This window comes from Pseudomonas sp. WAC2 (assembly GCF_030403525.1).
GTDB classification, from domain to species: Bacteria; Pseudomonadota; Gammaproteobacteria; order Pseudomonadales; family Pseudomonadaceae; genus Chryseomonas; species Chryseomonas luteola.
The window spans coordinates 398939-456609 of sequence record NZ_JAUEPD010000001.1 but is presented as its reverse complement, the minus strand read 5'-3'; the positions used below and the strand labels follow the sequence as shown (position 1 = coordinate 456609).

General features: G+C 57.3%; 45 protein-coding genes, 1 tRNA gene and 1 pseudogene (2 of these 47 running past the window's edge). 22 read left to right on the top strand and 25 right to left on the bottom strand.

What is annotated here, in order from left to right; all coding sequences use genetic code 11:
- From QWJ10_RS02125 to ampE, 3 genes are all read left to right on the top strand, one after another.
- Nucleotides 1-1149, top strand: partial view of a DUF1631 domain-containing protein gene (locus QWJ10_RS02125; RefSeq protein ID WP_289924042.1) — the 3' portion only. 1047 nt of this gene lie to the left of the window's left edge; 1149 of the gene's 2196 nt are visible here — the last part of the coding sequence; the start codon falls outside the window, past its left edge; its stop codon occupies nucleotides 1147-1149.
- Between the two features lie 102 nt (nucleotides 1150-1251).
- The gene (gene ampD / locus QWJ10_RS02120; protein WP_289924040.1) at nucleotides 1252-1812 is read left to right on the top strand and encodes a 1,6-anhydro-N-acetylmuramyl-L-alanine amidase AmpD; all 561 of its coding nucleotides are present in this window, start codon (nucleotides 1252-1254) and stop codon (nucleotides 1810-1812) included.
- A complete protein-coding gene (ampE, locus tag QWJ10_RS02115) occupies nucleotides 1809-2642 on the top strand; it encodes a regulatory signaling modulator protein AmpE (protein ID WP_289924037.1) in 834 nt (277 codons plus the stop codon). Before ampD ends, ampE begins: the two co-directional genes overlap by 4 nt.
- A 4-nt stretch (nucleotides 2643-2646) precedes the next feature.
- On the opposite strand, the gene QWJ10_RS02110 is transcribed toward ampE, so the two are convergent.
- Both QWJ10_RS02110 and cra read right to left on the bottom strand, forming a co-directional pair.
- Nucleotides 2647-3435: a TatD family hydrolase gene (locus QWJ10_RS02110; protein WP_289924035.1), complete on the bottom strand. Its 789-nt coding sequence runs from the start codon at nucleotides 3433-3435 to the stop codon at nucleotides 2647-2649.
- Nucleotides 3436-3447: 12 nt separating this feature from the next.
- A complete protein-coding gene (gene cra / locus QWJ10_RS02105) occupies nucleotides 3448-4443 on the bottom strand; it encodes a catabolite repressor/activator (RefSeq protein WP_125887156.1) in 996 nt (331 codons plus the stop codon).
- A 336-nt stretch (nucleotides 4444-4779) separates the two neighbouring features.
- Between cra and ptsP the strand changes: the two genes are divergently transcribed.
- The 3 genes from ptsP to QWJ10_RS02090 are packed head-to-tail and all read left to right on the top strand — an operon-like array spanning nucleotide 4780 to nucleotide 10368.
- Nucleotides 4780-7662, top strand: coding sequence for a phosphoenolpyruvate--protein phosphotransferase (gene ptsP / locus QWJ10_RS02100; RefSeq protein WP_289924033.1), 2883 nt, complete (start codon nucleotides 4780-4782; stop codon nucleotides 7660-7662).
- Complete coding sequence (gene pfkB, locus QWJ10_RS02095) at nucleotides 7659-8600, top strand: 1-phosphofructokinase (protein ID WP_289924032.1); 942 nt, start codon at nucleotides 7659-7661, stop codon at nucleotides 8598-8600. Before ptsP ends, pfkB begins: the two co-directional genes overlap by 4 nt.
- A gap of 13 nt (nucleotides 8601-8613) precedes the next feature.
- A complete protein-coding gene (locus QWJ10_RS02090) occupies nucleotides 8614-10368 on the top strand; it encodes a PTS fructose-like transporter subunit IIB (protein ID WP_289924030.1) in 1755 nt (584 codons plus the stop codon).
- 59 nt (nucleotides 10369-10427) lie between these two features.
- Here QWJ10_RS02090 and QWJ10_RS02085 read toward each other — a convergent pair whose 3' ends face one another.
- A complete protein-coding gene (locus QWJ10_RS02085; protein WP_289924028.1) occupies nucleotides 10428-11414 on the bottom strand; it encodes a zinc-binding dehydrogenase in 987 nt (328 codons plus the stop codon).
- 412 nt (nucleotides 11415-11826) lie between these two features.
- On the opposite strand from QWJ10_RS02085, the gene QWJ10_RS02080 reads away from it, so the two are divergent.
- Together QWJ10_RS02080 and QWJ10_RS02075 are read left to right on the top strand one after the other, a co-directional pair.
- The gene (locus tag QWJ10_RS02080) at nucleotides 11827-13209 is read left to right on the top strand and encodes a chloride channel protein (RefSeq protein WP_289924026.1); all 1383 of its coding nucleotides are present in this window, start codon (nucleotides 11827-11829) and stop codon (nucleotides 13207-13209) included.
- Nucleotides 13210-13301: 92 nt separating this feature from the next.
- Nucleotides 13302-14855 carry an alkaline phosphatase D family protein gene (locus tag QWJ10_RS02075; RefSeq protein WP_289924023.1) on the top strand — a complete coding sequence of 518 codons (1554 nt, stop codon included), beginning with the start codon at nucleotides 13302-13304 and terminating at the stop codon, nucleotides 14853-14855.
- A 47-nt stretch (nucleotides 14856-14902) separates the two neighbouring features.
- On the opposite strand, the gene QWJ10_RS02070 is transcribed toward QWJ10_RS02075, so the two are convergent.
- The 3 genes from QWJ10_RS02070 to QWJ10_RS02060 all read right to left on the bottom strand — a co-directional run bounded on the left by QWJ10_RS02070 (nucleotide 14903) and on the right by QWJ10_RS02060 (nucleotide 18139).
- A complete protein-coding gene (locus tag QWJ10_RS02070) occupies nucleotides 14903-16486 on the bottom strand; it encodes a peptide chain release factor 3 (RefSeq protein WP_074822753.1) in 1584 nt (527 codons plus the stop codon).
- A gap of 137 nt (nucleotides 16487-16623) precedes the next feature.
- Nucleotides 16624-17676, bottom strand: coding sequence for a glycoside hydrolase family 5 protein (locus QWJ10_RS02065; RefSeq protein ID WP_289924015.1), 1053 nt, complete (start codon nucleotides 17674-17676; stop codon nucleotides 16624-16626).
- 271 nt (nucleotides 17677-17947) lie between these two features.
- Nucleotides 17948-18139 (bottom strand): hypothetical protein, encoded by a 192-nt coding sequence (locus tag QWJ10_RS02060; protein WP_125887149.1) that lies wholly within the window; start codon nucleotides 18137-18139, stop codon nucleotides 17948-17950.
- A 579-nt stretch (nucleotides 18140-18718) separates the two neighbouring features.
- Between QWJ10_RS02060 and QWJ10_RS02055 the strand changes: the two genes are divergently transcribed.
- On the top strand, nucleotides 18719-19882 hold the full coding sequence (locus QWJ10_RS02055) for a type III PLP-dependent enzyme (RefSeq protein WP_010797224.1): 1164 nt from the start codon (nucleotides 18719-18721) through the stop codon (nucleotides 19880-19882).
- A gap of 38 nt (nucleotides 19883-19920) precedes the next feature.
- Here the strand turns inward: QWJ10_RS02055 and QWJ10_RS02050 are convergent, their stop codons facing one another.
- Nucleotides 19921-20742, bottom strand: coding sequence for a tetratricopeptide repeat protein (locus QWJ10_RS02050; protein WP_289924010.1), 822 nt, complete (start codon nucleotides 20740-20742; stop codon nucleotides 19921-19923).
- A gap of 2 nt (nucleotides 20743-20744) precedes the next feature.
- A complete protein-coding gene (locus QWJ10_RS02045) occupies nucleotides 20745-21425 on the bottom strand; it encodes a Fe2+-dependent dioxygenase (protein ID WP_019366886.1) in 681 nt (226 codons plus the stop codon).
- 179 nt (nucleotides 21426-21604) lie between these two features.
- Between QWJ10_RS02045 and QWJ10_RS02040 the strand changes: the two genes are divergently transcribed.
- The 4 genes and pseudogenes from QWJ10_RS02040 to QWJ10_RS02025 all read left to right on the top strand — a co-directional run bounded on the left by QWJ10_RS02040 (nucleotide 21605) and on the right by QWJ10_RS02025 (nucleotide 28465).
- Nucleotides 21605-23851: a TonB-dependent siderophore receptor gene (locus QWJ10_RS02040; protein WP_019366885.1), complete on the top strand. Its 2247-nt coding sequence runs from the start codon at nucleotides 21605-21607 to the stop codon at nucleotides 23849-23851.
- Nucleotides 23852-23971: 120 nt separating this feature from the next.
- On the top strand, nucleotides 23972-26506 hold the full coding sequence (locus QWJ10_RS02035; protein ID WP_289924007.1) for a sulfite reductase flavoprotein subunit alpha: 2535 nt from the start codon (nucleotides 23972-23974) through the stop codon (nucleotides 26504-26506).
- A gap of 184 nt (nucleotides 26507-26690) precedes the next feature.
- Nucleotides 26691-28001, top strand: a complete 1311-nt coding sequence (locus QWJ10_RS02030) for an MFS transporter (RefSeq protein WP_289924004.1) — start codon at nucleotides 26691-26693, stop codon at nucleotides 27999-28001.
- A gap of 48 nt (nucleotides 28002-28049) precedes the next feature.
- Nucleotides 28050-28465: pseudogene (locus QWJ10_RS02025) on the top strand (VOC family protein).
- Here QWJ10_RS02025 and QWJ10_RS02020 read toward each other — a convergent pair.
- Nucleotides 28448-29296: a universal stress protein gene (locus QWJ10_RS02020; RefSeq protein WP_289924003.1), complete on the bottom strand. Its 849-nt coding sequence runs from the start codon at nucleotides 29294-29296 to the stop codon at nucleotides 28448-28450. The pseudogene QWJ10_RS02025 and the gene QWJ10_RS02020 overlap by 18 nt on opposite strands.
- Before the next feature lie 37 nt (nucleotides 29297-29333).
- Nucleotides 29334-30818 (bottom strand): SulP family inorganic anion transporter, encoded by a 1485-nt coding sequence (locus tag QWJ10_RS02015; protein ID WP_026004090.1) that lies wholly within the window; start codon nucleotides 30816-30818, stop codon nucleotides 29334-29336.
- Nucleotides 30819-31300: 482 nt separating this feature from the next.
- Between QWJ10_RS02015 and fdnG the strand changes: the two genes are divergently transcribed.
- From fdnG to QWJ10_RS01975, 8 genes are all read left to right on the top strand, one after another.
- Nucleotides 31301-34375, top strand: a complete 3075-nt coding sequence (gene fdnG, locus QWJ10_RS02010) for a formate dehydrogenase-N subunit alpha (RefSeq protein WP_289923999.1) — start codon at nucleotides 31301-31303, stop codon at nucleotides 34373-34375.
- Nucleotides 34376-35314 (top strand): formate dehydrogenase subunit beta, encoded by a 939-nt coding sequence (gene fdxH, locus QWJ10_RS02005; protein WP_019366878.1) that lies wholly within the window; start codon nucleotides 34376-34378, stop codon nucleotides 35312-35314.
- A gap of 47 nt (nucleotides 35315-35361) precedes the next feature.
- Nucleotides 35362-35985 (top strand): formate dehydrogenase subunit gamma, encoded by a 624-nt coding sequence (locus QWJ10_RS02000; protein WP_010797237.1) that lies wholly within the window; start codon nucleotides 35362-35364, stop codon nucleotides 35983-35985.
- Nucleotides 35986-36113: 128 nt separating this feature from the next.
- Nucleotides 36114-37040 (top strand): formate dehydrogenase accessory protein FdhE, encoded by a 927-nt coding sequence (fdhE, locus tag QWJ10_RS01995; protein WP_026004089.1) that lies wholly within the window; start codon nucleotides 36114-36116, stop codon nucleotides 37038-37040.
- Nucleotides 37041-37190: 150 nt separating this feature from the next.
- On the top strand, nucleotides 37191-38603 hold the full coding sequence (gene selA, locus QWJ10_RS01990) for an L-seryl-tRNA(Sec) selenium transferase (protein WP_289923991.1): 1413 nt from the start codon (nucleotides 37191-37193) through the stop codon (nucleotides 38601-38603).
- A complete protein-coding gene (gene selB, locus QWJ10_RS01985; RefSeq protein ID WP_289923989.1) occupies nucleotides 38600-40522 on the top strand; it encodes a selenocysteine-specific translation elongation factor in 1923 nt (640 codons plus the stop codon). The genes selA and selB overlap by 4 nt, the downstream gene beginning before the upstream one ends.
- Nucleotides 40523-40527: 5 nt before the next feature.
- Nucleotides 40528-40623, top strand: a tRNA-Sec gene (locus QWJ10_RS01980).
- A gap of 133 nt (nucleotides 40624-40756) precedes the next feature.
- Entirely contained in the window at nucleotides 40757-40960 is a 204-nt protein-coding gene (locus QWJ10_RS01975) for a hypothetical protein (RefSeq protein ID WP_289923987.1), read from the top strand.
- Nucleotides 40961-40972: 12 nt separating this feature from the next.
- Here the strand turns inward: QWJ10_RS01975 and QWJ10_RS01970 are convergent, their stop codons facing one another.
- From QWJ10_RS01970 to QWJ10_RS01900, 15 genes are all read right to left on the bottom strand, one after another.
- Nucleotides 40973-41455: a GNAT family N-acetyltransferase gene (locus QWJ10_RS01970; protein WP_289923985.1), complete on the bottom strand. Its 483-nt coding sequence runs from the start codon at nucleotides 41453-41455 to the stop codon at nucleotides 40973-40975.
- Nucleotides 41455-42015, bottom strand: coding sequence for a DUF4136 domain-containing protein (locus QWJ10_RS01965; protein WP_289923983.1), 561 nt, complete (start codon nucleotides 42013-42015; stop codon nucleotides 41455-41457). Before QWJ10_RS01965 ends, QWJ10_RS01970 begins: the two co-directional genes overlap by 1 nt.
- Before the next feature lie 67 nt (nucleotides 42016-42082).
- Nucleotides 42083-42721: a DUF4136 domain-containing protein gene (locus QWJ10_RS01960; protein WP_289923982.1), complete on the bottom strand. Its 639-nt coding sequence runs from the start codon at nucleotides 42719-42721 to the stop codon at nucleotides 42083-42085.
- 3 nt (nucleotides 42722-42724) lie between these two features.
- The gene (locus QWJ10_RS01955; RefSeq protein WP_010797245.1) at nucleotides 42725-43486 is read right to left on the bottom strand and encodes a methyltransferase domain-containing protein; all 762 of its coding nucleotides are present in this window, start codon (nucleotides 43484-43486) and stop codon (nucleotides 42725-42727) included.
- Nucleotides 43483-43788 carry a nucleotide pyrophosphohydrolase gene (locus tag QWJ10_RS01950; RefSeq protein WP_019366870.1) on the bottom strand — a complete coding sequence of 102 codons (306 nt, stop codon included), beginning with the start codon at nucleotides 43786-43788 and terminating at the stop codon, nucleotides 43483-43485. Before QWJ10_RS01950 ends, QWJ10_RS01955 begins: the two co-directional genes overlap by 4 nt.
- A gap of 94 nt (nucleotides 43789-43882) precedes the next feature.
- Nucleotides 43883-45334 carry an anion permease gene (locus QWJ10_RS01945; RefSeq protein WP_122043340.1) on the bottom strand — a complete coding sequence of 484 codons (1452 nt, stop codon included), beginning with the start codon at nucleotides 45332-45334 and terminating at the stop codon, nucleotides 43883-43885.
- A 212-nt stretch (nucleotides 45335-45546) separates the two neighbouring features.
- The gene (locus QWJ10_RS01940) at nucleotides 45547-46554 is read right to left on the bottom strand and encodes a peptide ABC transporter ATP-binding protein (RefSeq protein WP_010797248.1); all 1008 of its coding nucleotides are present in this window, start codon (nucleotides 46552-46554) and stop codon (nucleotides 45547-45549) included.
- Nucleotides 46541-47584 carry an ABC transporter ATP-binding protein gene (locus QWJ10_RS01935; protein ID WP_289923974.1) on the bottom strand — a complete coding sequence of 348 codons (1044 nt, stop codon included), beginning with the start codon at nucleotides 47582-47584 and terminating at the stop codon, nucleotides 46541-46543. The genes QWJ10_RS01940 and QWJ10_RS01935 overlap by 14 nt, the downstream gene beginning before the upstream one ends.
- Nucleotides 47585-47666: 82 nt before the next feature.
- Nucleotides 47667-48584: an ABC transporter permease subunit gene (locus QWJ10_RS01930; RefSeq protein WP_010797250.1), complete on the bottom strand. Its 918-nt coding sequence runs from the start codon at nucleotides 48582-48584 to the stop codon at nucleotides 47667-47669.
- 9 nt (nucleotides 48585-48593) lie between these two features.
- Entirely contained in the window at nucleotides 48594-49604 is a 1011-nt protein-coding gene (locus QWJ10_RS01925) for an ABC transporter permease subunit (RefSeq protein WP_010797251.1), read from the bottom strand.
- A 57-nt stretch (nucleotides 49605-49661) separates the two neighbouring features.
- Nucleotides 49662-51254, bottom strand: a complete 1593-nt coding sequence (locus tag QWJ10_RS01920; RefSeq protein ID WP_289923970.1) for an ABC transporter substrate-binding protein — start codon at nucleotides 51252-51254, stop codon at nucleotides 49662-49664.
- Between the two features lie 89 nt (nucleotides 51255-51343).
- Entirely contained in the window at nucleotides 51344-52936 is a 1593-nt protein-coding gene (locus QWJ10_RS01915) for an ABC transporter substrate-binding protein (protein ID WP_289923968.1), read from the bottom strand.
- 209 nt (nucleotides 52937-53145) lie between these two features.
- Nucleotides 53146-54744: an ABC transporter substrate-binding protein gene (locus tag QWJ10_RS01910; RefSeq protein WP_019366864.1), complete on the bottom strand. Its 1599-nt coding sequence runs from the start codon at nucleotides 54742-54744 to the stop codon at nucleotides 53146-53148.
- Between the two features lie 69 nt (nucleotides 54745-54813).
- The gene (locus QWJ10_RS01905) at nucleotides 54814-56415 is read right to left on the bottom strand and encodes an ABC transporter substrate-binding protein (RefSeq protein ID WP_289923964.1); all 1602 of its coding nucleotides are present in this window, start codon (nucleotides 56413-56415) and stop codon (nucleotides 54814-54816) included.
- A 300-nt stretch (nucleotides 56416-56715) separates the two neighbouring features.
- The gene (locus QWJ10_RS01900; RefSeq protein ID WP_289923962.1) at nucleotides 56716-57465 is read right to left on the bottom strand and encodes an SIMPL domain-containing protein; all 750 of its coding nucleotides are present in this window, start codon (nucleotides 57463-57465) and stop codon (nucleotides 56716-56718) included.
- Between the two features lie 128 nt (nucleotides 57466-57593).
- Here QWJ10_RS01900 and QWJ10_RS01895 point away from each other — a divergent pair, with 128 nt between their 5' ends.
- Nucleotides 57594-57671 carry the 5' end (the start) of an ATP-binding protein gene (locus QWJ10_RS01895; RefSeq protein WP_122043333.1) on the top strand. Its footprint extends 1182 nt past the window's final position, so 78 of the gene's 1260 nt are visible here — the first part of the coding sequence; the start codon lies at nucleotides 57594-57596; its stop codon lies off the right edge, out of view.

Here is a 57671-nt window from a genome sequence, read left to right as displayed (position 1 = left end):
TCCATGCTGTTTGAGTTCATTCTTGATGACCTGACGCTGCCTGATTCCCTAAAGGCGCTGATTGCCCGCTTGCAGATTCCCATGCTCAAGGTGGCGGTGCTGGATAAGGCCTTTTTCAGCCGACCCAATCATCCGGCCCGTAAGCTCTTGAATGAGATTGCGGCGGCTTCGCTCGGTTGGGAAGAACAGAATGAGCTACAGCGCGATGGGCTTTATCTGAAGATCGAGCAGATCGTTCAGCGGCTGCTCAGTGATTTTGTGGATGACCCGGATATCTTCAGCGAGCTGCTGAATGACTTCCTGGCCTATATGAGTGATGAGCGTCGCCGGAGTGAGTTGCTTGAGCAGCGCACACGGGATGCGGAAGAGGGGCGTGCGCGGGCTGAGCAAGCTCGCCAGCAGGTAGAGGCCGCGCTGAATGAGCGTTTGGTTGGGCGTACGCTGCCGGAAGTAGTGGTTCGGGTGATTCGTGAAGCATGGAGTCAGGTGCTCCTGTTGACGTGTCTCAAGCAGGGCTATGGCTCCGCTGAATGGCTCGCCGCGCTGCAGACGATGGATGATCTGATCTGGAGTGTTGAGCCGCATGAAGATGCGGGCTCGCGGCAGAAGTTGCTGGGTATGGTGCCGGGGCTGCTCAAGGCCTTGCGTGAAGGGCTTGCCAGCGCGGCCTTCGATCCATTCTCTACCAGTGAGTTTTTCACCCAGCTTGAAGCCCTGCATGTACAGACATTCCAGCAGGCCAAGCGTGTCGAGCACGGTGCAGCGGCGGTAGCCCATGAGCCACTGGCAGCGATGGTTGAGGTGGCTGATGAGATTGTGCTTCAGCCGGTTCAGGCCAAGCCTGCCGAGACGGCGATCAAGCCGGATGAGGAGTCGCTCAGAACGATTGACGCTATCCATGTGGGTAGCTGGATTGAGCTGACCGAAGCCGATGATCACAAGGTCCGCTGCAAGCTGGCAGCGGTTATCAAGTCTGCTGGACGTTATATTTTTGTAAATCGCGCAGGCATGAAGGTGATGGAAAAGTCACGTGAAAGCCTGGCTGTCGACTTGAGTCATGGAAAGCTGCGTATTCTGGACGATGCCCTGTTGTTTGATCGAGCGCTGGAATCCGTCATCGGAAATCTTCGCACGCTCAAACGCACCTGATCCCCTTCCGCTTACCCAAAACACCGATCATGGGGCCACTCGGATCGGTGTTCTTGGTCCTTCTGCCGCTCTGGTTTACATTAAGCGCTCACAGGAGTTCTTATGTCCCCAGATTTTCAGGCGGGATGGTGGGCTCACGCCCAGCGTTGCCCATCACCCAACTACAATGAGCGTCCCGTGGGAGAGCAGGTCTCGCTGCTGGTTATCCACAACATCAGTTTGCCGCCCGGCCAGTTTGGGACGGGAAAGGTCCAGCCTTTCTTTCAAAACACGCTGGACTGCAGTGAACATCCCTTTTTTCAGGAAATAGCCTCGTTAAGGGTGTCAGCCCATTTTCTGATTGAACGTACAGGCGCTGTGACGCAGTTTGTGTCCTGTGACGATCGTGCCTGGCACGCTGGCGTCTCCTGTTTTGCGGGCAGGGAAGGTTGTAATAATTTTTCGATAGGAATTGAGCTGGAAGGTACCGATACCGAGCCTTATACGCAGGCGCAATACCATGTGCTTGAGCAACTGACGCGCGATGTGCTTCGGCATTACCCAGCCATAACATCTGACCGTATTTGCGGGCATAGTGATATTGCACCAGACCGCAAGACCGATCCTGGGCCTGCCTTTGATTGGCACCGGTATCGGGCATCTTTGACAGGGGAGGGTAAATGACCTTTCTGAGCTTATTGCTTGTATTGGGCGTTGTATGGACAACCCGCTGGCGGTTGCGGCTGCAGCGTGATGGCTTGTGGCGCGCGCTGTTGGCTGAGGTGGAGCTGCATGTAGGGCGTCATAGCTCAATCGCGCTGATCGTTGTGATAGGTATTCCCCTGCTGATATTGGCTCTGGGGCTGGCAGTATTAAAGCCGGTTGCCTATGGCTGGCTGCTGTTGCCAGTGCATGTGCTCGTGCTGTTATATAGCCTGGGCCGGCATGACCCCAGGCAGGCATTGGCAGGTTTCAGGGATTCCTGGCGGCGGGATGATCTGGAGGCCGCAGCCTTACGTGCAGAGCAGGACCTGGGTCTTCAAGCGGAAACGCCGGATGGGCTCTTGGCGCGTGTGCAAGAGCAGCTGCTATGGCGAGGCCACGAGGGCTTCTTTGCCGTGATTTTCTGGTACGTTGTGCTGGGACCGCTCATGGCGTTGGCTTATCGGCTGGTTGCGCTGACGGCTGCCCATGCGCGTAGCCCTGCCTTGCGCGCCCATGCAGAACAGCTGTGCCATGCCTTTGATTGGCTCCCTGCACGCTTGCTCACTGCCAGCTTTGCGTTGGTCGGTGATTTTCTCTGCGCCAGCCGTGCGACGCTATCCGAGTGGTTGAACTGGGATATTCCCACTCCCAAGCTGCTGGCTGATGCAGGTCGCGCTGCGGCTGATTTGCCTGTGGCTCTGGATGCCGAGGCGGGTGTTCACAGTCTTGATACGTTGTGGCAGTTGCTCGTCAGAGCTGCTGTGCTCTGGTACGTCTTGTTGGCGCTCTGGACGGTGGTGGGACGCTAGTCTTCTAAAGCGCGTCAGGGGCCCACCCAAAGACGGCACACGCATTGGTTGTACTGGCCTGGGCAAGTGCTTCGGAGGTCACGCCGAACAGCTCGGCCAGTGCCGCGCAGATGTCAGGCAAGTGGGTAGGGCTGTTGCGAATGCCTGGGTACATGGCAGGGGCCATGTCAGGGGCGTCGGTTTCCAGAACGATGCCGTCCAGCGGCAGCCGCGGCACGACCTTTCTCAGTCGATTGGCTTGCGGCCATGTCGGCGCGCCGCCCAAGCCCAGCTTGAATCCTAGTTTCAGATACTCCCGCGCTTCTTCGTAGCTGCCCGCAAAAGCGTGGACAACGCCCGCTCTGGGCGGCTTGTAGCGTTTTAGCGTGGCGATGACATCGGCATGGGCTTTTCTGACGTGCAGCAGGCTCGGCAGCTCGTATTCGATAGCCAATTCGAGGTGTGATTCGAAAAGCGTCTGCTGGCGTGCCTTGTCGGGCTGCTCGATATAGTAGTCCAGTCCGAATTCACCCAATGCGCAAAGCTTGGGATGACCAGCCCATTGATCCAGCCATGCCCTGAGCGTGTCGATGTCGCTCTCCTTGTGCACGTCCAGATAGCAGGGATGCAGGGCCAGGGCCGCGTAGAGCGGCTCATGGGCCAGCGCGGTAGACCATAACTGCGACCATAGGGATTCTTCGACACCAATCAGCACCTGACGCCGTACGCCTAGCGATGCGCACTGGTGCAGGAGTGCCTCCCGATCATCGTCGAACCCGGGAAAGTCCAGGTGGTTATGGGTATCGATCAACATGGTAGGGGCCGGCTAGTCCTTGTGACGAGTCTTGAGCTGTCGGGGGATGGCATGAACACCGGGCTCGTAATGGTGGGATTCGATGGCATCCAGCATGAGGTTCAGGGCCTGCTCTGCAATGAGTTCGTGCTGCTGATAGAGTCCGTTGACCTTGATGGGAACGAAGTCGAGCAGCTGGGCGTCGCCAAAGGTGGCGAGACGCAGATGGGAAGGCCAGCCTTCAGCCTGCTGTTGGAAAACATCGAAAACGCCTTCCAGCAGCACGTATGCCGTCGTGATAATCGCATCAGGCATATGGCCCAGCTCGCTCATCAGGTCCAGCATCAGGTCGCGTCCACAGGTACGGCTGAACTGCTCGCCATAGCGAATCAGCTTCTTGCCGTTGAAGTCCTGCAGGGCCGATTCGAAACCCGCGGCGCGCTCACGGCTGATGACGAGGTCCGGACGGGCCGCGATCAGGGCGATTTCTCGAGGCGGCGTATCCAACAGGGTCTTCGTCAGAAGGGAGCTGGCGGTCCGGTCGTCACTGACGACAGAGCTGAACTGACTGGGATCGAGCTGACGGTCAACGGCTACCACAGGCAGTCCTTCTGCCTGCAGGCGGCGATAGGGCGTATCGTCATCGGCCAGACAGCTGGCGGTGATAAGGCCATCGCAGCGGCGTGCGCGAAACAGCGAGAGCAATTGCCGTTCGGTATCGGGCTCATCGTCGGTACAGGCAATGAGCAATTGATAGCCCCGCAGCCGGGCTCTGATTTCCAGCTGCTTGGCCAGCCGTGCATAGCTGGGGTTTTCCAGGTCAGGCAAGATGAACCCAAGCGTCAGGGTCTGGCCGCGACGCAAGCCGGCGGCGCGCTGGTCTGGCTGGTAGCCGTATTGTTCGACCACTTGCTGTACGCGCGTGACGGTGGCTGGACTGATGCGCCGCTGGTCGGCTTTTCCGTTGATGACGTAGCTGGCCGTGGTCACGGAGACGCCTGCCAGTCGAGCTATATCACTGAGCTTCAAAACGATTCCTCTTGTGGCCGTGCGGTCTGGAACGCCTTTCTTGCTTATATGACCGCAATACCTTGCCTTTCATTGACGATAATCCATTTTCGAAAACAGACGGTCCGGTATCTAACGCAATGGGCTGGCCTTTATTGTGTGTAGTGCTTCAAGGATCAACGATTATCGAGTAACGTGCCACTCTGTTTTGGTGAAACGTTTCAGCACAATAGTGTCTTATCGCTGTTATGTCTGTATCGCCCGATGTCGATGATTCAACATGCGATTAGGCTAAAACAATCATTACAAGAAAGGCACGGTGCTCTTCGGTCGCTCGTAGTGCCATGGAGGATTTGAATGTTCGAACTCGATGCGCAGCATATTCGCATGGGACAACAGGCCGCTGACAAGGATAGCGCGCTTGCCCTACTGGGTGAGGCCCTTGTCGCGGATGGGCTTGTGGCTCCCGGCTATATCGATGGATTGCGTGCTCGCGAAGCCCAGGGTTCTACCTACCTTGGACAGGGTATTGCCATTCCCCATGGTACTCCTCAGACCCGTGACCATGTGTTTACAACGGGCGTACGAATCATGCAATTCCCCGATGGTGTAAGTTGGGGGGAAGGGCAGACCGCTTATCTGGCCATTGCAATTGCCGCCAAATCTGATGAACACCTTCGAATTCTCCAGTTATTAACGCGTGCACTGGGTGAAAAGTCGCTGGACGAGGCGATTCGCCGTGCCGAAAGCGCCGAGGCGATTGTTCAGTTGCTGCATGGCGCCCCGCAAGAGCTTGAGCTGGATGACCAGCTGGTGCGTCTGCACGTGGAGGCCGACGATCTTGAAGACCTGGCGTGGGAAGGGGCTCGTCTTCTTAAGAGGACGCAGTGCGTTGAGCCCGGCTTTGCCGGCGCGCTACAGACGGGCGTCCCTCTGCCACTAGGTGAAGGGCTCTGGTGGCTGCACAGCGACCATGCCGTAAGCCGTCCTGGTCTTGCGTTTGTGACACCCGCAGCGCCGGTGACGCTTGAAGGGCAGCCAGTCAAGGGCTTGTTCTGTCTGGCCAGCCTTGGCGAGGCTCACCGTGATTTGCTGGAGCGCCTGTGTGACTTGCTGATCGCTGGCCGTGCCCAGGAGCTTAGCCAGGCAACTTCCAGCCGGGCGGTGCTCGAAGCGCTGGGCGGTGAGGTAGCACCGGACTGGCCCAGTGCGAGTGTGGTGCTGGCTAACGCTCATGGCCTGCATGCGCGTCCGGCCAAGGAGCTGGCGCGTGTGGCGAAGGCTTCAACCGGTGAGGTTCGGGTCAGGGTGGATGGCGGAACGGCCGTTTCGGCCAAGAGCTTGTCTCGCCTGCTGGCGTTGGGTGCGCGCCGTGGTCAGGTGCTGGAGTTTCTGGCCGAGCCGGGAACCGATGCCGAAGCGCTGCTAGGGGATCTTGTCGCGGCGGTCGAGGCCGGGTTGGGTGAAGAGGTTGAGCCCATTAGCGCCAATACTCAACCGACGCACGCGGCCGTGCCGGTTGAAACCAATATTCTGGCGCGAGCAGAGGACACGGCGCCGCTAGCCTCAGGCGATACCTTCAAGGCCATTGCTGCGGCACCGGGCCTAGCCGTTGGGCCAGCCTATGTCGTGGCTCAGCAGCATTTTGACTTTCCCGCCGAGGGTGAGGGGATCGCCGCTGAAACCGAGCGCCTCGAAGCGGCACTGGCGGCAGTCAGAACGGAAATCGATGCCCTGATCAGCCGTAGCGAGGCCGGCGCCATTCGCGACATCTTTCTGACCCATCTGGAGATGCTTGATGATCCGGATCTGCGTGAGGGCGTACAGATGCGCCTCAAGCGCAATGCCAGCGCCGCAGCGGCCTGGAACGCACAGATCGAGGAGGCGGCCGCTCAGCAGGAGTCATTGAAGGATGCGCTCCTGGCCGAGCGTGCGGCTGATCTGCGTGATGTAGGCCGCCGTGTTCTGGGGCATCTGTGTGGGGTTGGGTCTGCCAGTGAGCCAAGCGAGCCCTATGTGCTGGTCATGGATGAGGTCGGGCCTGGTGACGTGGCGCGTCTGGACCGTGACAGGGTCGCCGGTATCCTGACGGCACGTGGGGGTGCCAGCTCTCACAGCGCCATTGTTTCCCGCGCCTTGGGTATTCCTGCGATTGTAGGCGCTGGCCCGCGTGTACTGAACCTTGCACCTCAGACCATTCTACTGCTGGATGGCGATCATGGCCTTGTCGAGATCGGGCCGGATGCCGCACGCATCGAGCAGGTTCGTATAGAGCGCGAGGTGCGGGAGCATCGTCGACAGGAGGCCGAAGCCAAGCGGTTTGAGCCTGCGGTCACCCGCGACGGGCACCGTATTGAGGTGGCTGCGAACCTGGGCAACACTGCGGATGCCCCGTCGGTAGTCGAACAGGGCGCAGAGGCAGTTGGCTTGCTGCGTACCGAGCTGGTATTCATGAGCCATGATTCGGCACCTGACGAGCAGGCGCAGGAGAAGGATTACCGACGCGTACTGGATGCGTTGGATGGACGACCGCTGGTGGTACGTACGCTGGATGTGGGAGGTGACAAGCCGTTGCCTTATATGCCAATTCCAGCCGAAGAGAACCCGTTCCTGGGTATTCGCGGTATACGCCTGACCCTACGTTGCCCGGAGGTGCTGGAAACCCAGCTGCGCGCCTTGCTTCGTGCGGCCGAGGGGCGTCCGCTCAGAATCATGTTTCCGATGGTGGGACGGGTTGAGGAGTGGCGTCAGGCGCGAGACATCCTCAATCGTCTGCGGCAGGAGATTCCGGCGATCAATCTGCAGGTAGGCATCATGATCGAAGTACCTTCGGCAGCCCTGTTGGCACCGGTGCTGGCGCAGGAAGTGGATTTCTTCAGCGTCGGAACGAATGACCTGACCCAATACGCCTTGGCGATCGACCGTGGTCATCCTTTATTGTCCGGCGAGGCTGATGGTTTGCATCCCAGCGTGCTGCGCCTGATTGATATGACGGTCCAGGCCGCCCATGCACATGGCAAGTGGGTAGGCGTATGCGGAGAGTTGGCCGCCGATCCGCTGGCGGTTCCGCTTTTGATGGGGCTGGGTGTGGATGAACTCAGCGTTTCAGCGCGCAGCATTCCGCTGGTCAAGGCGTGGGTGCGTGAACTGGATTTCGTGGCTGCACAAGCCTGTGCCCAGCGAGCACTGACGCTGGCGACAGCAGATGAAGTGCGCGCCAGCGTGGAGGCCATGCAATGAGCCGTGTTTTGACCGTTACCTTGAACCCCGCGCTGGATCTAACTGTGCGACTGCCCGAGCTGCATCCGGGAGAAGTAAACCGTAGTGAAGCGGTTGTCATGCATGCGGCTGGCAAGGGACTGAATGTGGCTCAGGTCCTGGCAGACTTGGGGCATTCGCTGACCGTAACCGGCTTTCTGGGCGCTGATAACGCCAAGCCATTCGAAGCCTTGTTTGCCGAGCGTGGCTTCAAGGATGCCTTTGTGCGGGTGGAGGGCGAGACCCGCAGTAATATCAAGCTGGCCGAAACCTCAGGCCGCATTACGGATATCAACGGGCCGGGGCCGCATGTTACCGAGACTGCTCAGGCTCAGTTGCTGCGGACCCTGGACGACGTAGCACCGGGACACGATCTGGCCGTTGTCGCCGGCAGTCTGCCACGCGGCATCGGTGCCGACTGGCTTGCCGAGCTGGTTCAGCGGCTGAAAGCCCTAGGCTTGCGGGTGGCACTGGACACCAGTGGCGCCGCGCTGCGTGCCGGGCTCAAGGCTGGGCCGTGGCTGGTCAAGCCCAATACCGAGGAGCTGTCCGACGCCTGCTCGGCACCTGCCGATACTGCCGAGCAGCAGGCTCAGCTGGCCGCTCAGCTGGCCGCTCAGGGTGTTGAGCACATAGTGATCTCTCAGGGCAGCGAGGGTGTTCGGTGGTTTGCGCCAGGTCGCGTACTGCAGGCCGTTCCGCCCAGGGTGCAGGTGGCCAGCACCGTAGGGGCCGGCGACTCGCTTCTGGCCGGTATGGCGCACGGTTTGCTCACCGGACTTGAGCCGCGGGACGCGTTACGCAATGCCACAGCCATTGCTGCCATGGCCGTGACTCAAATCGGCTTTGGCATTGATGATCCTGCCCGTTTGGCAGAGTTGGCGAACGGCGTCAGTGTTCACGTCATGACAGAACAATAAGCAGGGATAACTCATGAATATCGCAATCGTTACGACCTGCCCGACGGGCATGGTTACCAGTGTGCTCAGTGCACGATTGCTGGATGCTGCCGCACAGCGCCGTGGCTGGCAGACCAGTGTTGAAATCCACGACGGCCCTGAAGCCACGCTGCTGACGGATGATCAGATCGCTCGGTCCGAATTGGTTGTCGTTGTGCATACCGGTGCGGTAGACCTTCGCCGCTTCGCGGGCAAGCGCGTTTACCGTGCAACACCGGCGGAAGCCCTGCGGGACGTCGATGCCTTTTTGCAGCGTGCCGAGCGTGAGGCCAAGGTGTACGAAGCCAGCGCCGAGCCTGAAGCGGTCAGCGCAGCCGCTGCACCCGCCAAGCAGCCCCGTCTGGTGGCGATCACGGCCTGCCCAACCGGCGTTGCGCATACGTTCATGGCGGCTGAGGCCTTGATTCAGACCGCCAAGAAGCTGGGCTATAAGCTGGATCTGGAAACCCAGGGGTCAGTGGGCGCACGCAACCCTCTCAGTGCCGAGGCGATCGCGGAGGCCGATGCGGTTCTGCTGGCAACTGACATTGAGGTCAATACGGATCGCTTCGCGGGCAAGAAGGTGTTTCGCTGCGGCACTGGTGTTGCCCTCAAGCAGCCTGAAGCTACGCTCAAGCGTGCATTAGCTGAGGGTGAGATCCTGGGGGGCGCAGCGGCTGCTTTGTCTTCCGGACAAGCCAAGGCCAGTGCGAAAAAGGAAAAGACCGGAGTCTACAAGCACCTGCTGACGGGCGTGTCCTACATGCTGCCTATGGTAGTCGCCGGAGGCCTGTTGATTGCCCTGTCGTTTGTCTTTGGGATCGAGGCGTTCAAGGAGCAGGGCACGCTGGCGGCTGCATTGATGCAGATCGGTGGCGAAGCTGCGTTCAAGCTCATGGTGCCGGTGCTGGCCGGTTACATTGCGTACTCCATTGCTGACCGGCCGGGCCTTGCGCCGGGAATGATCGGCGGATTGCTGGCCAGTAATCTGGGCGCGGGCTTTATCGGCGGTATCGTGGCGGGCTTTCTGGCCGGTTATGTGGCGAAGGCGATCGCTCGCTGGGTGAAGCTGCCGGCCAGCGTGGAGGCCCTCAAGCCTATTCTGATCATTCCGCTATTGGCGAGCCTGATTACCGGCCTTGTGATGATCTATGTTGTGGGAACGCCGGTTGCCCAGGCATTGACCGCGTTAACAGGCTTTCTGGAAAACATGGGGACGTCTAATGCCGTTCTGCTGGGTGTCATTCTGGGTGCCATGATGTGTGTGGATCTGGGTGGGCCGATCAACAAGGCGGCGTATGCCTTTACCGTAGGGTTATTGGCATCCAAGACCTATGGTCCGATGGCGGCTACGATGGCGGCCGGTATGGTGCCTGCGATCGGTATGGGACTTGCTACCATTCTGGTGCGCCGCAAGTTTGCCCAGAGCGAGCGTGAAGCGGGCAAGGCGGCCTTTGTCCTGGGGTTGTGCTTCATTTCCGAAGGGGCAATCCCCTTTGCAGCGAAAGACCCGCTGCGTGTAATACCCGCGAGCATCGCGGGCGGCGCATTGACCGGTGCGCTCGTTATGCTGTTCAACTGCAAGTTGATGGCGCCCCATGGCGGTCTTTTCGTACTCCTGATTCCCAACGCCATTAATCACGCCTGGCTATACCTGGCGGCCATTGCGGCGGGCAGTATCTTGACCGGTGTGGTGTACGCTGTGATCAAGCGGGGTGAGGTACAGGAAGAGCTGGTACCTGCGGCATGAAAAAAAGGGCTCTCAGGAGCCCTTTTTAATGCGTTGGCGACTTGTCTGATACTGCCGGATCATTCCACCTGGACGACATATTTGCGTGTCCGCACGGCAGCTTTCAGATCCTTTAACGCGTTGGGCAGCTGTTCGAAGGGAACAACCTCAAGAGTAGGCATGGCCAATCGATTGTTCTTGATCTGATCCATCAGCTCGGCTCCGGCGGTGGTCAGCTCCATCCAGTCCAGGACGTTGCCATGCTGGTGGATCGAGGCGAGGGCCTCCTCATGATAAGAGATCGCCGTTGTGAAGGCAGGCAAGGGCGGCTGCTCGATCCGGTCCTGGATGCACACCAGATGGCCATTAAGGCCCAGAAGACCGGCCAGCGAGGCGGCATGCTGGCCGGAGATTGTGTCAAAGGCGGCGTAGAATTTACGGCCTTGCAGCTTTTCGAGTAACAGATCCCGCCAGTTTTCCTGGTGGTAATCCACGACCTCGGTCACGCCACGTGACAGCAGCTTTTCGCGGTGCTGCTCCCCTGCGGTTACCCAGACGCGCCAGCCTTTTTGCAACGCCAGTTGTGCCACCAACGATCCGACCGAGCCCCCGGCGCCGGTCACGAGTACATCCTTGTTGGTTGCATCCGGTACCTTCATGACCGACTGCCAGGCGGTCAGGGTAGGGCAGGGGAAGGCGGCGGCAGCAGTGTCACTAAGGCCGTCCGGCACCGGCATCACCATGTGGGCGGCGATCTTGATATGCGTGGCATAGCTGCCGGCGTGGTAGAGGTTCTGGTGATAGGCGACCCGCGTTCCGACACGCAGGTGTACGTCGCTACCGGCCGCGATTACGACGCCCATACCGTCCACGCCTGGAATATGGCCCGGCTTCCAGACCTTTTCGGCCTGCGCAATGAATTTCCAGTCGACTGGGTTGATGCCGATGACCTTGTTGGCGATCAGGATTTCATCGGGTGCCAGATCCTCGCTAATGGCATGAGTTTCCAGTACCAGATCCGTAGGCTCGCTGCCGTGGCGCCAGGTCCAGGCGTGTACATCCAGCATGAGGGTCTCCTCTCAAAGGGGTATATTTTCTCCTTTATGGGGGTTAGTGATGGCTCGTAAAACCCCTACAGGAAAGAAACATGAGTAAAGAGCAGCGGAAGGAGCAGGAAAAAGCAGTGGGATAGGGAACATGGTCAGATCTGTATGGCTTTTCTGGATTGCTTACCAGACAAACCATAGGTATTCACTCACACGACAATTGCAAACAAACGACTGGCGAAGTTAAGCCGCTCGGGCAGCGGTATGCCGACTATAAGGAGGCGAGCGCAGGTAACAGCGGAAGCACGTAAACAGTAAGAAGGACAGCCGAGTTTGGGAGTTGCTCAAACCAACCGGTATTCGTAAGGTCATAACAACACTTGATATTTCAATACTTTGTTACAATTACAGAGCCAACCTATTTTATTTGCTTATGAGCGACTCGAGCGATCCTGCTGCCCCTGACCGCAGGGAAACGTCTACACGCCGCGCTGCGGCATCTCAAACACCCCAACAGCGCCATCAACGGTTTCGCTCCATTCGGCAACGCTTGGCGTTCTGGGTCGGCGCGCTGCTGGTGGGTTTACTGGCGTTGACCTTTGCCTGGCTGGCTGATCATGCTTTTCATCTCTTTCAGCGTCTGTTGAATCACAGCCACTTATGGCCGTGGTTGGTGACACCCGCAGGATTTGCCCTGTTGGTCTGGCTGACACAGGGGTGGCTGCGTAATGCCAGGGGAAGCGGCATTCCACAAGTGATTGCAGCGCTGGAAAAGCCCTCTGGTCAGTTCAGGGCAGCGGTGTTGGCCTGGCCGATCGCGCTCGCGAAGATGATACTGACATTGTTTGCCCTGCTAGTGGGGGCCTCGGTTGGCCGCGAGGGTCCGACCGTACATTTGGGCGCCTCGGTGCTGTATGGCTTTGGTCGGCGGCTGGGCCTGTATGAGCGAAAGACGGTTTCCGGCCTGATCCTCGCCGGTGGTGCTGCGGGTATTGCCGCCGCGTTCAACACGCCGCTTGCGGGCGTAGTATTTGCCATTGAAGAGTTGAGTCATACCTTTGAACAGCGCTTCAGCGGTCTGGTACTGTCGGCTGTGGTGATTGGCGGTATGGTCACGCTGGGCCTGGTCGGACCGTATACCTATTTTGGCGTTATCAGTGCCAGTCTGCCCTGGGGCGATGCCTGGATAGCGGTGGTCATATGCGGGCTGGCAGGCGGCCTGTTGGGCGGCGGTTATGCTCGGTTGGTCATTCCAACATCCTACGGCTGGCTTGGAAGGTTGGGCGCTATCCGCTCACGCTTCCCGGTTCGGTTTGCCGCCGTCTGTGGATTGCTGGTCGCCTGTCTAGGGGCACTGTCCGGCCAGCATGTCTTTGGTACCGGCTACGAGGAAACACGTGCCATTCTGGAAGGGCACCCTATAACCGATCAGGGCTTTCTCATCTGGAAATTTCTGGCCAATGTGGTTTCTTATTTGGCAGGCATTCCCGGCGGGCTCTTTTCGCCTTCGCTCACGGTAGGCGCCAGCTTTGCGCCCTGGCTGGTCGATTGGCTGCCTGATGTCACCCTGCAGACCGGTGCGCTTCTGGGCATGGCGGCCTACCTCACGGGTGTTACCCGGACACCGCTCACCTCGACTGTCATTACCTTGGAGCTGGCCCACAGCCCCGACATGGCGATCCCTGTGCTGGCGACGTGCCTGCTGGCGAATGGTGTGTCCGGCTGGCTTTCGCCCACCTCGCTTTATCATGCGTTGGCTCAACAGATCCTGCATGCGGTGGAGCCTGAAGCGCCGAAGCCTACCAAGTGTGATTGAGATCACGCCGTAACAGCTGTTCTTCAGACTGTCACAGGGTTGTCAGGCGTTTTCGCTAAACCCATTCGCTCCAATAATCGTGGGAGCGCATGATGAGCACGTTCGATAATGGAAGACGACGCCTGATCCAGGGGCTGGGCGTTGGACTGCTGCTGCCGGGAGTGGCACCTGCCGTGATCGCCGGCGCCAAGCAGCGTCCGCTGATGCTTGAAGGGGTTCAGTCAGGTGATGTTCAGGGCAACCGGGCCATTGTCTGGAGCCGCTGTGATCGTCCGGCGCGGATGATCGTCGAGTGGGACACCAAAGAGAGCTTTCGCCATCTGCGCCGAATGGTTTCGCCTGTGGTGACAGCCGACACGGATTACACTGCGCGCATGGACTTGCGCGGACTTCCCGCTGATCAATCCATTTTCTATCGGGTTCGTTTCGAGGATATTTACAGCGGTGCGCAGAGCGAGCCTGTCTTTGGACATTTGCGTAGCGCACCGACGCATCGTACCGATATCCGCTTCGTCTGGAGCGGCGACACGGTCGGGCAGGGATTTGGTATCAACCCGGATATCGGTGGCATGCGCATCTATGAGGCCATGCGTCGCCGACAGCCGGACTTCTTTCTGCACAGTGGCGATACCATCTATGCAGACGGCCCGCTAGAAGCCAAGACCACGACGGTGGAAGGCAAGGTCTGGCGCAACATTACCACAGAGGCCAAGAGCAAGGTTGCCGAGACGGTCGATGAATATCGTGGCAATTATCGCTACAACCTGATGGACGAAAATGTCCGTCGGTTCAATGCTGAAGTCCCGCAGATCTGGCAGTGGGATGACCACGAGACCACCAATAACTGGTCTTCTACCAAAGTGCTGGATGACCGTTACACCGTAAAGGACATCAACGTACTGGCCAAGCGGTCGCGTCAGGCGTATCTGGAATATGCCCCCATGCGGCTGCAACAGCGTGATGATGCCGGACGCATCTATCGCAAGATCAGCTACGGTCCTCGGCTGGATATTTTCGTGCTGGACATGCGGACCTACCGGGGCGGGAACAGCACCAACCTGCAACCCAATGAGGGACCAGACACTGCTTTCATGGGGCGCACGCAACTCGAGTGGCTCAAGCAGGGGCTCGCGGAGTCTACGGCTACCTGGAAGGTCATTGCGGCAGACATGCCCATTGGCCTGGAAGTCCCTGATGGGGTAGATGCAGCAGGAATGCCTCGTTGGGAAGCCATTGCCAATGGCGACGGCGGTGCACCCTTGGGTCGCGAACTGGAAATTGCAGAGCTCTTGCGTTACATCCGCCGGTGGAATATCAACAATACGGTCTGGCTGACTGCAGATGTGCACTACTGCGCGGCTCACCACTACCACCCCAACCGGGCAGCCTTCCAGGATTTCGAGCCCTTTTGGGAGTTCGTGGCAGGCCCCCTCAATGCCGGTGCATTCGGGCCCAACAAGCTGGACAACACTTTCGGACCGGAGGCCGTGTTTGTGAAGGCGCCACCGGTAGCCAACAGCTCGCCGCTGTCGGGCTTCCAGTTCTTTGGCGAGGTCAATATCGAAGGGCACAGCGGCGATCTGACCGTAACCCTGCGAGACTTGGATGGAAAGGCGGTATTCGAAAAGACGCTTCAGGCTGTTTAATCAGGGTGTAAAACAAAGGGCTGAATGATCAGCCCTTTGTCTCATGCTTAGTGATGTTCCCGCGTCGCGCGGAATTTTATGTCAGGCCAGCGCTCTTCCATCAGGCTCAGGTTGACACGAGTCGGCGCAAGGTAGGTCAGGTGACCGCCGCCATCCACGGACAGGTTCTCCATGGCCTTGTTCTTGAATTCCTCAAGCTTCTTCTTGTCACTGCACTCGATCCAGCGGGCAGACCAGACGTTGATCGGCTCGTAGACGCATTCGACCTTGTATTCTTCTTTCAGTCGGCTGGCGACAACGTCAAACTGCAGCACACCGACGGCGCCCAGAATGATGTCGTTGTTGCGCTCGGGGAAGAACACCTGGGTCGCGCCTTCCTCTGCCAGCTCCTGCAGGCCCTGGCGGAGCTGCTTGGACTTGAGTGGGTCCTTCAGGCGTACGCGACGGAACAGTTCAGGCGCAAAGTGCGGAATACCGGTAAAGCCGAGGCTCTCACCTTCGGTAAAGGTATCGCCGATCTGGATGGTGCCGTGGTTGTGCAAGCCGATGATGTCGCCTGCAAAGGCTTCTTCCAGTTGTTCACGCTCGGAAGAGAAGAACGTCAGGGCGTCAGCAATCTTGATGTCCTTGCCGATCCGCACATGGCGCAGTTTCATGCCTTTTTCATACTTGCCGGAGCAGATCCGCATAAAGGCAATCCGGTCACGGTGCTTGGGATCCATGTTTGCCTGGATCTTGAATACGAAACCGCTGAATTTCTCTTCGACCGGCTGTACGTCACGCTCGTTGGTCGCGCGGGAGAGCGGCTGTGGCGCCCAGTCCACGACCGCGTCCAAGACATGATCGACACCGAAGTTGCCCAGGGCTGTACCAAAGAAGACCGGTGTCATCTGGCCCTTTAAAAATTCATCAGTATTGAATTCATGGCACGCGCCCTGGACCAGCTCGAGTTGCTCAACGAAATCATCGTACAGGTCGCCCAGGTGAGTACGGGCTTCGTCCGAGTCTAGCTTTTCAATAACGCGGGTTGCGATACGCTCATGGCCGTGGCCAGGGGTATAGACAAAGATCTTGTCTTCGGAGAGGTGATATACCCCTTTGAAATCACGGTAAGAGCCAATCGGCCAGGTAATCGGGGCCGCCTTGATTTTCAGGACGGCTTCGATCTCGTCGAGCAGCTCGATCGGATCGCGAATATCACGGTCCAGCTTGTTCACAAAGCTGACGATGGGCGTATCGCGCAGACGGCAGACATCCATCAGGGCAATCGTACGAGGCTCAACACCTTTACCGCCATCGAGCACCATCAGGGCAGAGTCAACCGCCGTCAGGGTGCGGTAGGTGTCTTCCGAGAAGTCTTCGTGACCGGGCGTGTCGAGCAGATTGATCATGTGCTCGCGATAGGGGAACTGCATGACCGACGTGGTAATGGAGATACCACGCTGCTTTTCCATCTCCATCCAGTCGGAGGTGGCATGGCGGTCGGATTTACGTGATTTAACGGTCCCGGCCACGGCAATGGCTTGTCCCATCAGGAGGAGCTTTTCGGTGATGGTGGTCTTACCGGCGTCCGGGTGGGAAATGATGGCGAAAGTGCGCCGCTTGGCGACTTCGGCGGCCTGCTTGGTCATGGAGGCTGATGTCCGGTGGATACTTAAACCGGCGATTATAGCAAGCCAAAAGGCCTGTAGGTTCAGGCCTTTTGGCTTTTCAGACGAGTCTTGTTCAGCAGAGTGGCCCTGATGCACTGGGCCACCCTGCCAGCGGTTTATTTAGGCCCTATTTCCGAGCAGCCCGAGTGTTTCACATACTTCTTGAGAATTGCCCACTGCGGACGCTCCTTGTTATCCCGGGGTTCGATGGAAAGGGAATAGTCGCCCCAGCCCGGACCTGCTGCCCAGTATGTAGCTGGGATACATTCCTTCTGAAGATGCGAGAGCATGTTATCCATGACCTTCATCCAGCGGGGATCATCCCCTGGTGCACCAAACTCACCAATGTGGCCTTTCTTGTTATTGGCCTTGAGCCAGTCAATAAAAGGTTGAACACGTTTAACGCCAATCATGGGATCAAGCTGACTAGTGTCCTTGGATTCGTAACGACCACCGGCATCAGCGTCGAAATACACATGAGCCGAGAAAATCAGGTTGTCCGCCGGATCCTTGAGGTTCAGCAGGCCTTTGTTTACATCAGGCCAGCGCGCGCTGCTTGACCAGAAGTTGCCCTCGATCACGATCGGGCGGCTCTTATCGACGGAGCGGATGCCATCGATGCCGTACTGGGCCGCGATGTCCCAGTGGTCTTCCACATCATGCGGCTCGTTCATGATGTCGTAGCCCAGCAGGGCAGGGTGCTTGCTCCAGGTTTTGGCGATCCGCTCCATGACGTCCTGGTAAGCCTCGTAGGGTACGCTCTCCGAACCAATGATCTGGTCGCGGTAACGCCCGTAGTTGTGCAGGTCCAGAATGACCTGCATCTTGTAGCGCTTGGCCGAGTCCAGCGTCTGGCTGATCAGGTCGGCGTACTGAGTGTCCAGCTCGCCGTTAAGCTTGGGTTGCAGGCGCTCCCAGGTGATCGGGAAACGTACGACGCGAATGCCGCGATAGCCCCAGCGCCTGAAATAGGAGTCGTCAGGAAAGAAGTAGTTGGTACCGTTCACACCCGGAAGCACCTGCGCCGCAAAGCCGGCACCCGAGAAATTCAGGCCGATCATCTCGGCTGGGTAATCGGCCGCCGAGGCGGTATGGCTCATGAGCAGGGGAGCGAATGCTAGAAAGGCATATCGCTTGAGGTTGCGTTTGATTCGCCCGGTTCTATTCATCGAAATAAGTGCCATAAGCGTAATGGGCAGGCCAGAACTGTACCTGCAGGGTTAACATGGATAGCCTGATAGCAAAACCCGTCAAACGTGCTCTTTGAGCAGGTCGATTGACAAGGGGGGCCGGCGGGGTTTGACGTAAAAATGTGATTGCCTATGGCTTTATTGAAAATACGTACAGCGATAGGAGCGGGAAGTAAACTCGATAAGCGTTAAAAGCCATTAAGCTGAAAGCCTGAGCCGGACTCAGGACACAGGCTTTCAAGCCTGGCGCTTAGCAGGCATCCAGACGGAAGCAGACTCCTGTCCAGCGCTCAGCCTCCTCACGTGCATCCTGCTCGTTATCGAACTCGGCAATGACTCCGCCATGGGCGTAGATCACCGCCCAGGTTTCCTTGAAGGCAACCTGCAACGAGTTGATGAATGATGGAGGCTCTACCGAGCCGTCGACTTCGATGCCAAACATTTTGATTTCCCTATGAAATGAAGCAAAACATATTGTTGGAGTTTGGCCATATCCTTCCGTGATGTAAGGCACTGCATGGCGACACACGAAGACCTGTGCGTCTTAATAAAGTTTACGCCTTGCCATATTTCTTTCATCTTTTTGGTGAGCGGCAGTATCCAAATCTGGTTAGCACTCCCTCGCAAAAATTAATCTTTGTTGAAAATGCCTATCTGGCTTGAACGGGTTCTCTCAATTGCAGAGGAATCCTGACGGATTTTGGAACATCGGTTCGCCTGGCCGGTCGGTTTTACGAGGAGGGTTCGTACCGGATCGAGGTAAATCAGACAGTCGTATGGGATTTTTGATTGATCTTGCGGGCGTGTAGTCCTAAAGTTCGCGCCCGAACGTCCATGCTGGAAACGATCCATCCGGCTCAAGTACTGACGACGAGACAGCAAGGTCAACGCTCTGGACATATTGACCTTTTTGCTTTCGGCGACGTGCCTTGGGAAGTAGGCGAACCAAAGTGGGGAAACGGATTAGGCGTTCAGCAATACCCCTACGAATCCATTTGTTCTGCCATTGGGAGTCCGACGCATGTCCATCCAGGTCGAAGATTACTACTCGCGCGAGACCTTCCAGCGAATGAAGTCCTTCGCTGACCAGCATGAAACGCCTTTTGTCGTGATCGATAAGGCCACCATTTCCAGAGCCTACGATGATCTGGTGAACAATTTCCCGTTTGCCAAAATTTACTACGCCGTCAAGGCAAACCCCGCCATCGAGATTACTGAGCTCCTGCGCGACAAGGGCTCGAATTTCGACATCGCGTCCATCTATGAGCTGGACAAGGTACTGAGCACGGGCGTCAGTCCTGATCGCATCAGCTATGGCAATACGATCAAGAAAGCCAAGGACATTCGCTATTTCTACGAGAAGGGTGTGCGGATGTTCGCCACCGACTCTGAGGCTGACCTACGTAATATTGCCAAGGCTGCGCCGGGCTCGAAGATCTATGTACGGATTCTGACCGAAGGCTCTAATACCGCTGACTGGCCGCTTTCACGCAAGTTTGGCTGCCAGACCGATCTGGCGCTGGACCTCCTGATCCTGGCCCGCCAGCTAGGCCTTGTGCCTTACGGCGTCTCCTTCCATGTTGGCTCGCAGCAGCGTGATATCGACGTCTGGGATGCGGCTATCGCTAAGGTCAAGGTAATATTCGAGCGCCTGCGTGAAGAAGACGGTATCGTCCTGAAGATGATCAACATGGGTGGCGGTTTCCCGGCAAACTATATTGCCAAGACCAACAACCTCGAAACCTATGCTGAAGAGATCATCCGCTTCTTGAAGGAAGACTTTGGCGATGAACTTCCGGAAATCATTCTGGAGCCCGGTCGTTCGTTGATTGCCAACGCCGGTATTCTGGTGAGCGAAGTGGTACTGGTGTCGCGCAAATCGCGCACCGCCGTCGAGCGCTGGGTATACACCGACGTAGGCAAATTTTCTGGTCTGATCGAAACCATGGACGAGTCCATCAAGTTTCCGATCTGGGTCGAAAAGAAGGGTGAGATGGAAGAGGTCGTGATCGCCGGCCCTACCTGTGACAGTGCCGACATCATGTATGAACACTACAAATATGGTTTGCCACTGAACCTTGCCAGCGGTGACCGTCTGTATTGGTTATCTACCGGGGCGTACACCACTAGCTACAGTGCTGTAGAGTTCAATGGCTTCCCTCCACTCAAGGCCTATTACCTCTAAATAGCGCCCATAAAAAACCCGCTTCGGCGGGTTTTTTATCATTCAGACGGCAAGGGCGAATCGTAGCGCTTGCTCTGGGCTCTGGTAAGAGCCGCTTGATCCGTCTCGTCGCCCAATTCTGCGGCGCGCTCGAAATAGCTCAGCCCGATCAGGCGCAGCGCTTCATGCTCGGAGTCCAATAGTCCTTGCCGGCTGGCCCTGAAAAAATTGAGGTTGCCGGTCTTCAAGGCTTCCTTCAGCCAGTGCTGGGCTTCCTCAAGCCGACCCATCGTTGCCAGCACCGCCGCGTAGCTGTATTGACCGCGAAAGTCGCCTGCCTCTGCCGACCGTTTGTACCAGTCACGTGCAACCTTTGTATCCTGCGTAACGACAAGACCCTCTTCGTAGAAGCGTCCAACGAGGTTCATGGACTTGGCATGGCCCAGCTCAGCTGCGCGTCGGTAGAATAAAAAGGCGCTGTGCTCGTTACGGGAGACACCGCGTCCTGTCGCCAGCAGATTGGCATAGTTGTACATGCCCCAGTCCAGGCCCTGTTCGGCGGCCTGACGATAGGCCTCGGCTGCTGCGTGGGCATCCTGCTCGCAGCCCCAGCCATGTTCGCGGCAACGTCCTACCATGTTGAGCGCCATCGTGTGGCCTTGGTCGGCAGCGATAGTGAACCAGGTCAATGCGAGGCTAGCGTCCTGTGCAATGCCGCGGCCCTCCAGCAGGATCTGGCCCAGCATGGCCTGGGCATCTGGCGAGCCGGCCTTGGCAGCTGTCAGGATGACACGGGCCGCCTCCCTGGGATTATCCGATGCCAGTGCCTGTTCCAGCGCCTGGTTTTCGAGAACTTCCTGTCGCCTCAAGACGTAGGCCATGGTTATACGTCTACCCAGCGGCGTAGCAGGTTGTGATAAGTCCCAGTCAACTGAACCAGTGAAGGATGATCAGGGACGTCGCGGGTCAGGTTTTGAATGGCTGTGTCCATTTCGAACAGCAGGGCCCGCTGGCTATCTTCGCGAACAAGACTCTGAGTCCAGAAAAACGAGGCATATCGAGTGCCTCGAGTCACCGGCTCCACCTTGTGCAGGCTGGTGGCCGGATAGAGCACGGCGTCGCCTGCCTTTAGCTTTACGCGCTGTGTGCCATAGGTGTCCTGAATCACCAGTTCTCCGCCGTCATAGCTGTCGGGATCACTGAAAAACACTGTGGTCGAGATATCGGTTCTGACGCGCTCGACGCTGTTTTTCACGTTGCGTACGGCGTTGTCTATATGGAAGTCGAATGAGCCGCCGGCGGTGTAGCAGTTGATCAAGGGCGGGAAGATCTTGTGGGGCAGTGCCGCAGACATGAACAGGGGATGCTGCCAGAGCCGATGGACAATCGCTTCGCCGATTTCACGCGTTAACGGATGGTCTTCGGGAAGTTGAAGATTATGCTTGGCCTTGGAGGATTGATGTCCGGCAGTGATTTTTCCATCACTCCACTGGGTCTGTTCAAGCGCCTCTCGGATACGAGCCGTTTCTTCAGCAGTAAAGACCTGGGGTATGGCTAGCAGCATGACGCGCTCCGACGAGCATAAAAAAACTATTAATGATAGTCATTCTCAGGATTTTTGCAAAAAGTACAGCGTAGAACTGCAAGCTGTCTTTGATAATTCAGAATACTTTAAATTACTATTGATACTAATTCGTATTTGCGTATATTTTCCGCGGCTTCGTTCGTGGGGAATAATTAGAAATGACACGTCAAACCGAGTTGGGTGTTACGCCTAGGCTGTTAGTTTCAGCGGTAGGGGTAGCCATAACGGCTTTTTCCGGTACTACGCTTGCTCAACAAGCGCCTACTAAGCAAAGTGCTAACCAAGGCTCGAGCGTACTGGATCTGAACAGCACCACCGTCTTGGGGGATGAAGAGGGCAGTTATAACGTTCAGGAGTCAGCATCGTCCAAGTACACGGCTCCGCTGCGTGACACACCCAAGTCAGTGACGGTAATACCGGCTCAGGTAATCCAAGACACCGGTGCGCTTTCATTAACTGACGCGCTAAGGACTGTTCCAGGTATCACGTTTGGAGCAGGGGAGGGAGGAAACCCTCAAGGCGATCGTCCCTTCATTCGCGGTTTCAGTGCGGAAAGTGACACTTTTGTTGACGGTTTGAGAGATATCGCTTCGCAGACACGTGAAGTATTCAATCTCGAAAGCGTTGAAGTCAGCAAGGGGCCAGGCTCGGCTTATACAGGCGCAGGTTCGACTGGGGGTAGCCTCAACCTGATTTCCAAAACGCCCAAAATGCATGATTTCGTCAATGGCGGCTTTACCTATGGCTCTGATCAGACTCGCCGTACAACCCTGGATGTCAACCATGTATTGACCGACTCGGCTGCCTTCCGCCTGAATCTGATGAAGCACGATGCCAATGTGGCCGGTCGTGATGGTCCAGATGTCAGCCGCTGGGGTGTAGCACCTTCGATTAGTTTCGGTCTGGGTACACCCACACGTGCCACGTTTTCCTACTACCACTTGGAGACAGATGACACGCCCGACTATGGTATTCCGCTGACCAATGTGAACCGCAGCAAGGCCAACCCGAGCGGGCCGGCTCATGTAGATAAGGACAACTGGTACGGGTCTAGCCGTGATTACCGTGAAAGCACGACCGACAGCGGTACGCTTCGAATCGAGCACGATTTGAATGACAGCCTCACGCTGTCTAACAGTTTTCGCATGGTGCGGACCACACTGGACTACGTGGCTACTAACCCGGACGACAGCAAAGGCAACGTTGCAAACGGTTACGTCTATCGCTCACCTAAGAGCCGCAATTCAACATCAGAAGGCTGGGTCAACCAGACCGACTTGAAGGCGCTGTTTAATACGGGGACGATTGAACATACTCTGGTAACGGGCTTGGAATTTAGTTACGAAGATGTGCATAGTCGCCCCTATACCTTTACATCGACGGCGTCTGGTACAACATGCAATGCGTCCTTGCTGGCCAGTGGTGATTGCACCAGCCTGTATAGTCCCACCTACAAGGATGGATGGGCAGGCACGATTACCGAGGGTGCGTCTTATACGGATACCGACACCAAGACCAGCGCCGCCTATGTATTCGATACACTGAAGCTTAACGATCAGTGGTCTGTAAACCTTGGTCTGCGCTACGACGATTACCAGGTCAAGAGCAGCGGCTTCGGCAATAATGGTGTTCGTGGTGCAGCTAACACCAATTTCTCCAATGAAAACAATTCGCACTTCTGGAACTATCAGGTTGGTGTCGTTTATAAGCCCGCATCCAACGGCAGTATCTATGTAGCGTGGTCGACATCGAGTAACCCATCGGGCGAGACGGGAGGAGAAGGTTTGTCCGATCTGGCGGCTGCCAATAACGGGTTGGATCCAGAGCGTAATCGCAATTATGAAGTAGGGACGAAGTGGGACTTCTTCAACGAAGCGCTTTCGCTTAATGCGGCCTTGTTCCGTACAGACAAGACCAATGCTCGCGTTGCCAGCGCAGACGCCAACATATCGCAAGTACTGGATGGCGAGCAGCGTGTTCAAGGTGTTGAGTTGGGCTTCAGTGGCAAGCTGACGCCTCACTGGAAAGTATTCGGCGGTTACACCTACTTGGATAGCGAGATTCGTAAGTCGACCACCGCTTCTGATGAGGGCAACAAGATGCCTCAGACGCCGGAAAACAACTTTACCCTGTGGACCACCTATGATGTTACTCAAGACTTCACGGTGGGTGGCGGTGCCACATATGTGGATCGTCAGTTCGGCAATACGGCCAACTCGACCTACATTCCCTCCTACACGCGCTATGACGCGATGGCGGCTTACCGCGTGACGAAGAATCTGGATCTGCAGTTGAATGTGCAGAACCTGACGGACAAACGTTATTTCGACCAAGTGTACTCAACCCATATGGCGCACGTAGCGCCCGGACGTACAGCGCTCCTGAGTGCCAACTTCCATTTCTGATGGAAAAGTGCATGGCCCGGCTCCTGTGAGCCGGGCTTTTTGTATGGATATCTCTTACTTGTCAGGCGCATATGGCACACGCGCTCTGGTTTTGAATGGCTCGTGGATCGAGTGATTTAAATGAAAAAGCTTCTCTTCCAGCTGCATTGGTTTATGGGCATCACGGCAGGACTGGTGCTGGTCATCATAGGCGTGACCGGCGCTGCGTATTCGTTCGAGCCGGAGATATCGAACCTGATCAATCGTTCTGCAGCGGTAGAGGAGCGAATGGCTGGAAATGCGCTGGCACCTTATGAGCTTATCAAGCGCGTCGAGGCGTACGAGGGTAAAAAGGTAACTGGGCTATGGGCCGATCTGGTGCTCAATAGTAATGTCCGAGTATTTCTCGAGCCCCCGCCGGGAGAGCGGCGCGGGCCTATGCGCTTTGTCGATGCCTATACCGGTGAGATATTGAGTGAACCGGTTGGCGCCGACTTCTTTGGGCTCATGCTGCGATTGCATCGTTTTCTTGCTGTGGGAGAAACCGGCAAGGCGATTGTGGGTGCCTGTACCCTGATGCTCGTATTCTTCTGTTTGTCTGGTCTCTATCTTCGCTGGCCTAAACAGGTTGCCAGCTGGCGCGCCTGGTTGACCTTGGATTGGGCCCGTAAAGGGCGCAGCTTCAATTGGGACCTACATGCGGTCGCAGGCACCTGGTGCCTTATGCTCTATCTGCTGGCGGCGCTCACGGGGCTCTTCTGGTCCTACGAGTGGTACCGCAACGGCCTGGTCCGGTTGTTGGATGATGCGCCTGCCGAGCAGCGAGGCGAGCGCAAGGGTGGCAGGCCGGAGCGTCCTCAGCCAAATGGGGCACCGCCCGTCATCAACCATGAAGCCCTCTGGGCAAGCGTGCAGCAAGCGGCCGGACCGACGCTGGAAGGTTATACCTTACGCCTGCCTTCATCAGCCGGTCAGCCGGCAACGGTGTTTTATCGCCTTCAGAATGCCGATCATCTACGAGCGCTCAACAAGCTGGACCTGGACCCGCAAACCGGCGCGGTTCGCAGTCATGAGCGTTATGCTGACAAGAGCATTGGCGGACAGTTGCTGGGCAGCATCTATGCACTGCACACGGGCGAATATTTCGGGTTGCCGGGGCGACTGCTGATGTTTCTGGCCAGCCTCGCCATGCCTCTGTTCTTTATTACGGGCTGGTTGCTCTATCTGGATCGCCGCCGCAAGAAAAAGGGGGTTCGCCAGGCCCGTCGCGAAGTGACACTTGGGGTAGCAGGAGGTGAGCCCTGGTTGATCGGCTTTGCCAGTCAGAGCGGTTTGGCGGAGCAACTGGCTTGGCAAACCGCCGGCCAGTTACAGGCTGTAGGCCAGCCGGCAACGGTAAAGCCGTTGGCTCAGCTCAATTCCGATGCTTTGACGGCGGCTCGCAAGGCGTTGTTTATCGTCAGTACCTTTGGCGATGGCGAGGCGCCAGATAACGCCCGCAAATTCGAGCGCGCCGTATTACGGCAGGCGGTGTCCCTCAAGCAACTGTCCTACGGTGTGCTGGCGCTAGGGGATCGGCAATATCCGGATTTCTGTGCGTTTGGACGACGTCTGCAGCGTTGGCTGAGCGGGCAGGGCGCTCATAGCCTGTTCGATACGGTTGAGGTAAATCGGGACGATGAGGTCGCCTTGGGCCTATGGCAGTCTCGCCTAAGCGAGTTGGGTGCCGTGGCGCATATCCAACCAGCTACTGCACCGTTTCAGGATTATCACCTATTGGCCCGTCAGTGCCTGAATCCTAGAGGTCAGGGATGGCCAGTCTTCAGAGTCGATCTCCAAATGCCGGTAAATTGCTCGTGGGCAGCCGGCGACCTTATCGAAATACTGCCGCGTTATCCTGTGTCATTCGTACAGGAATGGCTAAGTCCATTGGGACTTTCTCCAGATTCCCTTGTATGGCTGGACGGGATCGAGTTGCCGTTGGATCAGGCATTGGCAACACGTTTTCTGCCTGAGGACGTGCACCAGATGGTAGGCATGCACGCACAGGGATTGGTTGAGGCGCTGCTGCCTTTGGCGGTCAGGCAGTATTCAATTGCATCCCTGCCCGTTGAGGGGACTATGTCACTGATCATTCGCCAGGAGCGCAAACGAAGTGGGCAGTTGGGTATCGCGTCTGGCTGGCTGACCACCCATGCTCCAGAGGGTGGGCACCTGATGGCACGCTTAAGACCTAACCCCGCGTTCCATATGCCCCATGATGATCGGCCTGCGCTCTTTATTGGCAACGGCACGGGGATAGCCGGCTTACGGGCACTGCTCAAGGCACGCATCGACGCAGGCCACAGACGGAACTGGCTGCTCTTCGGTGAGCGGAATCGTGAGCATGATTTCTTCTACCAGGACGAATTGGAGCACTGGCTGGCGCATCGGCAGCTTGCCCGGCTTGATCTGGCTTTTTCCCGTGATCAGGAAGACAAGGTATATGTTCAGGATCGCTTGCTGGAATCCACAGAAGAGGTCCGAGCCTGGGTCGAGCAAGGCGCGGTCATTTACGTCTGTGGCAGCTTGCAGGGCATGGCGCGAGGTGTACATGCCGCCCTGGTTGAGATCCTGGGCGAATCGGGCCTGGAGCGGTTGCAGGAGGAGGGGCGCTACAAGCGGGACGTTTATTGACGGATAGCCGCTGGCCATTTCCATTTACAGGAAGGAAGTGGCCAGTTGCGCTTTGCCTATAAAACGATAAGCTCTCCGGCCTCTCGGAAGGCCACATCCATAGCGATAGTGATGCTCCTTGAGAAGCAGCTTCCAGTCTGTCTGTCAGGGCGTGGGCCCTGGCATTCGCTTAGAAGGAGTGTGTATGTCGGACGTGCGCCACGGTTCTACCCAGCCTCACAACGCTGACGAGGCGGGCACTTACCGTCTTGTTATCTGGCGACTCATTCCGTTTCTCTGTTTCTGTTACCTGGCCGCCTACCTGGACCGTATCAACATCGGTTTTGCAAAATTGCAGATGCTTGATCAGTTGCATCTTTCCGAGACGGCTTATGGGTTGGGGGCAGGGCTCTTCTTCGTCGGCTATATCCTGTTCGAGGTGCCCAGTAACCTGGTGTTGGAGCGTGTCGGCGCCCGTATCTGGATTGCCCGAATCATGATCACCTGGGGGTTATTGTCGGGCGCCACGATGTTTGTGACCGAGGCGTGGCAGTTCTACCTCCTACGTTTTCTTCTAGGGGCCGCCGAAGCGGGCTTTTTGCCTGGTGTTCTGTTTTACCTGACCCAGTGGTTCCCTACTTATCGACGAAGCCGCGTCATTGCACTGTTCATGATTGGTCTGCCGCTGTCGAGCCTGATTGGCGGGCCGATTTCGGGTTGGATCATGAGCCATTTCCATCAGGTCAACGGCTTGCAGGGCTGGCAATGGCTCTTTCTGCTGGAGGCCATGCCTACAGTGGTTCTGGGTATTTTGACTTTCTGGGTGCTGCCCAACACCATCAGCGAAGCCGCCTGGCTGAGCGCAGAACAGAAACAGGTGCTGTTGCAGAAGCTTGAGGAAGATGAGTCTGATCGACCCAATACGCCCTATCGTTTTCGCGACGGATTCTGGGACATCAAGGTCTGGATGTTGGGAGGAATCGATTTTTCAATCCTGCTCTGTGCCTATGCCATGGGGTTCTGGCTGCCAACCTTCATCAAGGGCGCTGGGATAACTGACACCGTGCATATCGGATGGCTCACCGCCATTCCTAGCCTCATGGGGCTGATCGGCATGCTGGCCATTGGCGCAAGCTCGGACCGTTTTCGGGAGCGCCGCTGGCACATCATCGTGCCGTTCATCGTAGGGGCTGCTGCGCTGTCCATGAGTACCTTCTTCTCCCAGGACGTCATGATGCTGGTGCTGCTGTTCGGAATCGCCTCGGCTGCGATCATTGGCGCCGTCCCGGTCTTTTTCAGCCTGCCGGCCACCTTTCTCAAGGGTACGGCGGCTGCGACCGGCTTTGCCCTGGCCTGTTCGCTAGCCAACATTGCGGGTCTGGTCAGCAACTCGCTGATGGGGTTTGTGCTGGATCTGACGCATAGCAGCGCCGTAGCGCTCTGGTGCTTTGCTGGTTCGCTGCTGCTCAGCTGCCTGCTTGTACTGGCGCTGCCGGCCAAGGTGGTGAACCGCTAAGGTCAACCTGCTGCTAGGCTGAAAGAAGTCCTGGTTATGGAGGCGTCCATGTTCAGTCACATCCAGCTTGGCATTCATGATCTGTCACGCATGACGGCCTTTTACAACGCGGTTTTGAGCGAGCTTGGCATGATTCGTATGCCCAACGAGCAAGACGGTGGTCCCGAGGGTGCTGGCTGGCAGTATCCCGGCAGCGATGGCCGCAGTTCTTTATCCAGTTTCCCTTTAATGGAAAACCCGTTTCGGTGGGTAACGGAACGCAGATAAGTTTTGCGGCTTCCTCACAGACCAAAGTGGATGCCGCATGGCGTCAGGCGCTGTTGCATGGCGGCTCCGATGAAGGCGCTCCGGGGCTAAGGCCACAGTACGCGCCAGATTACTATGGCGCGTACTGCCGCGACCCTGAGGGCAACAAGTTATGCTTTGTTCATGCCGAAGGGCTGCCGTTAGCGCACCACCAGTAAGGCGCCGCCGGCCGTACGCAGCATATTGCCGGTATTGCTACCCATGAAGAAGTGTCGTAATCGGGAGTGTCCGTAGGCGCCCATGACCGTCAGGCCAATTTCCTGCTGTTTGCGGTACTTCTCAAGCGCAAGCTCTACATCGCCTTCAACGATGGCGGTCACAGCGCTCAGACCCACAGAGCGCAGGATGGTGGCTGCATCTTCAAGAGGCTGACGATTTTCGGCGTTATCCTTTCCGACGGTCACGATATGGCATTCCAAACCCCGAAATAGCGGGCTTTCAGCCATAAGCTCGAGTGCCTTTCGCGCACTGTTGCTGTTATCGAAGCCCAGCATGACGCGCTGAGGGATCTCAAACGCTACCGGTGTCACAAGAATCGGACGGGTCAGGGTGCGGATTGCGCTTTCCAGATGGCTACCGATCAGCCGCGCCGGTGGGGTTTCCTCGCCCAGTCGACCCATGACGAAAAGGGCGCTTTGCGCCTGCATATCCCGCAGCGTATCGAGAAAGTCTCCGTGCCGCTGCAGCGTATCGGTTTCCTGAGCGCCCAGCTTGGTAACGTGCTCCTGAGCCGCTTCCAGTAGAAGCTGCCCTTGCTTGAGACCTAGCCCCCTGCGTTTCTCATCCAGTCTGGCCAACTCGTCCAACAGGTGCTCCCGGCTGCCCAGCCCGATAGTGCCACTCAGGTCAGAATCGGCAGGATAATGTTTGCGGTCAAGCACATGCAGCAGATGTATGGGGGTGCCCAGCTTCAGGCTGGCCCAGGCAGCATAATCGCAAACACCTCGTGTTGCAGGGGAGCCATCGATACAGGCGATGATCCAGTTCATTACTGTTCCTCGATCAGTAGCATTCAAAACGCGATACCTAGTGGCCCATCACTTTATTGGCCGCGTCCGGTTTGTCATGGATGCCAAAGCGGTCGACCAGCGTAGCACTAGCCTGGTTCAGGCCAATGACCTCCACGTGCGCTCCTTCCCGACGGAACTTGAGAACGACGTTATCCAGTGCCGAAACCGCTGTAATGTCCCAGAAGTGGGCATGGGTCAGGTCGATCACTACATGGGAAACCGCTTCCTTCAGGTCGAATGCTGCGTTGAAACGAGTAGTCGATGCGAAGAAAACCTGCCCCTTTACGTCGTAGATCCGTTTTTGCCCATTTTCCAGTCGACTCTCTACCGTCAGGTAGAACGCCACCTTGTTGGCAAAAAACAGCGAAGCCAGCAGTACACCGGTGAGTACACCAAAGGCGAGGTTATGCGTGAAAACCACCACAGCCACGGTGACCAGCATCACTATATTGGTGGATAGGGGGTATTTTTTCAGGTTACGGATGGAGTCCCAGCTGAAGGTGCCGATAGAGACCATGATCATGACGGCAACCAGTGCAGCCATGGGAATGCGCGAGACCCAATCCCCAATGAAAACCACCAGAATCAGCAGGAAGACTCCAGCTACGAGAGTGGATAGCCGGGAGCGACCGCCAGACTTCACATTAATGACGGACTGGCCGATCATCGCGCAGCCTGCCATTCCGCCCAGAAGACCCGAAACGATATTGGCCAGCCCTTGGCCCTTGCATTCACGGTTCTTGTCGCTAGACGTATCGGTCAGGTCATCCACGATAGTGGCAGTCATCATGGACTCCAGCAGGCCTACCACGGCAATGGCAGCCGAGTAGGGGAGGATGATCAGCAGGGTATCCAAGTTGAGCGGCACGTCAGGCAGGAGAAATACCGGCAGGCTGTCAGGCAGTTCACCCATGTCCCCTACGGTGCGTACATCAAGACCCAGATACATCGAGAGGGCCGTCAGCAGCAGGATGCAGACCAGTGGCGAGGGAATGAACTTGCCTAGCGTGGGTACGTAAGGAAACAGATAAATGATGCCCAAGCCAGCCGCTGTCAGGGCATAGACATGCCAGGTGACATGGGTCAGTTCAGGCAGTTGCGCCATGAAAATCAGGATAGCCAGTGCATTAACGAAGCCGGTCACTACGGAGCGCGAGACAAAGCGCATCAGCGAGCCCAGCCTCAGAAAGCCGATGATGATCTGGATAACGCCAGTCAGCAGCGTAGCGGCAAGCAGGTATTGGAGGCCATGATCGCGCACGAGGGTAGTCATGAGCAGGGCAGTCGCGCCTGTCGCTGCCGAGATCATGCCGGGACGACCACCTGCGAAGGCGATGGTCACCGCGATACAGAAGGACGCATACAGGCCGACTTTCGGATCGACGCCAGCAATGATGGAAAAGGCAATGGCCTCTGGGATGAGCGCAAGAGCAACGACCAGGCCGGCAAGAATGTCGCCGCGCAGATTGTAGAACCAGTGATTCTTGAGGGTATGCAGCATTGCAGGTACCAAAGCAAAAGCCAAAACCCGCACGCCGAGCAGACGGCATGCGAAGCCCATGGGTTATGACACGTTGAAAAAAGACAAGTGCTGGGCCTGAAAGGCGCGCAGCAAATACCGCACTGACGGGTGCTTCCAGCGTCAGCGGTACAGGCGAGGAGGGGAAAGCGCTATGGCGGCGTAGGCAGCCAGCAAAGAGGGTTAAGCAGTGTCATCAGACCTGTCTTCAGCCTTCAAAATAAACGAGGGAGCGACCTTAACACAAAATGTAAAAAGGTGCAGACAGCATTAAAGACTTGCTGTATTAGGCCGATAACAAAATCAGAAGTTTCGGAGCGCGCCTCTGACAGAAGTGCTCTGCGAAAGTTCCCAAAAGAGCAAAATAATCGGATAACTGGCTAGTTGCCACCGCTTCGATTGGTTATATTTTGCTCAGGGGTGCGGCGAAGAATCGCACTTCACTTCTGATGAGGAGTCAAGACGTGGATATGAACCGTCGGCAATTCTTCAAGGTCGCGGGTATCGGCCTTGCAGGATCTAGCCTGGCGGCACTAGGCATGGCACCGACGCCAGCTTTTGCCGAACAGGTGCGCCATTTCAAACTGGCGCGCACCATCGAAACGCGTAACACCTGCCCTTACTGCTCTGTGGGCTGTGGCTTGGTTATGTACAGCCACGGCGATAAGGCCAAGAACGTTGCGCAAAACATCATTCACATCGAAGGCGATGCGGATCACCCAGTGAACCGCGGTACGCTGTGCCCGAAAGGTGCCGGTCTGCTGGACTTCATCCACAGCCCGAATCGATTGAAGTATCCCGAGGTCCGCGAAGCGGGCTCCAACGAGTGGAAGCGCATCTCCTGGGAAGAGGCGATGGATCGCATCGTCAAACTGGTCAAGGAAGAGCGTGACGCCAATTTCATCACCAAGAATGCTCAGGGCCAGACGGTTAACCGTTGGACGTCCGTTGGCTTCCTGGCTGCGTCCGCTGCTTCCAACGAAGCCGGTTATCTGACTCAGAAAGTCGTTCGTAACCTTGGTCTAGTCGGTTTCGATAACCAAGCTCGCGTTTGACACGGCCCGACGGTGGCAAGTCTTGCCCCGACATATGGCCGTGGCGCCATGACGAATACCTGGACGGATATTCGTAATGCCAACCTGATTCTGGTGATGGGCGGAAACGCCGCTGAAGCGCATCCGTGCGGCTTCAAGTGGGTGACTGAAGCGAAGGCCCATAACAAGGCACGCCTGATCGTGGTCGATCCGCGTTATACCCGTACGGCTTCCGTATCGGATTATTACGCGCCGATTCGTACCGGCTCGGACATTGCGTTCCTGGGCGGCCTGATCAATTACCTGATCACAAACGATAAGATTCAGCACGAATACGTTCGTAACTACACTGACGTCTCCTTCATCGTGAACGAAGGTTTCACGTTCGAGGACGGTCTGTTCAGCGGTTACAACGCCGAGAAGCGCACCTATAGCGACAAGTCCACCTGGAGCTATGAGAAGGGCGCGGATGGTTTTGCCAAGGTCGATCCGACCCTGGAACACCCGCGTTGCGTCTTCCAGCTGATGAAGAAGCACTACAGCCGTTACACACCGGAAGTTGCCAGCAATATCTGCGGTATGCCGCAGGATCGCATGATGAAGATCTGGGCGGAAATCGCCGAGACCTCGCAGCCTGGCAAGACCATGACCATTCTGTACGCCCTGGGTTGGACGCAGCACTCTGTGGGCGCCCAGATCATCCGTACAGCGGCAATGGTTCAGCTACTGCTGGGTAACGTGGGTCTGCCGGGTGGCGGTGTGAACGCACTGCGCGGTCACTCCAACATCCAGGGTCTGACCGACCTGGGTCTGCTGTCGAACCTTCTGCCGGGCTACATGACGCTGGGCAATGATGGTGAGCAGGACTTTAACGCTTACATCACCAAGCGTGCGCTCAAACCGCTTCGTCCTGGGCAAATGTCCTATTGGCAGAATTACGGCAAATTCCATGTCAGCCTGATGAAGGCCTGGTATGGCGATGCGGCGACCGCTGAAAACAACTGGTGCTACGACTATCTGCCCAAGCTGGACGTACCGGGTGCCGGTTATGACGTGATGAAGATGTTCGACATGATGTCTCGTGGCGAAGTCCGTGGCTATTTCTGCCAAGGCTTCAACCCGATCGCATCGTTGCCGGACAAGAATCGCGTAGTAGCTGCGCTTGCCAAGTTGAAGTGGTTGGTCATCATGGACCCGCTGGCAACCGAAACCTCCGAGTTCTGGCGTAACGCCGGCGAGTACAACAACGTTGATACCGCCAGCATCAAGACCGCGGTGTTCCGTTTGCCCACGACCTGCTTCGCTGAAGAAGATGGCTCTCTGGTCAACAGTAGCCGTTGGCTGCAGTGGCACTGGAAGGGCGCTGAAGCACCCGGTGAGGCGCGTACCGATGTGACCATCATGTCGGAAATGTTCCTCAAGCTGCGCGAGATGTATCGCACGGAGGGCGGCGCCTATCCGGATCCGATCCTGAACCTGTACTGGCCGTACAAGATTCCGCACGAGCCGTCTCCCGAGGAGTTGGCCAAGGAGTTCAACGGTTATGCCATCAAGGACGTTACCGATGCCACTGGCGCGGTAGTGGCCAAGGCTGGCCAACAGCTGTCGGGCTTCGCTCAGCTCAAGGACGACGGTACGACGGCTTCGGGCTGCTGGATCTTCTGTGGCAGCTGGACCGAGCAAGGCAACCAGATGGCGCGCCGTGACAATAGCGATCCCTATGGTGTCGGTCAGAGTCTGGGCTGGGCATGGGCGTGGCCGATGAACCGCCGGATTCTGTACAACCGTGCCTCGGCCGACCCAAGCGGTAAGCCATGGGGACCGGACAAGAAGCTGGTCTGGTGGAACGGCAAGAACTGGGGCGGCGCTGACGTTCCGGACTTCAAGCCGGACAGCGCACCGGAAGCCGGTATGAATCCGTTCATCATGAACCCGGAAGGTGTGGCGCGTTTCTTCGCCGTCGACAAGATGGCCGAAGGTCCGTTCCCTGAGCACTACGAGCCCTTCGAGACGCCGATCGGGGTTAACCCGATGCATCCGAAGAACAACAAAGTGATCAGCAACCCGGCCGCTCGTGTTCTGCCCTCCGTATGGGAGTCGTTCGGCAAGGCCGACAAGTTCCCGTATGCGGCGACCACGTACCGTCTGACCGAGCACTTCCACTTCTGGACAAAGCATTGCCGTTTGAATGCGATCGTCCAGCCCGAGCAGTTCGTCGAAATCGGCGAAGCGCTGGCGAAGGAGAAGGGCATTGCGGCGGGCGACAAGGTTCGGGTGAGCTCCAAACGCGGTTACATCGTGGCTGTCGCGGTGGTAACCAAGCGGATCAAACCATTGGAAGTGAACGGCCAGACCGTGCACCAGATTGGTATTCCGTTGCACTGGGGCTTCTCGGGTCTGACGCGTCACGGTTACCTGACCAACACACTGGTTCCATTCGTCGGCGATGGCAACTCGCAAACGCCCGAATCGAAATCGTTCCTCGTCAACGTGGAGAAGGCATAAATGGCACTTCAAGAAATCGTTGCCCAATCCGCGACGACGACCACGCCTTCCTCCATCCGTCAGGTGGAGGAGGTCGCCAAGCTGATCGACGTCTCCAAGTGCATTGGCTGCAAGGCCTGCCAGGTGGCGTGTTCAGAGTGGAACGAGCTGCGTGATGAGGTGGGGCACAACCATGGTACGTACGACAACCCGGCCGACCTGACCTCCGATACCTGGACGCTCATGCGCTTTACCGAGCATGAGAACCAGGCCGGCGATCTGGAATGGCTGATCCGCAAGGATGGCTGCATGCATTGCGCGGAGCCAGGCTGCCTCACGGCATGCCCGAGCCCGGGTGCGATCATCAAGCACGCCAACGGTATCGTTGACTTCAACCAGGACCATTGCATTGGCTGCGGCTACTGCATTACGGGTTGTCCGTTCAACATTCCGCGGATCTCGCAGAAGGATCACAAGGCGTACAAGTGCACCCTGTGTTCCGACCGTGTGTCCGTAGGGCTTGAGCCTGCGTGCGTGAAGACCTGTCCGACGGGTGCCATTACGTTCGGCACCAAGGAAGACATGAAGCACCATGCTGAGGAGCGCATTGTCGATCTGAAGAGCCGTGGTTACGAGAACGCCGGTCTGTACGACCCGGCGGGTGTAGGCGGTACGCACGTCATGTACGTGTTGCACCACGCCGATCAGCCTGCGTTGTACAACAACCTGCCGAACGATCCGGCCATCAGCCCGATGGTAAGCCTGTGGAAAGGCATCACCAAGCCGTTGTCGCTGCTTGCCATGGGCGCTGCGGTGCTGGCGGGCTTCTTCCACTACGTACGTATCGGACCGAACCGTGCGGACGAAGAGGATGAGGCTCATCACGATGCTGCCGCCGAGCAGGTGGAGAAAAAGTCCCAGGACACGTCGGTGAAGACGTTCGATCCGACCAAACGCTGAGATAACGTCTCCCTCGCAGGCGGGGGAGACGCTCCAGGAGCCTTCAAATGAAAAAAGAGATCGTTCGTTACGGTGCCAGTGAGCGCACCAATCACTGGGCGGTGGCTATACTGTTCTTCATGGCAGGCCTGTCGGGGCTGGCGCTGTTCCATCCAGCGCTGTTCTGGCTGACCAACCTGTTCGGCGGCGGACCGTGGACACGGATTCTTCATCCCTTCATGGGCGTGGCGATGTTCCTGTTCTTCATGGGACTCGTGATCCGCTTCTGGCATCACAATATCCTGGAAAAGCGGGATATGCAGTGGGTCAAGCAGATCGGTGACGTGCTGAACAACCGGGAAGACAAGTTGCCCGAAATCGGCAAGTACAATCCGGGACAGAAAGTGTTGTTCTGGGTGCTGCTGGCTTCCATGCTGGTACTGATGCTCAGCGGGATCGTGATCTGGCGTGAGTACTTCAGCCATTTCTTCCCGATTGGTGGCATCCGTCTGGCGGCACTGGCCCATGCGGCTGCAGCGTTCCTGTTGATCCTGTCGATCATCGTGCATATCTATGCCGGTATCTGGATCAAGGGTTCGATTGGTGCCATGCTGCACGGTAAGGTCAGCCTCCTGTGGGCCAAGAAGCATCACTCGCTCTGGTACAAGGACATCACGCGAGACAAGAAGTAAAAGCCCCTTCATGGCCTGTTTCGGCAGGCCATGAACAGGCGTCAAACGTGTAGCCATGCCTGGCATGGTTGTCGCCGCCACGGACCAGGAGGTCTGTGGCGGCTCCCATTACCGAAGAGGTTTCCTGCGTGTCAGGTCAGATTCTCGAACCGGGGCAGATCGAAGCCTCAGCCGTAACGCCTCCCTTCATCAACCTGCCGCCGAAAAATGCGTTCAGCTACCGTGCCGAGCGTTTGGAAAAGTTGGCGGACGGTAACCCGCTCCGTGATTACTTGCTGCTTGTCAGTGGCATCTGCCGTGCTCAGCAGCAGGTTTTCGACAACCTGGAAAACCTTCCGCTGGAGGCTAAGCGGATTGAGCAGAGCCAGCATCACGGCCTGCCCCCGCTGAGCTGCGATACGCTGGTCCGCGAAGAGGCGTGGCTAGGTGTTCTAGACGCCGTACTGAAGGTGTATCAGGTGCCTGAAGGCAATACTGCCGTGCAGGAAGCGCTTGAGCAGATTCGTACAGCGGACGCCGGGCAGCGCAAAGTGTGGGCAATTGCCTTGGTCAGCGGGCAGTACGACCAGGTTCCAGCGGCACTGGTGCCTTTCCTGGGCGCAGCGCTACAGGTTGCCTGGACAAATTGGCTGTTTCAGATCGAGACGGACAAGTTTCGTGAATCCAAAAGCCAGACCCATTGCCCAGCCTGTGGCTCACTACCGGTTGCCGGTGTAATTCGTCACCGCGGCAAGCTCAATGGTCTTCGCTACCTGAGTTGCTCACTGTGCTCGTGTGAATGGCATTACGTGCGGGTAAAGTGCACCCAGTGCGAAAACAGCAAGGAGTTGGGTTACTTCTCGCTGGAAAACGATGCGGTCCTGGCCGAAAAGGCACCGCTGCGAGCGGAAGCTTGTCCCAGCTGCGAAACCTACCTCAAGCTGCTGTATCTGGAGCATGATACCGAGGCGGAGGCCGTGTCAGCCGATCTGGCCAGCTTGGCGCTAGACATGCGGCTCGATCAGGAAGGTTATCACCGTCAGGCCCCTAATCTGCTGCTGGCTCCCGGCGGCTGATTCCTGATAAACAGAGTCCGCTTCGCTTATAGCGGCGGGCTCTGCCAGCCTTTCTTTTACAGGGCTGAAGTGTTGGTCTTGCTACGTGCGCATGCGCGATGCTGCATCCGGTTGTAAACTCCAGGCTCATGTTCTTGTTATGAGGCCTGCATGACAGCCGTCCGTTTGCCTTCTGTTGATCGTCTGTTACGTCATCCCGCTGCGACATCGCTCCTGGACCGCTATGGTCGTGAAGCATTGCTCAAGACCTTTCGCGAGCTGCTCGATGAGCTGCGTGAGCCTTTTCGACAGGGACAGATCAGCGAGGCGGATGTCGATGAGGCCGTTCTGACAGGCCGGGCCGGGGAGCGATTGGCTGTCCGAAACCAGCGTCAGGTCCGACGCGTATTCAACCTGACTGGAACTGTTCTCCATACCAATCTAGGGCGTGCGCTGCTGCCTGAAGAGGCCATCGATGCGATGACCCTAGCTGCTCGCTACCCGCTCAATCTTGAGTTTGACCTCAATACCGGCAAGCGCGGTGACCGCGACGACCTGATTGCGGGATTGATCCGTGAGCTGACCGGCGCCGAAGCGGTGACGGTGGTCAACAACAATGCCGCCGCCGTATTGCTTGCCCTTAACAGTCTTGGCGCTCGCAAGGAAGGCATCATTTCGCGTGGCGAGTTGATCGAGATCGGTGGCGCTTTTCGTATTCCGGATATCATGGCGCGCGCCAATGTAAGGCTGGTCGAGGTGGGTACGACCAACCGTACCCACACCAAGGATTACGAGAGCGCCATTACCGAGCGTACCGGGCTGCTCATGCGTGTTCACACGAGTAACTACACTGTGCAGGGGTTTACCAGCAGTGTGGCAACTCCCGAACTGTCCTCTATTGCTCGCGCCTATGAAGTCCCCTTACTGGAGGATTTGGGGAGCGGCTCTCTGGTAGACCTCACCCGTTGGGGATTGCCCAAGGAGCCAACCGTCCAGGAAGCGCTACGCGATGGCGCTGACATCGTGACCTTTAGCGGCGATAAGCTGCTCGGTGGTCCGCAGTGTGGAATTATCGTCGGGCATAAGGACCTGATTGCCCGCATCAAGAAAAACCCCCTCAAACGTGCTTTGCGAGTCGACAAGATCACCTTGGCTGCACTTGAGGCGGTGTTGGCGCTTTATCGAGACCCGGATCGTTTGGGTGAAAAGCTGACCAGCCTCAGATTACTCTCCCGTGGCCAGGGGGATATTGATAGTCAGGTTCAGCGGGTAATGCGTCCTTTATCTCAAGCACTGGGCGAGCGTTGGCAGGTGACGAGTGAGCTTACGCTCGGCATGATCGGCAGTGGTACCCAGCCGGTGGCTCGTCTGCCCAGCGCAGCGTTGTGCATGCGGCCGAATAGCTCCAAGCGCCTGCGAGGCCGTGCGCTGCGTCTGCTGGAAGAGGCCTTGCGACAGCTGCCTATCCCTGTGATTGGACGTATCGATGACGATGCGCTTTGGCTTGATCTGCGTCAGCTCGATGACGAGGCCGGCTTTCTGGGGCAGCTGGGAGCGCTATCGGTTGGGGAGTGGGACGCATGATCGTTGGAACAGCGGGCCATATCGACCACGGCAAGACGTCCCTCATCCGAGCCCTGACGGGGGTGGAGGGCGATCGTCGTCGTGAGGAAAAGGAGCGAGGCATCACCATTGACCTGGGGTACGTTTACTCGGATCTGGGGAATGGAGAGCTGACCGGGTTTATCGATGTTCCCGGCCACGAGCGGTTTGTTCATAACATGCTGGCCGGGGCCAGCGGAATTGATCTGGTGTTACTGGTCGTGGCTGCCGATGACGGTGTGATGCCACAAACACGCGAACATCTGGCCATTGTTGAATTGCTGGGCATACGCCGTGCGATGGTCGCCATGACCAAAACGGATCGGGTTGAGGCTGCGCGTGTTAACGCGGTACGGGAAGAAATTGATGCATTGTTAGCAGACGGCCCCCTTGCTGGGGCTCCGGTATTTCCGGTCTCCAGCCAGACGGGAGTGGGTATCGAGGCACTGCGTGCAGCGCTTCTGGATCAGGCTGAACAGGCACTGGCCCGCAGCGACCAAGGGTATTTCAGGCTTGCAGTCGACCGTGTCTTCAGCGTCTCGGGTGCCGGGGTGGTGGTCACGGGAACGGCTTTCGACGGTCGTGTTGCAGTCGGAGATGAGTTGTTATTGGGCGCGCTGGGGCGTCGCGTGCGCGTGCGCGGCCTGCATGCGCAAAATCGAGAGGCCCAGATTGCCCACGCAGGGCAGCGTGTGGCAGTAAACCTGGCGGGTGAGCGGCTCAATGTCGAACAGATCCGGCGAGGCGATTGGCTGCTCGATGAAGCCCTCCACGCGCCGTCTACCCGTGTCGATATTGATTTGCACCTGCTTGGCAGCGAAGGTAAGGCGCTGGCCCACTGGACCCCTGTCCATGTGCATCTGGGCGCCCAGAATTTGACCGGTCGGGTGGCGCTGTTGGAGGATGAGGGTGTATTGACGCCTGGTGGGCGCACACTGGCGCAGCTGGTGCTCAACTCGCCGCTACAGGCTGCTCATGGTGACCATCTGGTGCTGCGGGACCAATCCGCGCAGCGAACCATTGGCGGTGGGCGTGTGCTGGATCCTTTCGGGCCTGCCCGCAATCGGCGTACCCTCACACGTCTGGCACAGCTTGAGGCATTGCGTCAGGGCTCCTTTGAGGACGCACTGCCGGAGTTGCTCAAACAGGCGGACAATGGCGTAGCGCCTGCCATGCTGGAACGCCAGTTCAATCGACCGAGGGCGCGCTGGCAACTGCCTGAACATGTCATGGAAGTTGCTACCCGACAGGGTATCCGTCTGTTCGATGCGACCCGCTGGCAGCACTTGCAGTCTACGCTGTTGGAGCGGCTCGGAGCCTTTCATGTCGAACAGCCCGATGAGCTAGGGCCTGATCGTGATCGATTACGTCGTTTTGCCTTGCCGCAACTGGAGCGGCCTGTGTTCATTGCGTTGTTGGAAAGCCTGATGGCGTCCAGCCAGATCGAGGCGAGCGGGCCGTGGCTGCACCTGCCGGGCCATCGGGTTCGTCTGACCGAGGCCGAAGAGGCGCTGAAAGAAAAGCTCTGGCCTCTTCTCGAAGCAGGCCGCTTTGATCCCCCCTGGGTACGTGATCTGGCCCGGGAAATTGGTGAGGACGAAGCAGGGGTTCGTCATCTGCTACGCAAGCTGGCACGCCTGGGACAGCTGCAGCAGATCGTCAAGGATCTCTTCTATCCTGAAAATACGATAAACCATTTAGTGCAATTGACGTTGCGTCTTGAGCGCGAAGAGGGGATCATTCGTGCAGCCGCGTTTAGGGATGGTCTAGGGATCGGACGTAAGCGCACAATCCAGATACTCGAATTCTTCGACCGGATCGGTCTGACTCGCCGTATGGGTGATGAACGCAAGATCCGTCCAGACAGCGCACTGGCTGCTCAGGTCGAACAGGCGAGTTGATTGATGGAAGGCAATCGTGCCCGGTGGCGCGGCCGGGCTTCAAACCCGGTTGGGGACGGCAGCCGTTCCCGGGTGAGTTCGACTCTCACTGCCTTCCGCCATTTCTTTTAGACTGAATGTTCTGGCCTGACTTTGCTTTTCTGAATCTTATCTATACTGGATAGGACAAGGCAGCGCGTGACGCCTCCTGTTCTGCTGGCGCCAGGCTGTCAGCCTATGCAGTGGAGGTGACGTATGAAGACGAGAGCCGGCGCGGCCTTTCTTTTTCTGACCTTGTTAGCGGTGTTGCTGGGTGGGCTTGGCCTTGACCCAGCTTCGACTCCATCGACTGAAGCCTCTACAGCCGCTTCGACAGACTGTATGTATGGATATGAGCCCTACGGTTGCGCAGCGCCTATGCAGATAGGCGGCGACTTTGCCATGCTGGCCCGCATGTAGCGGGTAAGGCATTCAGAGACGTTTTCGCAGGTGTATCAGGGCTGTTCGCTGTCCGGAGGAATCGCGTCGCTCATCAATGGATACCGGCAAATAGCCCAAATGGGTATAGAGCAACAGGCCCGGCGTATTGCTGCTGAAACAGGCAGCATGCAGAAAACGCACGCCATGCTGCTGGCAGGCTTGCTGCTCCATTACTCCGATCAGGTGTTGCGCTATGCCCATGCGTCGTGCCCAGGGTGCCACCATTAAATTGCCTAAGTCGCACCGTTCGCCTGGTTGGCAGCGAAAGAAGTTTGCGAATGCAGCCAGACGATTGTTCAGCAATACAACCGTGCTGCCCTGGCGGTTGGCGTATGCCTCTGCCAGTTGGTCTCTTGTTAGTGGCCACTGAGCTGTGGGATAGCTGTAAAACAGCTCTTCACGACTTTGCGGAAAGTGACACACGGCCTGCAAATCATCAAGGGTGGCCGCGCGATGTGTCAGTTTGTTATTCATCAGTGAGGTGGGTACTGCGACAGGATCTTGCCGACAGCTGTCTGGATGGCAGCAGTACGCTGCGCAGGGGTATCAGCTGTCTGGTCAGATGACACCTCGGTGCTGCCACGCCATACCAGTTTTCCGTCCCGGCCATCGAGCAGGTCGATCTGCAGCGTAGTTACCTGATAGGTAAAGGTCTGGGTCTGGGTATAGCCGCCACCCCAAGGGCCCCAGTATCCCCAGGGACCACCCCAATAAGGATCGGTGCGCATGGTTTGCCCTTGGCACTCATCCGTGAACAGATAGGCCCGAACCCTCAGGTCTGCCTGTCCGTTCGCTGCGGCAGGGCGTAAGCCGCGCTGCTCAAGCTGGCCGCTTACGGCATTCTTGATGCGCTGCTCGGTCAAGTCACTTTTCAGCCGCGGGTCTTCAGGCTTGTACGAGACGGCAGGCTGGGCCCAGGTCCAGTTTCGGTAGGCCGCATAGTCACGGGAGGGATCATAGTCCCGGTTGACGGTATTGGTCTCGCACGCGGCAAGGGCAAGCGTAAACGCGATAACAAGCAAACGACGGATCATGATCATTCTCCGACCAGGGGCGTTTAAAAGAAACAATAACTACTCATGGGACCAAGCCGTATGCGCTTTATCTTTGATGCGGTGGATACTGCTCCAGCGCGCGACGAGCGGCTTCGCGGATCGCCTGGGCCCGGGCGCTCTGATCATTGCCGCCCCGTTCCTCGGCGCTGCCACTCCATATTCTCTTGCGGCTCTGTGCATCGATCAGCTCAATGTTCAGCACCTGAACCTGATAGTACCGAGGGCGAGTCTGGCTGTAGCCTGTTCCGCCATACGTGCCCCAGCGATCGTAGCCATACGGATAGCCGCCGCCATAGCCGACACCACCTCCGTAATAATCGGTATCGTATACGACGCGCTGCTCCTGTCTCACCGTTGCGCTCACGTAGAGATCGGGCCGCGTGCCGGTTGGTGCGGGTCGGAGTCCTCGCTGATCGAGCTGGGCGCTGATGGCCTCCTGAAGAGTGCTGGTATCCATTGATTGAGAGGAATCACCGCTGGCACGAATGCCCTCGGGTGACCAGGCCCAGCTCCGGTAGCGGCCATAGTCGACCGGGGCTGCTGGATAGCTGCCCGGGTCGATGCGTGCCGGAACAGCAGGTGCTGGCGCAGCAAGCTCAGGCAGGGCGCTGGCTATATAGGGATTCTGGCTCTGACAGGCGGCCAGCCCCAGGCTGATAACCACGCAGGCAAACAGGCGACGCATAGATCACTCCTCTAACGCGCCGGGTTGGCAGATCCAGTGCAGATAACGACCAAGCCCGGCAAATGTAGGGTGCCGTCGATGGGCCAACTCCATTTCGATCAGATCGGCTTCGTTGACCTTACCCTGAAACTCGACTGGCATGTAGTCATGAAAAACACGAACGCCACTTCGGGTCACGATCTGCCAGCGACTGCTCATGGCGCGCTCCAGCTCTCGTGGGTCTAGTGGCTGTTGAGGTGTCAAACCTTTGCCTTCGCCCGCATATTCCTGGCGCTTGAGCTTTTTGAAATGGCCTTTGAGCAGGTTCCGGTAGATCAGCGCGTCCCGGTTGTAGAACGCCAGTGAAAGCAGACCATCCGGAGCCGTGAGGCGCGAGAGGACTGGCAGAATCGTATGTGGCTCGGCCAGCCATTCCAGTACGGCGTGGCAGATGACCAAGTCAAAGCGAGTCGTGAGCTGCTCGCTCAGTTCCTGCCAGGGCGCCTCGATAAACGTTGCCTCAAGGCCAGCCTCGGCGAAGCGTTGGCGAGCACCCTCCAGCATCGGGGCTGAAGGTTCTGCCAGTGTGACGGAGTGACCCTGTTCAGCCAGCCAGAGCGCCATATGGCCTAGTCCTGCTCCAATATCCAGAACCCGCAGCGAGCGTTCAGGCAGGGCTTCCTTCAGGTCGGCCTGGAGTACCGCCAGCCGGATGGCGCCTTTGGCATTGCCATAGATCTTTTCGGCGAAACGGATGGCGCGGTCATCGAAAAAGGTATCGGTCATGGCAGGAAGCGCCGCTCGTTATCGGCCAGCTTGGCGCGAGTGATTGTCTCCATGTCGAGTCCGAGTTCTGCGCAGAGTTGCAGCAGGTAGAGCACGACGTCTGCAATCTCCTGGCCGGCATGCTCGAGGTGATCAGCCGTTAAATGGCGGGATTCCTCTTCGGTCTTCCACTGGAAGATTTCAGCCAACTCGGCCATCTCAACACCGGCAGCCATAACCAGGTTTTTCGGGCTGTGATAGCGGCGCCATTGATTGGCATCGCGAATGGCGTGCAGGCGGGCAGTAAGTTCGGAAAGGTCCATGCAGGGCTCCTGATGGCCGCATGGCTGGTGGATAGCTATGCGGCGCTTGTTAAGCGCCGCATTTTTCCATGGACTGACGCGAAAGCGTAGCGGCTTAGCGCGTCATCAGCAGCCAGGGCGTGCCGATCCCCAGCCATGCAGCCAGGAACAGGAAGCCAAAGATGGCACCCAGGCGCCACCACATCGGTCCAGGCAGATAACCGCTGCCGTAGTAAACCGGGCTAGGGCCGGTACCGTAGGGCGTAATGATGCCCATGATGCCGATGGTGGGCAGAAGCAGCAATACGAAGGTATGCATGTCGATGCCAGGAATACTGGCGGCGGCGGCCACCATAACCGGTAGCAGAGCCGTGGTATGCGCGGTGGCACTGGCGAAGAAGTAGTGCAGCAGGTAGAAGGCAATCGTGAGCAGGACCATCGCCACAGTAGGATCGAAGTGGCCCAGGTAGTTGGCCATCAGCATACCGAACCATTTCACAAAGCCGACCATGTTCAGGCCATCTGCGAGAGCTACCAAGGTGGCGAACCAGGCAAAGGTGTTCCAGGCGGCTTTATTACTAAGGATATCGTTCCAGGTCACGATGCCGATAATCAGCATGAGACTGATCACGAGCATACCAACCAGCGCGGGTGAAATAACGGCAGTACCAAAGATCCACATGGCCAGCGCCAGGACGACTAGAATCAGCAGAATGACTTCGTTGCGCGTCAGGCTGCCCATCTTGGCCAGCTCCTCGGCAGCCCATTTGGGCACTACGTCACCGGACTTCAACTCGGGCGGGCACAGCCAGTAGCTCAACAGTGGCAACAGGGCGAGCAGCAGGATGCCGACCGGCGCGGTGGCCATGAACCATTCACCCCAGGTAATGCGAATGCCGGTGGAGCTTTCCACCAGGGCAACGGCGAGCAGGTTGGGGGCGATACCTGTCAGAAACAGTGTGCTGGTTACACAGGCTGAGGCAATCGCCACCCACATGAGGTAGGTGCCGATGCGACGCATGCTGGGATCGTTGGGGTGCGAGTCATACAGCGGTGGCAGGTTACGTAGAATAGGATAGAGCGTACCAGCGCTGCGTGCGGTATTAGAGGGCGTAAAGGGGGCCAGAACGGTATCCGCCAGCATGATGGCGTAGCCCAGCGTCAGGGTACGCTTGCCCATGGTTTTAACCAGCCATAAGGCAATACGGCGACCCAGGCCGGTCTTCTCGTAACCCAGGGCAAACATGAACGCGCCAAAGATCAGCCAGACTGTAGAGTTGGTGAAGCCGGAAACGGCCCAGGTAAAGGCCTTGTCGGCCACCTTGAAGCCCGGCTGTGCCAGTTGCTCGGGCGAGAAGAGAGCCCAGGGTGCCAGGACCGCAGCAACCACTACGCCAATCAGGCCGATGACGGCACCTGGTAAGGGTTCAAAGATCAGACCGATCACACAGCCCAGAAATATAGCAAAGAAATGCCATGCGTGCGGTGCCAGCCCCTCGGGAACCGGCAAGGCTGCAATGACGATCGCCACGATCAATGGCGCCATCAACTTGGCCAGCGATTTCATTTTAACTCCCATGCTTTAAAGAGTTTGCGATCTTAACGCCTGAATGAGACGGCTCAATCGTTTAATTAAACTAAGCGCTAATTGACTTGATTGTTTTTATTGATTAGCAGTTCAGTGAAATTGAGGCAAACGCAGGCCAACCGACAAAAGTGCCGGTGGCCATTAGCGTAGGAGAGTAGGCGCCAGACTGAAAAGTCTGGCGCTGTCCTAGATCAAAGAAAGTTTTCGGCGTAATGACAGGCAACCTGACGGTTGTCTACATCACGAAGGGCAGGAACTTCTGTCTTGCAGCGCTCAGTTGCGTAGGGGCAACGGCGGTGGAACACGCAGCCAGGTGGCGGATCCAGTGGATTCGGCAGCTCGCCCTGGATCTTGATGCGTGGCTTGCTGGCGTCCGGTTGCAGGCTTGGCGTGGCTGAAAGCAGCATCTGAGTATAGGGATGCAAGGGCTTTTCAAAGAGTGCATCGCGAGGCCCCTTTTCTGCCGTACAGCCCAGATACATCACCATCACGTCATCGGCGATATGACGCACCACCGACAGGTTGTGTGAGATGAAGACGTATGCAGTATGAAACTCCTGCTGCAGATCCATGAACAGGTTAAGCACTTGCGCCTGGATAGAAACGTCCAGAGCCGACGTCGGCTCGTCCGCTACCAGCACCTTGGGGTTGAGCATCATCGCGCGGGCCACAGCAATCCGCTGGCGCTGGCCGCCAGAGAACATGTGAGGATAGCGCTGGTAATGCTCAGGACGCAGGCCCACCTGCTGCATCATGGCCTGTACCTTGTCACGACGCTCACTACGGGACAGGTTTGTATTGATAACCAGCGGCTCCGCCAGTTGGTCCCCGATCTTCTGCCGTGGATTGAGCGAGGCGTAAGGGTTCTGGAACACCATCTGCACATCGCGGCGCAACTGCTTGCGAACTTCTGCACTGGCACCACTGACCTCATGACCGCCAATGTTGAGCGAGCCGGAGGACGGCTCCTCAATCAGCGTCAAGGCACGGGCCAGAGTGGATTTGCCACAGCCCGACTCACCAACGACCGCCAGTGTCTTGCCGGGTACGAGGTCAAACGAGACACCGTTCAGGGCGCGTACGGTGGCCTGGCCTTTGAACAGACCTCGGGAAACATGGTAATGACGTGTCAATGCTCGGGCGGTGAGTACGCTATCCGCTGGTTTGGCAGCGTTGGTATTCAAATCAGGCGCGGCCATGGGCTTCTCCAGGTAGATGACTAGGACGCTGGGACTCCGGCAAGACTTCCGGCCACTGCGCAGGGTTCAGGTTGCGCGGGAAGAAGCAGCGGACCGAGCCGCTGATACCATCGTGGGTATAGGGCTCGAGGGCAGGTCGCTCCAGACAGCGTGGCTGTGCGTAAGGGCAGCGCGGCGACAGCAGACAGCCCTTGGGTCGATCGTAACGGCCGGGAACAATACCCGGCAGCGTGGAGAGCCGTTCGCCAAGGCTATGCTCGGGGATGGCGGCCAGCAGCGCTTCCGTGTAGGGATGTTTGGGTGCCTGAAAGATATCCGGCACAACGCCGGTTTCCACGGCCTGACCGGCGTACATCACGCAGACCCGCTGAGCTGTTTCAGCTACTACGGCAAGGTCATGGGTGATCAGGATCAGGGCCATGCCTTCATCACGCTGAAGGTTGAGCAGCAGGTCCATGATCTGCGCTTGAATGGTAACGTCCAGCGCTGTGGTCGGTTCGTCGGCAATCAGCAGCTTGGGCTCTGCCGCAATCGCCATGGCGATTGCCACGCGCTGGCTCATGCCGCCGGACAGCTGATGCGGGTAGGCGGAAAGACGGCTCGCTGCGGCTGGAATTTCCACCCGCTCAAGCAGTTGAAGCGCCCGCTGGCGGGCTTCTCGGCCTCGCAGACCCAGGTGCTGGTGAATTACCTCTTCGATCTGATAACCCACCGTGTAACTGGGGTTCAGGGCGGTCATCGGGTCTTGGAAGACCATGGACAGGTCCTTGCCGATCAGCTGACGCCGGGCACGACCCTTGAGCTTGAGCAGATCCTGGCCTGCAAAGCTCAGCCGATTGGCCGTAACCTTACCGGGCGCATCGATTAGGCCCATCACAGACATCATGGTCACGGACTTGCCGGAGCCGGATTCACCTACAATGGCCAACACTTCGCCCTGGTCGATGGTCAGGTCGAGACCTTCGACGACCGGGATGGCATCTTCACCGCCAAAGCGGACATTCAGATTCTGGATTTCCAGGAGGCTCATGGCTGCTCCTTGATCAATAAGCAGGAATCGATCGGCAATGGGCTGCCGCATCGAGACAACGAAAGAATAATTGGCAAGCCGGTCATGACTGCACCTTCAGGCGAGGGTCGAGGGCGTCACGCAGGCCATCACCCATCAGGTTAATAGCCAGTACGCTTAAAAGAATGGTCAGGCCGGGCAGGGTAACCACCCACCAGGCGCGCTCGATGTAGTCGCGGGCTGATGCCAGCATGGTGCCCCACTCAGGGGTGGGTGGCTGTACGCCGAGGCCAAGGAAGCCCAGGGCCGCTGCGTCCAGGATGGCCGAGGAGAAGCTCAGGGTCGCCTGGACGATCAGAGGCGCCATGCAGTTGGGCAATACGGTGACGAACATCAGGCGCAGGCGTCCGGCACCTGCCAGTCGAGCAGCCGTTACATAGTCGCGATTCACTTCACCCATGACGGCGGCGCGGGTCAGGCGCACGTAGGAAGGCAGCGAGACAATAGCAATGGCAATAACGGTGTTGGACAGGCCAGGGCCGAGAATTGCCACGATGGCTACCGCCAGCAGCAGCGATGGCAGGGCCAGCATAATGTCCATCAGGCGCATGATGAAAGGGCCGGCTCGCGTGGGTGAAAAGCCTGCAATCAGCCCGAGCAGAATGCCGGGGATGAGCGAGCAGATTACCGAGGCCAAACCAATCATCAGTGACAGCCGTGCGCCGTGAATCAGGCGGGACAACAGGTCGCGTCCCAGTTCATCAGTGCCCAGCAGGAACTGCGTCGTGCCGCCTTCCAGCCAGGAGGGAGGCGTCAGCAGGAATTCACGGAACTGCTCGCTGGGATCGTGGGGTGCAACCCAAGGGGCGAACAGGGCGCAGATCACGATGATAGTCATGAACAGCAGGCCGCCCAGGGCGCCCTTGTTGTGGGAAAACGCTTTCCAGAACTCCTTGTACGGAGACGGATAGAGGACAACCTGATCTTCGACCTGAGCGCCTTGTGGCAAAGTACGTTCCATAGGGCCTCCTTAGCGCTGATGGCGGATACGGGGGTTGGCAAAGCCGTAGAGAATGTCCACGACAAAGTTCACCAGGATGACAAGGGTGGCGATCAGCAGGATGCCGTTCTGCACGACGGGATAGTCGCGACGGGAAATCGCATCGATCAACCATTTGCCTACACCAGGCCAGGAAAAGATCGTTTCGGTCAGCACGGCGCCAGCGAGCAGGCTGCCCACCTGCAGGCCCAGTACGGTGAGAACCGGGATCAACGCGTTACGCAGTGCGTGGATGAATACGACACGGGCTGGCGACAGGCCTTTGGCACGAGCCGTACGCACGTAATCTTCTCGCAGCACTTCCAGCATGGCGGAGCGCGTCATCCGTGCGATAACTGCCAGGGGAATCGTGCCTAGCACAATAGAGGGCAGAATCAGGTGGTGGAGGGCGTCCATGAACGCGCCTTCTTCATCGGACAACAGGCTGTCGATCAGCATAAAGCCGGTTTTGGGCTCGATGTCGTAAAGCAGATCGATCCGGCCAGACACCGGGGTCCAGCCGAGCTGTACCGAAAAGAACATGATAAGGATAAGGCCCCACCAGAAGATCGGCATGGAAAAGCCCGTCAGGGAAATGCCCATCACACCGTGGTCAAACAGTGAACCGCGGCGAAGCGCTGCGATCACTCCGGCCAGAAGGCCCAGCACGGTAGCAAAGATCATGGCGCAGAGAGCCAGTTCCAGGGTGGCCGGAAAGAGGGTGGTGAACTCGTGCCATACGTTGTCACGGGTAATCAGCGACTCTCCCAGGTTGCCGTGGGCAAGGTTGCTGAGATAGTCGAAATATTGCTGGTAGAGCGGCTTGTCGAGTCCGAGGCGATGCAGTGCTTCGGCATGCATCTGCGGATCGACGCGACGCTCGCCCATCATGACCTCTACCGGATCGCCAGGAATCAGGCGAATCAGGGAAAAAGTCAGTAGCGTGACACCGAAAAACGTCGGTATCAGCAAGCCCAGGCGGCGGGCAATAAAACTGAACATGGGGTTGAATACTCCTCATCGGAGGCAGGGAAGCGCGCCCTGCCTGTTTCCGTCTTTTTATTTTGCGTACGTTGTAGCGAAGTTGTTGTTGGCCAAGGGACTCAGGTGATAACCCTCGACGTTGCTGCGCATGACGTTGAACAGCTTGGGATAGGCCAGGGGGATCCAGGGCGCATCGTTGTGGAAGATCACTTGAGCCTGCTTGTAGAGCTCAGCTCGCTCATTTTCATCCTGGCTGGTACGAGCCTTGTCCAACAGGGCGTTAAACTCCTTGTTGCACCAGCGTGCACTGTTTTCGCCTGACTTTGCGGCATCACATGACAAGTTAGGCGTCAGGAAGTTATCCGGATCGCCGTTGTCACCTGCCCAGCCAAAGAAGAGCAGATCGTGCTCGCCTTGCTTGGCTCGGCGAATCAGCTCACCCCACTCCAGATTGCGGATGTCCAGTTGTACGCCGACCTTGGCCAGGTCGGCCTGAAGCATTTGAGCACCCAGCGCAGGGTTGGGGTTGGTCGGGCCGCCGCCTGAACGTGTAAACACGGTCAGCTTGAGGCCTTTCTCCATGCCGGCCTCTTTCAGCAGTTCCCGTGCCTTTCCAGGGTCGTAGGGCCAGTCCTGAATATCACGGTTATACCCTAGAAGGGTAGAGGGATACGGATTGACGGCAGGCACAGCGTTGCCTTCACCAAACAAGGCCTTGATGTAGGCGTTCTTGTCAAAGGCCAGATTCAGGGCCTGACGGATACGCACATCGTTCAGCGGTTTATGCTCGGTGTTCATGGCAACATAGGCAATTAGCAGTGCTTCGCCTTCAGCAAGCTTAAGGTTCGGGTCCTTGCGGATGGCTGGAATATCGTCCGGTTTAGGATAAACGCCTACCTGACATTCACCAGCTCTCACGCGCTGCAGGCGTACATTGCTATCGAGGGTGATGGCAAGGACCAAGCCATCAGCTGGAGGTTTGCCTTCGAAATACTCGGGGTTGGCCTTGAAACGTACCTGAGCATCCTTGGTATAGCGCGAGAAAATGAACGGACCGGTACCGACCGGCTTGAAGTTGAGCTGATCAAACTGTCCGGCTTTTTCCAGTTGAGCGGCATATTCAGCCGAATAGATCGATGCAAAGCCCATCGCCATGTCCCGCAGGAAAGGTGCTTCCGGACGATTGAGCACGAAGCGGATCGTGTAGTCGTCGACCTTATCGATCGACTTGATCAGGTTTTGCAGTCCCATGGCCTCAAAATAGGGGAAGCCATGCTGCGCCTTGTCGTGCCAGGTGTGCTTGGCATCGTATTGGCGCATGAAGCTCCACATCACGTCGTCGGCATTGAATTCACGTGTGGGCTTGAAGTAATCGGTTGTCTGAAACTTCACCCCTTTACGCAGGTGGAAGGTGTAGGTCATGCCGTCTTCGCTGACGTCCCAACGCTCTGCCAAACCAGGCTCGATGTCGGTAGTGCCGGGCTTGAAGTCTACGAGGCGGTCGAATAGCGTCTCAGCTGAGGCGTCAGCCGTCGTGGCTGCAGTGTACTGAGCGATGTCGAAGCCTTCGGGACTGGCCTCCGTACATACCACCAGAGGTTTGGCTTGAGCCAGAGTGGCGGCGCTAAGCAGACTCACGGCAAGCGCGATTCGTGTTAATGCATGCATAGGGATGCTCCTAGGTCTGTAACCGGTCTACGGCATAGAGCGAGCCTCGATCAGCCTGATCGGGCTCGTCTTCTTTTTGGGAAAAGCGCTTAATCCAGGCGCACAGTTGAAAAATCGTTTTTACCCAGAGGGCTCATGACAAAGCTGCTGACGTTGCTGCGTGTCACAACGTTCCTCACAGGCTGTGAGGTGGGAATCCAGGGGATTTCGTTGTGAAAGATCTCCTGGGCCTTGCGGTAGAGCTCAGCGCGCTTGTCCGGATTACTGGTACGGCGAGCCTGCTCTACCAGCGAGTCGAACTCGGCATTGCACCAGCGTGCGCGGTTCTCGCCATTTTTGGCTGCCGAGCAGGTGAGGTTGGGTGACAGGAAGTTGTCCGGATCGGCATTGTCGCTGACCCAGCTCATGCTGAGGATATCGTGTTCACCCTGCTTGCCACGACGAACAAATTCGCCCCATTCATATTGACGAATATTGACCTTGATACCGATCTTGGCCATGTCTCCCTGAAACAGCTGGGCGACTCGCAAGGTATTTCCCGAGGGGCCTGACCCGGTAGAACTCATATAGGTCAGCTCTAGCCCGTTGGGGTAGCCCGCTTCGGCCAAGAGCTGCCTGGCCTTTTCCAGGTCATACGGCCAGGGTTTGATATCGGTGTTATAGCCCAGCATGGCAGGGGGATAGGGACCCCAGACCGGCTTGGCTGCGCCTTCACCGTACAGGGCCTTGATCGTACCCTCCTGATCGGTTGCCATGGCAATGGCCTGACGGACGCGCACATCACTGAGTGGCTTGTGCGTTACGTTCAGTGCATTGAAGCCTATGGTCAGCTCCTCGACGCTCAGCACTTTCAGATTGGGGTCTTTTTTTAACGCCGGAACGTCTGACGGCTTGGGGGTCAGTGAAATCTGGCATTCGCCTCGCTTCAGACGCTGCAGGCGCACGCTGGAGTCCAGTGTGATGGCTTGTACCAGATCGACTACTGGCGCACCGTCCCAATAGTTGGAGTTGGCCTTGTAGCGCACCTGCGAGTCGCGGCTGTAGCGCTCGAAAACAAAAGGTCCCGTACCTACCGGTTTGAACCCCAGATCGTCGATTTTTCCGCTCTTGAGCAGCTGATCAGCATATTCAGCTGAGAGAATCGAGGTAAAACCCATGGCCAGATCAGCCAGGAAGGGCGATTCTTCATGTTGAAGAACAAAGCGCACCGTATGGTCGTCGACCTTTTCAATATGGTCGATGATCTTGCTCATCTCCATCGAGTCGGAGAAGGGGAAGCCTTTGCTGGCTAATTCGTGCCAGGGGTGCTTGGGATCGATTTGACGCTCGAAGCTCCAGATTACATCATCGGCCGTCAGCTCACGGGTAGGCTTGAAGTAGCTGGTGCTATGAAATTTAACACCCTTGCGCAGGTAAAACGTGTACTGGAGACCATCCGGGCTGATATCCCACCGCTCGGCCAGTGACGGCTGAAGCTCCGTCGTGCCGGGTTTGAACTCCACCAGCCGGTTATAAAGAGGCTCATCTGCCGCATCGGCTGTATAACGCGAGGAGTGAACCGCCGGATCGAATGTCTCCGGACTGGCCTCGGTACATGCCACCAAGGTTTTGGCTTGTGCCTGTACAGCCGTTGCCAACGCAACCGCCAACAGACAGGTGTTCAGCCTGAATGCAGCTTTCATCTTTCGTTAGGCTCCATGGTGAGGCGGTAACAGTCGGGTTGCGACTGTAACCGCTTGCAATCCCGTCGATGGGTATCGGCGGAAGGTGTCCCTGCCGGGGTCCGCTGGCATCGCTGGGGTAAAGCGTCGCACCAGAGGAAATCCGGCAAACCGGCTGCCTGCGTGCTGATCGAGCACGTCGCCGGCGGCAATACAGGACAGCCTGCCTCTCATCGGGCAAGGCTGACGCCATAGAATGCGCTAAGCCCGAAGGGGCTGATCTTGAAGTCCTGGACTTCCTTGCGCATGGGTTGATAAACGATGGAATGGGCGATCGGTGTGATCGGCACGGCGTCCTTCAGCACATGCTGCGCCTGCTTGTACAAGCGAATACGTTCCTCACGATCATTGCTGATCTTGGCCTGTTTGATCAGCTTGTCATAGGCCGGATCGCACCATTTGGAGTAGTTGCTGCCATTGACGGCATCGCAGCTGTATAAAACGCCCAGCCAGTTGTCTGGATCACCATTGTCTCCGGTCCAGCCGTAGATCATTACATCGTGTTCGCCCTGACGGGCACGCTTGATGTACTCGCCCCACTCATACGTGACGATGTTGGCCTTGATGCCGATCCTGGCCCAGTCCGCCTGTACCATCTGCGCAGACAGGCGGGCGTTGGGGTTGGATGCGCGAACGACCGGCATGGCCCACAGGTTGAGCTGTGTGCCTTGCTTGATGCCTGCTTTCTTGAGCAGCGCCTTGGCCTTTTCCGGATCGTAGGGGGCATCCTTGATCGTGTCGTCATAGGACCACTGCGCCGGTGGCATGGGGTTGGTGGCGAGCTTTCCATTGCCCTGGTAGACGGCATCGATAATGGCTTTCTTGTTGATGGCCATATCCAATGCCTGACGGACTTCGAGCTTGTCCAGCGGCGGATGCTGAACGTTGTAGGCGAAATAGCCCAGGTTGAAACCGGGTTGTTGGAGCACCTTCAGGTTGGGGTCTTTCCTGACCTCGGCAATATCTGCCGGACGTGGATAACCACTGATCTGGCACTCACCCGCCTTGAGCTTTTGCAGGCGAGTAGCGGCGTCCGTCGTAATGGCAAAGATCAGGTTGTCGAGTTTGACGTCCTCGGGCTTCCAGTAATCCTTGTTGCCCTTGTAACGAATGACCGCGTCCTTCTGGTAGCGACTGAATACAAAAGGTCCGGTACCAATCGGGTATTGGTTGATATCGGCCGCTTTGCCCTGCTTGAGCAAATGGTCGGCATATTCGGCTGACTGGATGGAGGCAAAGCTCATGGCCAGGTCCGAGGCAAAGGCAGCATCGGTCTGATTCAGCGTAAAGACAACGGTGTAATCGTCTCGCTTTTCGATCTTGGCGATGTTCTTGTCCAGGCCCATGTCGCTGAAGTAGGGGAATTCACTCGGGTAGGCCTTACGGAACGGGTGCTCCTTATCGAGCATACGCTGAAACGTGAACACGACATCGTCGGCATTGAATTCACGTGTCGGCTTGAAGTAGTCGGTCGTATGAAACTTCACGCCCTTGCGTAGATGAAAGGTATAAACCTTGCCGTCTGGAGAAATCTCCCACTTTTCGGCCAGCCCCGGTGTCAGGGTAGTGCCACCACGCTCGAATTGAACCAGGCGATTGAATACCGTCTCGGCAGACGCATCGAACTCGGTTCCGGAGGTGTACTGAGCGGGGTCGAAACCGGCTGGGCTGGCTTCGGAGCAATACACGAGATTGCTAGCCGCCTGGGCGAGCGGAGCGGCTGCAAGCAGGCTTGCAGTAAGAAAGGAGAGGGCGAAGGACGTACGCATGGATGAATTCCCGTCAGTCAAGTAAAGCGGAGCGTTCGGGGTTTTACCCTACGAACGCTCCGCCGCCAATCACTTGCTGACGCTTACGCCATAGAACTCGTTCAATCCAAAGGGACTGATCTTGAAGTCCTGGACTTCCTTGCGCATCGGCTGGAATACCGTCGAGTGCGCGATCGGCGTAATCGGAACCTGTTGTTTCAGGATCTGCTGAGCCTGAATATACAGCTTGGTCCGCTCATCCATATCGGTGGTGCGCTTGGCAGCCTTGATCAGCTTGTCGTACTCCGGCTGGCACCAGCGAGAGTAGTTGTTACCGCCGATGGCATCGCAGCCGTACAGGGTGCCCAGCCAGTTGTCCGGGTCACCATTGTCGCCGGACCAGCCAATCAGCAGAGTGTCATGCTCGCCTGCCTTGGCGCGCTTGTTGTACTCGCCCCACTCATAGCTGACGATCTTGGCCTTGATACCTACCTTGGCCCAATCCTGCTGGATCATCTCGGCCATCTGACGTGCATTCGGGTTGTAGGGACGCTGAACAGGCATGGCCCAGAGAGTGATTTCCGTTCCTTCCTTCACGCCAGCCTGCTTGAGGAGCGCCTTGGCTTTTTCCGGGTCGAAGGGTGCATCCTTGAGGCTGTTGTCATAGGACCACTGGGTCGGCGGCATACCGTTGACCGCCATCTGGCCAGCGCCCTGGTAGATCGCGTCGATGATGGCCTTCTTATTGATAGCCATGTCCAACGCCTGGCGGACCTCCAGCTTGTCCAGTGGCGGATGCTGAACGTTGTACGCCAGATAGCCATCGTTGAAGCCGGGCTGTGAAGGCACCTTCAGGTTGGGATCGCTCTTGAGTCCTTCCAGGTCGGCCGGGCGTGGGTAAACGGTAATCTGGCATTCGCCGGCCTTGAGCTTTTGCATGCGGACCGAGGCGTCGGAGCTGATCGAGAAGATCAGGTTGTCCACCTTGGCACCTTCTTCCGGATCCCAATAATCCTTGTTGGCCTTGAAACGAATGACCGCATCTTTTTGGTAGCGGCTGAAGACAAATGGGCCTGTTCCGACAGGTTTCTGGTTAATGTCACTAGGCCGACCGGACTTGAGGAGCTGGTTGGCGTACTCCGAAGACTGGATCACAGCGAATGGCATGGCCAGGTTCTGAATGAACGCCGCGTCGACCTCTTTCAGGGTCATGCGTACCGTGTAGTCGTCCACCTTTTCAAGTTTAGTGATGTTTTCATCAAGGCCCATGTCAGTGAAATAGGGGAACTCGGTGGGGTAGGCCTTACGGAACGCACTGTTCTTGTCCAGCATGCGCTCGAAAGTGAATACTACATCGTCTGCGTTGAATTCGCGGGTCGGCTTGAAGTATTCCGTAGTATGGAATTTCACGCCCTTGCGCAAATGAAAGGTGTAGGTCCTGCCGTCTTCGCTGACATCCCAGCTGCTTGCAAGCCCGGGCTGCACTTTGGTGCCGCCGCGTTCGAACTCGCTCAGGCCATTGAACATGGTTTCAGCAGAGGCGTCGAAGTCCGTTCCGGTGGTGTACTGCGCAGGATCGAAGCCTGCCGGGCTGCCTTCAGAGCAGAAAACCAGGTTACTGGCTGCCTGAGCAAATGAGGTTCCGGCCAATAAACCAGCCGCAATGAGAGATGAAAGTAACTTCTTATGCATGCAGACCTCGGTTGGCTGATGTCGACTCAGACGATGGATACGTCTGAGTCATACAGAAACAGTTGAGACTTTTTGGGTCATTAGGCGGACGCTATGCAGGAGATATGCCTGTAATAGGATGACTGACGAGTCAGCGGCAGGTTGTAGAGTAACGCTGAATGTTTGTGTCGCAAAAATATAAAAACAGGCGTGCTAGAGCTGAAAAATGAAACTGTTCCTACGGTAACAGCACCAAATTGTGTTACCGCAGGTGTGTTTTGCACCAAATTGGAGCGATGCACGCGGGGTCTTTGCTTTAATTTAGGGCGTCTGCACTTCAATGACACCATCGGCCGTGATAGACACTGCGCTGGTGCCTGCTTCGATATCCTGGCTGGGTGCGCTTTCAGCGTAAGCCATGGTCTTCATTCTCATCATGGGCATAGGGCCAGTAGCGTTGTTGGTTATCAAGTTGAGATTCACAAGCTTGTAACCGGAACCGCCCAGGGCATCGGTTGCTAGTTGAGCACGTGCCTTGAAGGCGTTGACGGCCTCCTTGAGCAGGGCATCTTCACTTTTCTTGCGCGTCTCGTCAGCAACAGTAAAGGTCATGCCGCCCATTTTGAGAGTGCCCAGCAGGTCGACTGTCAGGCGGGAAAGGCTGGCGAAGTCACTGCTCTGCAAATGAAGTTCACCACGCTCGCGCCAGGCGGTAATGGTTTGGCGTTTATCGTCATACAGCGGAAAGCTGTTGCGTCCTCCCTGACTGATCTCAACGCCATTGACCTTGCGCGCAGCCTCAACCCCTTCGTTGAGCGCCTTGGTGATGTCCGCCGCCAGTTTTGCAGGATCGTTACCTTGCTGTTCGGTGTAAAGCGTTACCTGCATGCGGTCTCGCGGAACATCCTGGCTGACTTCGGCGCGCAGGCTGATCTGGTTGTAACGAGGCTCCTCGGCCTGCGCTGCATGGGAAACACTGACCAGTGCACCGGCTGCCATGATCGACGCGGCCCCCCTGGCTAAATGTTTAGTCAAGGCAGGTGAAATGGCGAGACGGGAAAAGACAGGCATCATGGACTCCTTTCGTTCATTAACAGTGACTTCCGTTCTATCCTATGGGTTTGTGCGGCGCTATGTCGCGCCTTGCAGACAGAAATAGGCCAGAGCCACCGTTATACTCGCCGCCCCTGGATAAATACATGTTTGAATCTCCTGTGCAGTGGTTATCCGCTAGTCGTCAAAACCTGGGTCGTCTTGTTCTCATTCGCGTACTGGTG

Bases quoted from the DNA above. Each gene is read 5' to 3' on its own strand.
- ampD (WP_289924040.1), top strand. From the start codon at position 1,252: ATGTCCCCAGATTTTCAGGCGGGATGGTGGGCTCACGCCCAGCGTTGC.
- ampE (WP_289924037.1), top strand. From the start codon at position 1,809: ATGACCTTTCTGAGCTTATTGCTTGTATTGGGCGTTGTATGGACAACC.
- QWJ10_RS02110 (WP_289924035.1), bottom strand. From the start codon at position 3,435: ATGTTGATCGATACCCATAACCACCTGGACTTTCCCGGGTTCGACGAT.
- ptsP (WP_289924033.1), top strand. From the start codon at position 4,780: ATGTTCGAACTCGATGCGCAGCATATTCGCATGGGACAACAGGCCGCT.
- pfkB (WP_289924032.1), top strand. From the start codon at position 7,659: ATGAGCCGTGTTTTGACCGTTACCTTGAACCCCGCGCTGGATCTAACT.
- QWJ10_RS02090 (WP_289924030.1), top strand. From the start codon at position 8,614: ATGAATATCGCAATCGTTACGACCTGCCCGACGGGCATGGTTACCAGT.
- QWJ10_RS02085 (WP_289924028.1), bottom strand. From the start codon at position 11,414: ATGCTGGATGTACACGCCTGGACCTGGCGCCACGGCAGCGAGCCTACG.
- QWJ10_RS02080 (WP_289924026.1), top strand. From the start codon at position 11,827: ATGAGCGACTCGAGCGATCCTGCTGCCCCTGACCGCAGGGAAACGTCT.
- QWJ10_RS02075 (WP_289924023.1), top strand. From the start codon at position 13,302: ATGAGCACGTTCGATAATGGAAGACGACGCCTGATCCAGGGGCTGGGC.
- QWJ10_RS02070 (WP_074822753.1), bottom strand. From the start codon at position 16,486: ATGACCAAGCAGGCCGCCGAAGTCGCCAAGCGGCGCACTTTCGCCATC.
- QWJ10_RS02065 (WP_289924015.1), bottom strand. From the start codon at position 17,676: ATGAATAGAACCGGGCGAATCAAACGCAACCTCAAGCGATATGCCTTT.
- QWJ10_RS02060 (WP_125887149.1), bottom strand. From the start codon at position 18,139: ATGTTTGGCATCGAAGTCGACGGCTCGGTAGAGCCTCCATCATTCATC.
- QWJ10_RS02055 (WP_010797224.1), top strand. From the start codon at position 18,719: ATGTCCATCCAGGTCGAAGATTACTACTCGCGCGAGACCTTCCAGCGA.
- QWJ10_RS02050 (WP_289924010.1), bottom strand. From the start codon at position 20,742: ATGGCCTACGTCTTGAGGCGACAGGAAGTTCTCGAAAACCAGGCGCTG.
- QWJ10_RS02045 (WP_019366886.1), bottom strand. From the start codon at position 21,425: ATGCTGCTAGCCATACCCCAGGTCTTTACTGCTGAAGAAACGGCTCGT.
- QWJ10_RS02040 (WP_019366885.1), top strand. From the start codon at position 21,605: ATGACACGTCAAACCGAGTTGGGTGTTACGCCTAGGCTGTTAGTTTCA.
- QWJ10_RS02035 (WP_289924007.1), top strand. From the start codon at position 23,972: ATGAAAAAGCTTCTCTTCCAGCTGCATTGGTTTATGGGCATCACGGCA.
- QWJ10_RS02030 (WP_289924004.1), top strand. From the start codon at position 26,691: ATGTCGGACGTGCGCCACGGTTCTACCCAGCCTCACAACGCTGACGAG.
- QWJ10_RS02020 (WP_289924003.1), bottom strand. From the start codon at position 29,296: ATGAACTGGATCATCGCCTGTATCGATGGCTCCCCTGCAACACGAGGT.
- QWJ10_RS02015 (WP_026004090.1), bottom strand. From the start codon at position 30,818: ATGCTGCATACCCTCAAGAATCACTGGTTCTACAATCTGCGCGGCGAC.
- fdxH (WP_019366878.1), top strand. From the start codon at position 34,376: ATGGCACTTCAAGAAATCGTTGCCCAATCCGCGACGACGACCACGCCT.
- QWJ10_RS02000 (WP_010797237.1), top strand. From the start codon at position 35,362: ATGAAAAAAGAGATCGTTCGTTACGGTGCCAGTGAGCGCACCAATCAC.
- selA (WP_289923991.1), top strand. From the start codon at position 37,191: ATGACAGCCGTCCGTTTGCCTTCTGTTGATCGTCTGTTACGTCATCCC.
- selB (WP_289923989.1), top strand. From the start codon at position 38,600: ATGATCGTTGGAACAGCGGGCCATATCGACCACGGCAAGACGTCCCTC.
- QWJ10_RS01975 (WP_289923987.1), top strand. From the start codon at position 40,757: ATGAAGACGAGAGCCGGCGCGGCCTTTCTTTTTCTGACCTTGTTAGCG.
- QWJ10_RS01970 (WP_289923985.1), bottom strand. From the start codon at position 41,455: ATGAATAACAAACTGACACATCGCGCGGCCACCCTTGATGATTTGCAG.
- QWJ10_RS01965 (WP_289923983.1), bottom strand. From the start codon at position 42,015: ATGATCCGTCGTTTGCTTGTTATCGCGTTTACGCTTGCCCTTGCCGCG.
- QWJ10_RS01960 (WP_289923982.1), bottom strand. From the start codon at position 42,721: ATGCGTCGCCTGTTTGCCTGCGTGGTTATCAGCCTGGGGCTGGCCGCC.
- QWJ10_RS01955 (WP_010797245.1), bottom strand. From the start codon at position 43,486: ATGACCGATACCTTTTTCGATGACCGCGCCATCCGTTTCGCCGAAAAG.
- QWJ10_RS01950 (WP_019366870.1), bottom strand. From the start codon at position 43,788: ATGGACCTTTCCGAACTTACTGCCCGCCTGCACGCCATTCGCGATGCC.
- QWJ10_RS01945 (WP_122043340.1), bottom strand. From the start codon at position 45,334: ATGAAATCGCTGGCCAAGTTGATGGCGCCATTGATCGTGGCGATCGTC.
- QWJ10_RS01940 (WP_010797248.1), bottom strand. From the start codon at position 46,554: ATGGCCGCGCCTGATTTGAATACCAACGCTGCCAAACCAGCGGATAGC.
- QWJ10_RS01935 (WP_289923974.1), bottom strand. From the start codon at position 47,584: ATGAGCCTCCTGGAAATCCAGAATCTGAATGTCCGCTTTGGCGGTGAA.
- QWJ10_RS01930 (WP_010797250.1), bottom strand. From the start codon at position 48,584: ATGGAACGTACTTTGCCACAAGGCGCTCAGGTCGAAGATCAGGTTGTC.
- QWJ10_RS01925 (WP_010797251.1), bottom strand. From the start codon at position 49,604: ATGTTCAGTTTTATTGCCCGCCGCCTGGGCTTGCTGATACCGACGTTT.
- QWJ10_RS01920 (WP_289923970.1), bottom strand. From the start codon at position 51,254: ATGCATGCATTAACACGAATCGCGCTTGCCGTGAGTCTGCTTAGCGCC.
- QWJ10_RS01915 (WP_289923968.1), bottom strand. From the start codon at position 52,936: ATGAAAGCTGCATTCAGGCTGAACACCTGTCTGTTGGCGGTTGCGTTG.
- QWJ10_RS01910 (WP_019366864.1), bottom strand. From the start codon at position 54,744: ATGCGTACGTCCTTCGCCCTCTCCTTTCTTACTGCAAGCCTGCTTGCA.
- QWJ10_RS01905 (WP_289923964.1), bottom strand. From the start codon at position 56,415: ATGCATAAGAAGTTACTTTCATCTCTCATTGCGGCTGGTTTATTGGCC.
- QWJ10_RS01900 (WP_289923962.1), bottom strand. From the start codon at position 57,465: ATGCCTGTCTTTTCCCGTCTCGCCATTTCACCTGCCTTGACTAAACAT.